Source organism: Pseudonocardia sp. ICBG1293, from assembly GCF_020131355.1.
Classification (GTDB): Bacteria; Actinomycetota; Actinomycetes; order Mycobacteriales; family Pseudonocardiaceae; genus Pseudonocardia.
The window spans coordinates 1-56777 of the sequence record NZ_JAHLEL010000020.1 but is presented as its reverse complement, the minus strand read 5'-3'; the positions used below and the strand labels follow the sequence as shown (position 1 = coordinate 56777).

Sequence of the window (56777 nt, the reverse complement as noted above, 5' to 3'; positions counted from 1 at the left end):
CCTGGCCGCGCTGGGCTGCGAGGTCGTCGAGCTGCCCTGCGGGCCCGCCACCCGGTTCCAGCCCACGGTGGAGATGCTCGAGGCCCTCGACGAGCCGGTGAAGGGCCTGATCGTGGCCAGCCCGGCGAATCCGACCGGCACCGTCCTCGACCCCGCCGAGCTGGCGGCGCTCGCCGCCCACTGCGAGGAGCGCGGGATCCAGCTCGTCAGCGACGAGATCTACCACGGCATCACGTTCCCGGGCAGCCCCGCGACCAGCAGCGCGTGGGAGACCTCCCGGGAGGCGGTGCTGGTCAACTCGTTCTCGAAGTACTTCTCGATGACCGGCTGGCGGCTCGGCTGGCTGGTCTGCCCGCCGCGGCTGCGCCGCACCGTCGAGGGTCTCGCCGGCAACTTCACCGTCTGCCCGCCCGCGCTGCCCCAGCACGCCGCGCTCGCCGCGTTCGACGAGGTGAGCTACGCCGAGGCCGACGCCCACGTCGTGCGCTACGGCCGCAACCGCGACCTGCTCCTGGCCGGGCTGCGCGAGCTCGGCATCACCCGGCTCGCGCCGGCCGACGGCGCGTTCTACGTCTACGCCGACATCCGGCACCTGTTGCGCGCCGGCGAGACCTCGATGGACCTGACCTACCGGCTGCTCGCCGAGACCGGTATCGCCGTCGCCCCGGGCCAGGACTTCGACCCGGTCGACGGCGGAGGCCACATCCGCTTCTCCTGCGCCGGGACCACCGAGGCGGTCACCGTTGCGCTGGAGCGGCTGCGGGCCTGGGTCTGACCCGGGTCAGAGCACGAGCTCGGGCTTCACCGCCGTCGCCGTCCACACCCGTCTGCGGTACGCCGCGAACGTCGCCAGTGCGAGCGCGCCGAGGAACCAGGCCAGCAGCACCGGCACCGCCGTGCCCACGACACCGGCGAGCTCACCGCCGTACATGAGGTGGCGCAGCGCGTCGACGGCGTAGCCCATCGGCATCACGTGGTGCACCGGGTACAGCGGCGCGGGGATGGTCTGCCACGGGAACGTGCCGCCCGCGGAGACGAGCTGCAGCACCATCAGGACCAGCCCGAGGAACTGCCCGACCGAGCCGAGCAGCGCGTTGAGGGCGTGCACGATCGCGGTGAACGTCATCGAGGTCAGCCACAGCAGCGCCAGCGTCGCGAACGGGTGCACGGGGACGATGCCGAGCAGCAGCGACACCACCGTGTACATGCCGGTGACCTGCAGGACCCCGAGCAGGCCCGCGGGGATCCAGCCGCCCAGCGCGATCCGCAGCGGGCTCTGCCCGGCCGCGATCGCGCGCCGGGACAGGGGCTGGACCAGCAGGAACAGCACGTAGCCGCCGATCCAGGTGGCCAGTGCCATGAAGAACGGGGCCAGCCCGGCGCCGTAGGTGTCGGCCTGGGAGTAGGCGACGTCCCGGGTCGCGACGGGGTCGCCGATCGTCTGCGCGGTGGCCTGCCGGACGCCGGGGGCGGGGTTCGGGATCTCGCCGAGGCCCGACGTCAGGCCGTCGCGCAGCTGCGTCGCCCCCGTCGCGAGCTCACCGGTCCCGGTGTCCAGCCGGCGTGCGCCGTCGGCGAGGCGGTCGGTGCCCTCGACGGCGGACCGCTCCCCGTCGACGAGCTGGTCCGCGCCGGTCCGCAGCGCGGTCGCACCGCCGGCCAGCTGCGTGGCGCCGTCGGAGAGCCGCCGGACACCGCCGGACAGCTCGGTCGCGCCGTCGCGCAGGGTCCCGGCACCGTCCGCGGCGCTCGCGATGCCCTGGCTGAGCTGCGGCGCCGACGCCGCCAGCTGCTCGGCGCCGTCGGCGACCTGCCCGGCGCCGGACCCGAGCCGGTCGAGCTGCCCGGACACCTGCTGGACCCGCGCGTTGCCGTCGACGAGCGGCTGCTTCGCCGTCGCCAGTGCGGCGAGGGCCTGCTGGACCTGCTCCTCGGTGAAGCCGCGCTCGCGCAGGGTGGCGGCGATGGGGCCGTCCGCGGCGTCGAGCTGGTCGGCGAGCCGGGCGCTCTCCTGCGCCACCCGGTCACCGGCCGCCGCGAGCCTGGCGTTGCCGTCGGCGACCTGACGGGCGCCGTCGGCGAGGCGCTGCGACTGCGCGGGCAGGTCGGCGGTGGCGGTGCGCAGGGTGTCCAGCCCGGTCGCGAGCTCACCGGCCCCCGACGACAGCCGGTCCGCTCCCGACGCCGCCGTGCCCGCCCCACCGGCGAGGGTCCCCGCGCCGGTCGCGAGCCGGTCGGCTCCGCCGGAGAGCTGCCGGGCCCCGTCGAGGAGCTTCCGCTGCCCGGTCGCGAGCTCGCCGGCCCCGGACGCCAGCCGGCCGGCGCCGTCGTGCGCGGTGCCCGCCCCGTCGGCGAGCCTCCCGGCGCCGTCGGCGGCTTCGGCGGTCTTCTCGTGCACCGTGGCGAACCCGGTCAGGAACCGGTCCGCGGCCTGCGTCCCGACCTGTGTGGCGACCGACTCGCGGACCCGGGTGGTGAGGGTGTCGGCGATCGTGCGGGCCAGGTAGTTGTTGGCGTCGTTCGTGGTGAGCACGAGCGTGCCCTGGCGCGGGGTGAACTCGCCGGAGGACTGCAGGGCGGCGGTGAAGTCGCGCGGGATCGTCAGGGCGAAGGTGTAGACGTTGTCGCGGACCCCGCGGTCGGCCTCCTCGGCGGTGACCCGGTGGAAGTCGAACGAGCCCGAGTCGAGGAGCTCCGTCGCGACGTCCTGTCCGACGTTGCGCGGCGTCCCGTCGGCGTCGGTGCCCCCCGCGTCCTCGACGACGAGCGCGGCGGGGACCTGGTCCAGGCGGGAGTACGGGTCGCCGTTGGCGTAGAGGTAGAAGCCCGCGTAGAGCATCGGGATCAGCAGCAGCGCGAGCACCGCGAGGACCGGCAGCCGACCGGCGGTGATCCGCCGCAGCTCGCTGATCGCCATCCGGATCGCGCTCATGAGGTCCGCTCCGTGCCGTCGGTCGTGCCGGTGCTGCCGGTGCTGTCGGGTGTGCTGGTGCTGTCGGTACCGCCGTCCGGCGGCTCGGGTTCCCCGCCGGGCAGGATCGCGGTGCCCGCGTCCTCCGGATCCGTGCCCGCCTGCTCCGTGTCCGTGTCCGTGTCCGTGTCCGTTGACGGGGACGGGGACGGGGACGGGGTCGGGGGCGGCTCGGGCCGGGGCTCGGCGGCCGGCGACGGGCGGCGGCGCAGCAGCCGTCGCGTCCAGCCCTCGGGCAGCTCGGGCGGACCCTGCGGTGCCACGACGGTCAGCGGCCCGGTCGGGTCGTCCGGCCGCGCGTGCCGCCCGGGCGGCTCGGTCACGGCGCCGGGGTCCCCACCGCCGAGCCGCACCGCGGGGACGCCCAGCAGCGCCGCCGACCCCTCGGTGCAGGTCACGACCACCGCGAACCCGGCGCGGGCGTGTTCGGACGCCACCTGCCACCACGTCACCGGGGTGCCGCCGTGCCGGTCCGGTGCGGTCAGGACGAGCACCCGGATCCCCGGCCGGGACGCGGCGAGCGCGGTCATCAGCCCGATCCGCACCGCGGCGGGCACGTCCTCGAACCGCGACCGCACCCAGGTCTGTGCGCCCCGGGCGCCCAGCCACTCGGCCACCGCCCGCGGCGTCGTGCCACGACCGGCCATCGCCAGCTCCTCGCCGACGACGGTCCGCAGCGGCAGCACCGGCTCCGGCTCGCTGACCCCGGGCGTGTCGACGACGGCCACGGCCCGGCGCAGGCGGCGGGGGTCGTCGTCGCCGTCGAGGGTGACGGTGCCGTGGTCGGGCCGCATCCGCCCGGCCAGCGCCAGTGCCAGTGCGGTGTGACCGGAGCCGGGACTGCCCGCGACCAGCAGCACCGAGCCCGGGACGGCCCGCAGCGACGTCGGCGCGAGCAGCACCCCGTGCGCGCCGTCGACGGCGACGCCCTCGGCGGTGAGCGCCGTGTCGGGAACGGGTACGGACGTGGGGGCGGAGCTGGTCATGACGGTCCTGCTGTCCTGGGCGCCCGGAGCGGCACGGGGCCCGGCGATCGCGGGTCCGCGCAGCTCACCGGCACCGGTCGTGGGTCGGAGCCACCGGCGCGGAACAGGTGCGTACGCACGGGCGCGACGGCGGCGGAAGCCTAGGCCGACGCCCGCTCCGGCGTCCGGCCCTCGGCCAGTGTGGACCCGATCGTGCGGGCCGACTTGACCTCGGGCGACAGTGAGTTGACCCGGCGCGACAGTGTGACGGCGGCGACGGGGACGGCCGCCGGGGTGCCGCGCGACCCGGCCGGAGCGGTGCCGGAGCGGTGCCGGGCCGCCCGGTCGAGCACGGTCGGGGAGACAGCCGGCGGGCTCAGCCGAGGGCGGTGCGCGGCAGCGGCGCGGGGCCGCCGGGGGAGCCGGTGCTGGCCGGTCCGACCTCGCCGATCCGGTCCAGCGCCGCCGTGACGTGCTTGTCGCCGACGTCGCGGTGGGTCATCAGCCGCAGCTTGCCGGCGATGGCACCGGCCCGGACCCCGGCCTCGGCGAACGCGGCGATCGTGCCGCGCACGTCGGCCACGTCCACCAGCACGATGTTGGTCTGCGGCTCGCGGACCCGCCAGCCGCGCTCCCGCAGCCCGGCCGCGAGCCTGGTCGCGAGGTCGTGGTCCTCGGCGAGCCGGTCGATCTCCTCCAGCGCGACGAGCCCGGCCGCGGCCAGCACCCCGCCCTGCCGGACGCCGCCGCCGAGCATCTTGCGCAGCCGGCGGGCGTGCTCGACGAACTCCGCCGACCCGGCGACGACCGACCCGACCGGTGCCCCGAGCCCCTTGGACAGGCACACCGCGACCGTGTCGGCGCCCACCGTCAGCGCGCCCGGCGGGACCCCGAGCGCGACCGCGGCGTTCCACAGCCGGGCGCCGTCGAGGTGCACCGACAGCCGGGCGGCCCGCGCCGCGGCGGCCACGGAGGCGTGCTCCTCCGGCGCCGTCACGGTGCCGCCCGCCGAGTTGTGGGTGTTCTCCAGGCACAGCAGCACCGGACGCAGGGAGGCGTAGGAGCCGTCGTCGGCGGCGGCCCGTCGCACCGCGGACGCGGTGACCTTGCCGGGGCCCGCGTCGTGCGGCAACGGTCGCGGCATCCCGCCGGCCAGCCAGGCGGCGGTGCCCAGCTCGAAGTCGAGCACGTGCGCGCCCTGCGGGGCGAGAAAGGAGTCGCCGCGACCGAGCCGGCTCATCAGCGCGATCAGGTTGGCCATCGACCCGGTGGGCGTCCACAACGCGTCGGCGGCGCCCAGCAGGCCCGCGACCCGTTCCTCCAGCTCGCGCATCGTGGGGTCGCCGTCGAGCACGTCGTCGCCGACCTCGGCCTCGGCCATCGCCCGGCGCATCGCCTCGGTCGGGAGCGTGACGGTGTCCGACCGCAGGTCGATGGGCTCGCCGGGGGCCGGGGCGGCCACTGCTCCACGCGCACCACTGCGCGGGGACCAGCGGCTTCTGGGTGACGGGCGCACCTCATCAGTGTGTTCCATCCGCGCGGCGGTGAGAACGGCAGGGTCACGAAACGGTCACGGTCACCCCGTCCGACCTGGGCGTGGAGTCCGGTATCTCACTCGTCCGGACGGGTCCGGTCTTGGCACTATGTGACGATGGCCGCCCCGAAACAGACCGAGAAGGGTGAGCGTCGCCGCGCCCTGCTCGTCGCGGCGGCCGCGGACCTGCTCGCCGAGAGCGGGTTCGACGCGATCCGGCACCGCGCCGTCGCGGAACGGGCCGGGGTGCCGCTGGCGGCCACGACGTACTACTTCTCCTCGTTGGAGGACCTGGTCTGCGCCGCGCTGGACCGGCTGGCGCACGCCGAGCTGGCCGACGCGCACGCCTGCCTGGCCCGCCGCGACGACCCGGCCGAGATCGTGCTCGACCTGCTGCTCGGCCCACGGTCGCGCACCGACGGCCTGGACGCGGTCCTGTGCCGGTTCGAGCGGTTGATCGGGTCCGGCCGCCGCCCGTTCCTGGGTGGGCTGTTGCGTGCCCAGCGCGTCGAGTTCGACGCCCTGCTCGACGAGGCACTGACCCGCGCGACCGGCCGCCGCCCGGGCCCGGGGGAGGTCCGCAGACTCACCGCGCTCGTCGACGGCGTCGTGCTCACCGCGCTGATCGAGGCCGACCCCGACCCGCGTGCGGTCGGCCGGGTCGCGCTGCACGACGCCCTGGACGCGCTGCCCCGGACGTGAGCCGTCGCGGGTGTGAGCCTGTGCTCCCACCCGTGGCGGGGCCGTGAACAGCCATTACCATCGCGCCACGTGATTCCCAACGTGCTGGCCGCGCGCTACGCGAGCCCCGAGCTGGTCCGCCTCTGGTCGCCGGAGTACAAGATCCAGCTGGAGCGACGGCTGTGGATCGCGGTCCTGCGTGCCCAGCGCGACCTGGGCATCGAGGTGCCGCCGTCGGTGATCGAGGACTACGAGGCCGTCGTCGAGCAGGTCGACCTCGGCTCGATCGCCGCCCGCGAGCGCGTCACCCGGCACGACGTGAAGGCCCGCATCGAGGAGTTCAACGCCCTCGCCGGCCACGAGCACGTGCACAAGGGCATGACCAGCCGCGACCTCACCGAGAACGTCGAGCAGCTGCAGATCCGGCTCTCGCTGGAGCTCGTCGCAGACCGGACCGTCGCGGTCCTGGCCCGGCTCGGGCGGCGTGCGGCGGAGTACGCCGAGCTGGTCATGGCCGGGCGCAGCCACAACGTGGCCGCGCAGACCACCACCCTGGGCAAGCGGTTCGCCTCCGCCGCCGACGAGCTGCTCGTCGCGCACGCCCGGCTCGACGACCTGCGCTCGCGCTATCCGCTGCGCGGCATCAAGGGCCCGATGGGCACCAGCCAGGACATGCTCGACCTGCTCGACGGCGACGCGGCCAAGCTCGACGAGCTCGAGCAGCGCGTCGCCACCCACCTCGGGTTCGCCGAGGCGTTCACCAGCGTCGGGCAGGTGTACCCGCGGTCGCTCGACCACGACGTCGTCTCCGCGCTGGTGCAGCTGGCCGCGGCGCCGTCGTCGCTGGCCACGACGATCCGGCTGATGGCCGGTGCCGAGCTCGCCACCGAGGGCTTCGCCCCGGGTCAGGTCGGGTCCAGCGCCATGCCGCACAAGATGAACGCCCGTTCCGCGGAACGCATCAACGGCCTCATGGTGATCCTGCGCGGCCTGTCGGTCATGACCGCCGACCTCGCCGGGGCCCAGTGGAACGAGGGCGACGTCTCCTGCTCGGTGGTGCGCCGCGTCGCGCTGCCGGACGCGTTCTTCGCCCTCGACGGCCTCTACGAGACCACGCTGACGGTGCTCGACGAGTTCGGCGCCTACCCGGCCGTGATCGCCCGCGAGCTCGACCGCTACCTGCCGTTCCTCACCACGACCGCGGTGCTGATGGCCGCCGTCCGTGCCGGGGTCGGCCGGGAGACCGCGCACGAGGTCATCAAGGAGCACGCGGTCGCCGTCGCACTGGCGATGCGCGAGCAGGGCCAGGCCGACAACGACCTGCTCCAGCGCCTCGCCGGCGACGACCGGCTCGGCCTGCCCGCCGGCACGCTGGACCGGCTGCTGGAGGACCCGCTGCGCTTCACCGGTGCCGCGTCCGCGCAGGTCACCACGGTGACGGAGAAGATCGCCGGGATCACCGCGAAGCACCCCGAGGTCGCCGCCTACACCCCCGGAGGGATCCTGTGAGGCTCGTCCACTCCGGCAAGGTCCGCGAGCTCTACCTCGACGAGTCCCGCGACCCGGCCCAGCTGCTGCTCGTGGCCTCGGACCGGCTGTCGATCTACGACGTCGTGCTCCCGACGCCCGTCCCGGACAAGGGCGCGATCCTCACCGCCCTGTCGCTGTACTGGTTCGAGCGCACCGGCGACCTCGTGCCCAACCACGTCGTCGGCACCGAGGACATCCCCGCCGAGTTCGCCGGGCGCGCCGTCCGTTGCCGCCCGCTGGAGATGCTGCCGGTCGAGTGCATCGCCCGCGGCTACCTCACCGGGCTCGGGCTGCAGGAGTACCGGCGCACCGGCGCCGTCTCCGGCGTCACCCTGCCCGAGGGGCTGGTCGAGGGCTCGCAGCTGCCCGAGCCGATCTTCACCCCGACCACCAAGGCGCCGGTCGGCGAGCACGACGAGTTCATGACCTTCGACGACGTCGTCGCGCTGCTCGGCGCCGACACCGCGGCCCGGCTGCGCGACCTGACGCTGGAGGTCTACCGCCGAGGCGCCGAGTCGGCGGCCCGGGGCGGGATCATCGTCGCCGACACCAAGCTGGAGTTCGGCCGGGACACCTCCGGCGAGATCGTCCTGGGTGACGAGGTGCTCACCCCGGACTCGTCGCGCTTCTGGCCCGCCGACTCCTACGAGCCCGGCCGGGTGCAGTTCTCCTTCGACAAGCAGTACGTGCGCGACTGGTCCGCGGGCCTGGACTGGGACCGCACCGCCCCCGGCCCCGAGGTCCCCGACGAGGTCGTGAAGGTCGTCCACGACCGCTACGCCGAGGTCTACCGCCGCATCACCGGCACCCCCTGGACCTCGCCCACCGCCTGACCCGCCGTGGACGTCGGGTGTGATCGGCCCGTCGGTGGGACCGGCCGTGCGGCAGGCACTTCCGGGCCGAACTCGCTTACCGGGTAAGCGAGTTCTCGGCCGACCACAGCGGACCGTGGGATGGCCGACCGGGGGCCGGTCCGACCCAGCGCCCGCCCCCAGGAATTTGCTCACCGGGTGAGCAGATCGACGGAAGGGCGGCAACTCGGTCCGACGGCGCCGCAGCGGGCGGCGGGTACGACGGACCAGGACCCCGCGGTCCGACGTCGTCGGTCGGTCAGACGGCGCCGAGGGCGTCGAGCAGGGCCTGGGCGGTCGGGGCGTCGGTGACCAGGCGGTTGAACAGGCCCGCCCGGGCGCCGCCGACGATGCTCGGCACCTTCTCCTCCCCGATGGCGACGGCGATCGTGCGGGGTACCCGGCGCAGTTGCTCCGGGGAGATCCGCACCATCCGGTCGCTGCCCGGGAACGCGATCGGGCGGCCGTCGGCGCGGTAGAAGTTCAGGCAGACGTCGCCGACCCCGTCCTGCAGGCCCTCGTCGTCGAGCGGGACCGAGGTCGAGATCGACGCGCGGCCCGCGGGCGGGGCGCCGACGCCGACCAGGGCGGCCTGGGCGCGCGTCCAGAACCCGGTGACCCGCCGGAACTCCGGGTCCTCGGCGAGCGTGCGGCTCATCGCCGGCGACGGCATGGCCTGGGTGAACAGGAAGTGCGGGCGCCCGTGTCCGCGTTCGGCGACCGACCGGACGATCTCGTTGGTCTGGTGCCACGCCTCGGGCTCGGCGACCCCGCCGACGGTCGGCACGATCTCGCAACCGGCCAGCGCGGGCAGCGCGGTGTGGCTGAGCTCCCACACGGTGCGCCCCGAGGAGACGAGCAGGACCTCGCCCGCGCGCAGTCCGGCCTCGCGCAGCGCGTCGCCGACCGGCTCGGCGAGCGACGCGCCGAGGTCGGTCGCGGTCCGCGGGGCCAGCCACACCCGGTCCAGCCCGAGCGCGGCGGCGAGCCGGGCCGCGTCGTCGCCGCCGGTCCGCAGCGTCTCCGGATCGTGCACGGTGATCTGCACGATCCCGACCCGGCGGGCCTCGGCGAGCAGCCGGGACACGGTCGGGCGCGACACCGTGAGCCGGTCGGCGATCGCGGCCTGGTTGAGCTCCTCGACGTAGTAGAGCCGTGCGGCCCGGTGCATCAGCCCCAGGTCGCGCCGGGAGAAGTCGTGCGGCGCCATCACCGTCCCTCTCCGTGGGTCGCTCCGATCGAACCCTACTGCACGTTTGTTCAAGTCGGAACCGATGTGTTGACGGATGTTCACGGGAGAACGCATGCTCACGGCCAGACGCATGCAGTAGCCCGCATGGCACCAACGGAGGTTTCGCCGTGGCAGAGAACATCCCCACCCGGATGCAGGCGGTCGTCGTGCACGGCCCCGAGGACTACCGCCTCGAGGAGGTGGACGTCCCGAAGCCCGGGGCCGGTGAGCTGCTCATGCAGGTCGAGGCCGTCGGCGTGTGCGCGAGCGACCTGAAGTGCTACCACGGCGCCGCGAAGTTCTGGGGCGACGAGAACCGCCCCGCCTGGGCCCAGACCGGCGTGACCCCGGGCCACGAGTTCGTCGGCCGGATCGTCGCCGGCGACGACGAGGGCCTCGCCCTGCACGGCGTGTCCGTCGGCGACCGCGTCGCCTGCGAGCAGATCGTCCCCTGCGAGCAGTGCCGCTACTGCCTGCGCGGCCAGTACTGGATGTGCGGCCCGCACGACATGTTCGGCTTCCGCAACTTCGACGGCGCCATGGCCCAGTACATGCTGGTCCCGACCCGCGCCAGGGTGCACCGGGTCTCGCCGGACCTGGAGCCCCAGCACGCCGCGTTCGCCGAGCCGCTGTCCTGCGCGCTGCACGCCGTCGAGCGCGCCACGATCTCCTTCGACGACGTGGTGGTCGTCGCCGGGTGCGGTCCGATCGGCCTCGGCCTGATCGCCGGCGCCCGCGCGAAGAACCCGCGCCTGCTGATCGCCCTCGACCTCGACGACGAGAAGCTGGAGCTCGGCCGCCGCACCGGTGCCGATCTCACGATCAACATCTCCCGCGAGGACGCGGTCGCCCGGGTCAAGGAGCTCACCGACGGCTACGGCGCCGACGTCTACCTGGAGGGCTCGGGCGCCGTCCCGGCCGTCGCGCAGGGGCTGAACCTGCTGCGCAAGCTCGGCACCTACGTCGAGTACTCGGTGTTCGGCTCCGAGGTCACCGTGGACTGGTCGATCATCTCCGACGACAAGGAGCTCGACGTCCGCGGCGCCCACCTCGGCCCGCACTGCTGGCCCGCCGCGATCAAGATGCTGGAGGACGGCAAGCTCCCGATCGCCGACATCTGCACCCACCAGGTGCCGCTCGCGGAGTTCCAGAAGGCCCTCGACCTGGTCGGCGACACCTCCGGTGCGTCGGTGAAGGTCTCGATCCTCCCGAACGCGTGAGGGCCGCCATGTCGACGACGACACCGCGCGAGACCTTCCTCGACCGCATCGGCATCCCGCACAGCCTGCGCTGGGGCTTCCTCGGCGTGCTGGTCTTCATGACCGGCAACGGGACCGAGTCCAACTTCATCTCCCCGCACATCGAGGCGGTGCTCGGCTCGCCCGAGGCCACCGTCGCGACGATCATCACCGGCTACAGCCTGGCCGTGCTCGTCGCCAGCTACCTCTCCGGAGCGCTCGCCGACCTGTGGGGGCCGCGCCGCGTCATGACCCTCGGTGTCGCCGTCTGGGTCGTGTTCGAGGTGCTGTTCCTGCTGAGCCTGCAGATCGGCAGCCTCCCGCTGGTCGCCGCCACCTACTTCCTGCGCGGCTTCGGCTACCCACTGTTCGCGTTCGCCTTCCTGGTGTGGATCAACGTCGTCACGCCCTACTCGCGCAACGGCGTCGCCGTCGGCTGGTTCTACGTCATGTTCACCGGCGGCCTGCCCACGCTGGGCTCGCTCTTCGCACTCGGCATGATCCCGGCCTTCGGCGGGAGCACCGGCGGCGAGACCGCCGCGATGGTCGGCTCGACCGCGCTCGTGGTCGCCGGGTACCTGATCGCCCGCTTCGGGGTGCACGAGCCGCACGCCACGCAGCGGCTGGCGCCGGCGGGGGAGACCACCGGCCAGGTGCTGACCGCCGGGCTGCGGCTGACCGCGGCCAACCCGAAGATCCTCATGGGTTTCCTGGTGCGGCTGATCAACACCGCGCCGCAGTACGGCATGTTCATCATCCTGCCGACGGTCATCGCGGTGGACCTCGGCTGGGGCCAGAGCCGCTGGCTGACCATGACCGTGTTCGTCTACGCGACGAACATCCTGGTCAACGCGGTGTTCGGGGCCGTCGGCGACCGGTGGGGCTGGCGTCGCACCGTGCAGTGGTTCGGCGTGTTCGGCTCCGCGGTCGGCCTGCTGCTCTGGTGGTACGTGCCGCAGCTGGTCCCGGCCGGATCGACCTGGGGATTCTGGGTCTCGGTCGCCGCGGGCTGCGTCTTCGGCTGCCTGCTCGCCGGGTTCGTCCCGATGGGCGCGATCATGCCCGCGCTCGCCCCCGACCACCAGGGCGCCGCGATGGCCATGTACACCACCGCCGCCGGTGGTGCGGCCTTCCTCGGTTCGGGTGTCGTCGCCCTGATGCTGGCGCTCGGCACCGGCAACGTCGGCGTCGTGTGGGCCTTCGTCGCCCTCTACGCCGCGGCCTTCGTGATGGTCTCGTTCCTGAACGTGCCGCAGGACGCACCCGAGCCGCGCGCCGCCGTCGCGACCCCCGTGAAGGAGACCTCGTGACCAGGATCCACGACGACCCCGCCACGTTCGCCGACGACCAGTTGGCCGGCTTCCTCGACCTCTACGCCGACCGTGTCCGAGGGGTGCACGGCGGTGTGGTCGCCCACCGTGGCGACGGCGGCCCGCAGGTCGCCGTCGTCATCGGGGGCGGCTCCGGCCACTACCCGGCGTTCTGCGGGACGGTCGGGCCGGGGATGGCACACGGCGCCGTCGTCGGCAACATCTTCACCTCGCCGTCGGCGGCCCAGGCCTACTCGGTCGCGAAGGCCGCCGACCAGGGCCGCGGCGTGGTCTTCAGCTTCGGCAACTACGCCGGTGACACGATCAACTTCGGGATCGCCGCCGACCGGCTGCGCGCCGAGGGGATCGACACCCGCGTCGTCGTGGTCACCGACGACGTCGCCTCCGCCGACGAACCGTCGCGCCGCCGCGGGATCGCGGGCGACTTCACCGTGTTCAAGGCGATGGGCGCGGCCGCCGCACGCGGTGCCGACCTCGACGAGGTCGAGCGCATCGGGAACCGGGCGAACGCCGCGACCCGCACGCTCGGCGTCGCGTTCTCGGGCTGCACGATGCCCGGCGAGGACGAGCCGCTGTTCACCGTCCCGGACGGTCACCTCGGTCTCGGCCTGGGCATCCACGGTGAGCCCGGCATCCGCGACGTCCCGATGCTGCCCGCCCGCGAGCTGGCGGAGCTGCTGGTCGACGACGTGCTGAAGCACGCGCCCGCGGGAGCGCCCGGCCGGGTCGGGGCGATCCTCAACGGGCTGGGCACCACCAAGTACGAGGAGCTGTTCCTGCTGTGGCGCCACGTCGCGCCGCGGCTGCGCGACGCCGGGTACGCGATCGTCGACCCGGAGGTCGGCGAACTCGTGACCAGCCTCGACATGGGCGGCTGCTCGCTCACCCTGATGTGGCTCGACGACGAGCTGGAGCCGCTCTGGCGGGCGGACGCCTACACCCCCGCCTACCGCAAGTCCGCGGCCCCGGTCGCGGCGCTGCGCGAGCCGACCGCCGACGAGCTCGCCGAGGCCGACGCCGTCGTCACCGCACCCGCCGCGAGCGGGGCGGCCCGCGGGCTCGCCGGCACCGTGCGCACCGCCCTGGCGGCGGTGGAGTCGACGATCCGCTCCCACGAGCACGAACTCGGCCGCATCGACGCCGTCGCGGGCGACGGTGATCACGGCCGCGGCATGCTCAAGGGCATCACCGCCGCCACCGCCCGGGTCGGCGAGCTCGGCGACGACGTCGGCGGCGGCTGGGCGCTGCAGCAGGCGGGACAGGCCTGGGCCGAGCGCGCCGGCGGCACCTCGGGGGTGTTGTGGGGTGCCGCGCTCGAGGCGTTCGGGCGGCACCTCGGCGACACCGCCGACGGCTACCCGGCCGCGACCGTCGTCGCCGGGACCCGGGAGTTCGCGACGACGATCCAGCAGCTGGGCGGGGCGCAGGCGGGGGACAAGACCCTGCTCGACGCGCTGCTGCCCTTCGTCGACGAGCTGGAGCGCCGGGTCGGTGCCGGCGAGGGCCTGGCCGGCGCGTGGACGGCTGCCGCCGCGACCGGCGCCGCCGCCGCGACCGCCGACCTGCGGCCACGGATCGGACGGGCTCGCCCGCTGGCCGAGAAGAGCGTGGGCACACCCGACGCCGGGGCGACCAGCCTCGGCCTGATCGTCACGGCCGTCGCCGACGTCCTGACGTCGCAGGAGGAGCAGACGTGAGCGAGAAGCTGCGCATCGTGGTGGGCGCCGACGACGCCGGCTACGACTACAAGGAGACCCTCAAGGCCGACCTGGAGGCCGACGACCGCGTCGCCGAGGTGATCGACGTCGGCGTCGCCGCGGACGGGCACACCGCCTACCCGCACATCGGCGTCGCCGCCGCCCGCACGGTCGCCGACGGCGGGGCCGACCGTGCCCTGCTGATCTGCGGCACCGGGCTCGGCGTGGCCATCTCGGCGAACAAGGTGCCCGGCATCCGCGCGGTCACCGCGCACGACCCGTTCTCCGTCGAGCGCTCGGTGAAGTCCAACAACGCGCAGGTGCTGTGCATGGGCCAGCGCGTGGTCGGGATCGAGCTGGCCCGCACGCTGGTCGCCGGCTGGCTGGACCACCGGTTCGACCCCGGCAGCGCGTCGGCGGAGAAGGTCGCCGCGCTCGACTCCTACGACCGGCGCGACGGCGAGCGCCTCGCCGAGGCGGAGACCGTCGGGACGGACTGCTGATGTTCGACCTCACCGGTTCGGTCGCCCTGGTCACCGGGGCCGCGTCCGGGATCGGCGCCGAGGTGGCCCGGGCACTCGCCGGGCAGGGCGCGGTGGTCGCGGCCGCGGACCTGCGCACCGCCGGCGTCCCGGAGGTCTGCGCGTCGGCGCACGTCGTCGACGTCGCGGACCCCGACGCCGCGGCGGCCTGTGTCGAGGAGGTCCTCGCCCGGCACGGCCGGGTCGACGTGCTGGTCAACTCGGCCGGGATCGCGCTGCTGGCCCCCGCCCTGGAGCTGTCGGTCGAGGACTGGCGCCGCACCCTGGACGTCAACCTCACCGGGTCCTGGCTGATGGCGCGGGCCGCGGGCCGGGTCATGGTGGAGCGCGGGTACGGGCGGATCGTCAACCTCGCCTCGCAGGCGGCGAGCAGCGGGCTGGAGCAGCACGCCGCCTACTGCGCGTCCAAGGCCGGGATCAACGGGCTCACCCGCACCCTGGCCGTCGAGTGGGGCCCGCACGGGGTGACGGTGAACGCGGTGTCGCCGACGGTGGTGCTCACCGACCTGGGCCGCGCGGCGTGGGACAACCCGGCCGGGGAGGCGCACCGCGCCGAGATCCCGGCGCGGCGGTTCGCCGAGCCGCCGGAGATCGCCGCGGCCGTGGTGTACCTGGCCTCGGCCGAGGCCGCGATGGTCAACGGCGCCGAGCTGCGGGTGGACGGCGGGTTCACCGCCCGCTGAGAACGCCCGGCGATCGTCGTCCGCGCGATCCGGCGACTCCACGCGGGGTTCACCTCGGTCGGGTCGGATGGCGGCATGAGCACGCTGCTGGTGTCGTTGTCCGGCCTGACCGACGCCGACGACGCCGACCGCGCCCGCGCCGCCGCGTTCGCCGCGGAGCTCGACCGGCGGGGCGTGCCGCTGACCCACCTGGTGCAGCCCAAGGGGCCCGACGGTCCGCTGCGCCGTGGCGACGACCTCGTCCGCTGGATCGCCGGCCGCGTGCGCGCCGGGGACGACCTGCTGCTGCACGGCTTCGACCACACCGGTGACCCGGTCGGGGCCTGGCAGAACGGCTCCGTGCCGCGGATCGGGCGCCGCACCGAGTTCGGTGCGCTGCCCCGGCACGAGGCCGGCCTGCGGCTGACCGGCGCCCGGCGGATCCTGCTCGCGACCGGGCTGTCGACCGGGGGGTTCGCCCCGCCCGGCTGGGTCGCCTCCGACGGCACCCGCGACGCGCTCGCCGACCTCGGGTTCGGCCTCTGCGCCGACGAGACGACCGTCCGCGCGACCGGTGGTCCGGTGCTGCGCTCGCGGGTCCTGACCTTCCGCGCGTCCGAGCCCTGGCGGGGGGAGCGGCGCGCGGGGGAGCGCCGGCGCGGGCGGGCACTGGAGCAGCAGGCCCTGCGGACCGCCGAGCGCGGTGGGCTCGTCCGGCTCGCACTGCGGGCCAAGGACCTGCGCCGCGAGCACCGGGTCGCGATCGCGCTGGACGCCGTCGACGCCGTGCGCGCGGCGGGCTCCGTCGGCGCCGTGCACCGCACGCTGTTCCCCGCCGCGGCCCCGGCCGCCTAGGAGCTCCCCGGCGACCGGCCCGGTTGTCCACAGTGTGTGTTCGCCTGTGGACAACCGGAGCCACCTGTGGACGGACGTCAGTGCCGCCGCTCGCCGAGCACGCAGAACTCGTTGCCCTCGGGGTCGGTGAGCACCGTCCAGGAGACCTCGTCGGCCGGTGCCCGGCGCTGGCCCACGTCCACCCGGGTGGCGCCCAGCATCAGCAGCCGGGCGACCTCGGAGTCACGCACCCCGTCGGGTCGCAGGTCGATGTGCAGACGGTTCTTGGTCCGCTTGCCCTCCGCGACCGGGACGAAGATCAGCCCGGGGGTGACGTCCTCGGCCGGCTGGATCTCGAACTCCGACGCCGAGGCGTTCACCACCGTCCAGTCCAGGGCCTCGGCCCACCAGCGGCCGAGCCGGACCGGGTCCCGGGCGTCGACGACGACCTGCTCCCACTGCAGCGCCATCAGACCTCGACCGCCGTCTCCCGGTCCGGGACCAGGAGGGTGGTGGCGTCGGGACCCAGGTTGTCGAAGAACCGGTAGTGCAGGGCCGGGTCGGCGAGGGTGCCCTCGTGGATCGGGACCACCGTCCGCGGGGCGACCGAGCGCAGGTAGTCCACGGCCTCGGAGACCTTCAGCCAGGGGGCGCCGGTGGGGAACAGCAGCGTCGCGAGCTCGGCGACCCCCGGGGGCACGTAGGCGTCGCCGGGGTGCAGCATCGCGCCGTCGACGAGGTAGCCGTTGTTCGCCACCAGCGGGACGTCCGGGTGGATCTGGGCATGGTCCCCGGAGCCGACGACGGTCACCTCGGCGCCACCGAGCGTCAGTACGTCGCCCGGGGCGGCGGTGCGGGCGTCGATGCCGTCGAGCTGATCGGCGGTCTGGCCGTCGGTGACCAGGGCGGCGTCGGGGTTGGCGCGCAGCAGCGTGCGCAGCGCGTCGGCGTCGACGTGGTCGAAGTGCTGATGGGTGACCAGGATCGCGTCCAGACCGTCCAGGGTCTCGAAGCCGGTCGAGAACGCGCCCGGGTCGAACAGGAGCCGGGCCGACCCGGTGTCGACCAGGACGCAGGCGTGGCCGTAGTGCGTCAGGTGCATGGGACCAGCATGCCCGGTCGGGGGGTGGCGGGCGTCCCGGCTCAGCCGAGCGCCCGCAGCACGGCCCGCTCCTCGGCGTCGGTGAGTCCGGCCCGGCGCTCCCGGCCGGCGCCGAGCCCGCGCTCCCACGCCAGCGCGGCGCGGGCGGTGTCGGCGAGCGGGCGGGTCGCCGGACCGGCGGCGGAGGTCGTGGTGACGTCCCGGTCGACCATGCCCCAGAGGGTCTCCGGCAGCCACAGCGGCAGTGACCGCGGACCGGCCCAGAACGCCACGTCCTGCTCGGCCAGCGTCCGTTCCGGGACCCGGACGAGCTCCAGGTCGTCGGCGCCCACGGCCTCGGCGGTCCCGGTGAGCACCCGGTCCAGGGTGGACCGCGGGCCCACGCCGTCGTGGGTGCCGGTGGTGCCGTCGGCGGCGCGGGCCACGATCCAGGCGGCGAGGTCGTCGACGTCGACGAGCTGCATCGGCTGGGCGGGCACGTCCGGGACGACCACCCGGCCGCCGCGGGCGAACCGGTCCGCCCAGTAGCCGTAGCGGTCGGACAGGTCGCCGTGCCCGCACATCAGCCCGCCGCGCACCACGTGCGCCCGGTCGCCCGCCTGCTCGCGCACCGCCTGCTCGCTCGCGACCTTCGCGCCGCCGTAGGCGTCCGGGTCCCGCTTCGCGAGGTCCTGGTCGGGCTGGTCGTGCCGCGGTGCCAGGGTCGGCTGCGTCACGGTCCCGCCGCGCAGCGACGGATCGGCGTAGGCGTTGATCGAGGAGACGAAGGTCCAGTGCCCGAACCGGCCGTGCAGCGCGTCGAGGGCGTCGCGGACCCACGGTGCCGACATCGTCGCGACGTCCACGACGGCGTCGGACGTGCGCCCGTGCAGCGCCGCGGCCAGTGCCCCGGGCCGGGACCGGTCCGCCGTGACCGCCTCCGCGCCGTCCGGCGGCGGGCCGGAGACACCACGGGACACGCAGGTCACCGAGTGACCCGCGGCGAGCGCGGCCGCGGCGACCGCGCGGGAGAGGAAGACCGTGCCACCCAGGACGAGGATCCGCATGGACCGATGGTGAGGGCACGCACGTCGAGCCGTCGCCCCTGTTCACCGTAGGCTGACCCCGTGGCCAGAGTGGTGGTGGACGTGATGCCCAAGCCCGAGATCCTCGACGTGCAGGGTCAGGCCGTGACCCGGGCGCTGGGCCGGATCGGTGTGTCCGGCGTGAGCGGGGTGCGGCAGGGCAAGCACTTCGAGCTCGAGGTCGAGGACGGCATCGACGACGAGACCCTGCACCGGCTCGCCGGCTCCCTGCTGGCGAACCCGGTGATCGAGGACTGGACGGTGACCCGGCTGTGAGCACCCGCGTCGGTGTGATCACCTTCCCGGGGACCCTGGACGACGTCGACGCCGCCCGCGCGGTGCGCCGCGCCGGTGCCGAGGCCGTCCCGCTGTGGCACGGCGACCACGACCTGCAGGGCGTGGACGCCGTCGTCGTGCCGGGCGGGTTCTCCTACGGCGACTACCTGCGCGCCGGCGCGATCGCGAGCCTGGCGCCGATCATGACCGAGGTCGTGCAGGGCGCCGGGCGCGGCCTGCCGGTGCTCGGCATCTGCAACGGCTTCCAGATCCTCTGCGAGGCGCACCTGCTCCCGGGCGCCCTGGTCGCGAACGCCGGGATGCACTTCCTGTGCCGTGACCTGGTGCTCACGGTGGAGAACGCCGGCACGGCCTGGACCCGTGACTACGCCGCGGGCGACGAGCTGCTGATCCCGCTCAAGTCGCAGGAGGGCCGCTACGTCGCCGACGCCGCGACCCTCGACGAGCTCGAGGGCGAGGGACGCGTGGTGTTCCGCTACCGCGACCCCGCCCCGAACGGCTCGACCCGCGGCATCGCCGGCGTCACCAACGCGGCCGGGAACGTCGTCGGTCTCATGCCGCACCCCGAGCACGCGACCAGTGCGCTGACCGGCCCGTCGGCCGACGGTCTCGGCCTGTTCACCTCGGTGCTCGCCCGGGTCACCGCCTGACCCGCGCACGACGCCCGGCCCGGCCGGCGGTCCCCGCGGACCGCCGGCCGGGCCGGGCGTCGTCCCCGGTCCGTGACCTGCTGTGGGGAACCCCGCCTGTGGGCCCCGGCACCGTGCGGGGACGCGGCCCGGGGCGGCCCGTCTACCCTGGCCCCGTGACGCAGTCCCAGGTGCCGGTCGATTCCGTCAAGCACGCCGAGGCCACTCCGGAGCAGCCGCAGCCCTTCCGGGAGCTGGGGCTCAAGGACGACGAGTACGCCCGCATCCGCGAGATCCTCGGCCGTCGGCCCACCGACGCCGAGCTCGCGATGTACTCGGTGATGTGGAGCGAGCACTGCTCCTACAAGTCCTCCAAGGTCCACCTGCGCTACTTCGGGGAGACCACCACCGAGCAGATGCGCTCGACGATGCTCGCCGGCATCGGCGAGAACGCGGGCGTCGTGTCCGTCGGCGACGGCTGGGCGGTCACCTTCAAGGTCGAGTCGCACAACCACCCGTCCTACGTGGAGCCCTACCAGGGCGCGGCGACCGGTGTCGGCGGCATCGTCCGCGACATCATGGCGATGGGTGCGCGTCCGATCGCCGTCGGCGACCCGCTGCGGTTCGGCCCGCTCGACGCCGACGACACCGGCCGGGTCCTGCCCGGCATCGTCGCCGGGGTCGGCGGCTACGGGAACTGTCTCGGGCTGCCGAACGTCGCGGGCGAGGTCGTCTTCGACCCGTCCTACGCCGGCAACCCGCTGGTCAACGCCCTGTGCGTGGGAGCGCTGAAGACCGAGGACCTGCACCTCGCGTTCGCCTCCGGCACCGGCAACAAGATCATCCTGTTCGGCGCGACGACCGGTCTCGACGGCATCGGCGGCGTGTCCGTGCTGGCGTCGGAGACCTTCGACTCCTCCAGCGGTGGCACCGGGCGCAAGAAGCTCCCGAGCGTCCAGGTCGGTGACCCGTTCACCGAGAAGGTCCTCATCGAGTGCTGCCTGGAGCTGTTCGCGGCCGGGCTGGTCGTCGGCATCCAGGACCTCGGCGGCGCCGGGCTGTCCTGCGCGACCTCCGAGCTCGCCTCCGCCGGTGACGGCGGCATGCACGTCGACCTCGACGCCGTCCCGCTGCGGGCCACCGGGATGACCGCCGCCGAGATCCTCTCCTCGGAGTCCCAGGAGCGGATGTGCGCGGTCGTGACCCCGGAGAACGTCGAGGCCTTCCTCGCCGTCTGCCGCAAGTGGGACACCATCGCCACCGTGATCGGCGAGGTCACCGACGGCGACCGTCTGGTGATCACCTCCCAGGGCGAGACCGTCGTCGACGTGCCGCCGCGCACCGTCGCCCACGAGGGCCCGGTCTACGAGCGGCCGGTCGCCCGCGACGCCGCGAAGCAGGACGCGCTGAACGCGGACTCGCCGGAGGCACTGCCCCGCCCGGAGACCCCGTCCGAGCTGCGTGCGGAGATCCTGCGGATGGCCGCCGCGCCGAACCTCGCGTCCCGCTCCTGGGTCACCGACCAGTACGACCGCTACGTCCGCGGCAACACCGTCGCCGCGCACGGCGCCGACTCCGGGGTCGTGCAGGTCGACGAGTCGACCGGTCGCGGGGTCGCCGTCGCCACCGACTGCAACGCCCGCTTCGTCGCGCTCGACCCGTACACCGGCGCGCAGCTGGCGCTGGCCGAGGCCTACCGCAACGTCGCGACCTCCGGTGCGGTCCCGCTCGCCGTCACCGACTGCCTGAACTTCGGCTCACCCGAGGACCCGCACGTCATGTGGCAGTTCGAGCAGGCCGTGCGGGGCCTGGCCGACGGCTGCGCGGTGCTGGGCACCCCGGTCACCGGCGGCAACGTCAGCTTCTACAACCAGACCGGGACGACGGCGATCCTGCCGACCCCGGTGGTCGGTGTGCTCGGGGTGATCGACGACGTCACCACCGCGGTCCGGTCCGGATTCGCCGGCGCTGACGGCGACGCGGTCGTCCTGCTCGGCAGCACCGCCGCCGAGTTCGGCGGGTCGGAGTGGGCACACGAGGTGCACGGCCACCTGGGCGGGCGGCCGCCCGCGGTGGACCTGGAGCACGAACGGCGGCTTGCGCAGCTGCTCGCCGCCGCGGCCGCCGACCGGGCGCTGACCGGCAGCCACGACCTGTCCGACGGCGGCCTGGCCCAGGGACTGGTCGAGGCGGCCCTCGCCGGGGGCCGGGGGGCTCGCGTCGACCTGGCCGGGGTGCACGAGGACTCCTTCGTCGCGCTGTTCGCCGAGTCCGCCGGGCGGGTGCTGGTCACCGTGCCCGCCGACGGTGTCGACGCCCTCCTGGCCCGTGCCGCCGAGGCCGGCGTGCCGGCGCTGCGGATCGGTGAGACCGGCGGCGACACGCTCGACCTGGGCGAGGCCGTCGGCGTGCTGGAGCTCGACGAGCTGCGGACCGCCTGGGAGGGCACGCTCCCGGCCCGGTTCGGCGCCGTCTCGGTCTGATGTCCGACGTCCTGCTGGCCTGGGTCGACGACGGCGTCGAGCCGGAGCGGGCGATCCGCAAGGATGCCGTGAAGGCCTCGCTGGAGGAGCTGGCACGGCGCGCGCCCGGGCGCAGCGTCGAGGTGCGGGTCCCGCCGTTCGGCGCGGTGCAGTGCGTCGAGGGCCCGCGGCACACCCGCGGCACCCCGCCGAACGTCGTCGAGGCCGACCCGCGGACCTGGATCGCGCTCGCCGTCGGCCGCCTGAGCTGGGACGACGCGCTCGCCGCCGGTCGGGTCTCGGCGTCCGGCTCGCGAGCGGGGGAGATCGCCGCGTTCCTCCCGCTGCGCACGCCGTGACCGGTCGGGCGCGGTGGGCGTCCCGACGTGACTCCCGTCCCCGTACCTGGGGATACGTGATCTCGGGGCGTACAGTCGTCCCCTGGTCCCGGTACGCCGCCAGCCGAGGAGCGCCGCGTTGAGTTCCGTCCGGAACGAGCACGTCAGCCCTGAACGAACCCTCTCCCTCACCCCCGTCGCCCCGCCCGCCCCCGAGCCCGACGAGTCCGGCCCCCGCGAGGAGTGCGGCGTGTTCGGCGTCTGGGCTCCCGGCGAGGACGTCGCGAAGATGACCTACTACGGCCTCTACGCGCTGCAGCACCGCGGCCAGGAGGCCGCCGGCATCGCCGTCTCCGACGGCCGCCGCACCGTGGTGTTCAAGGACCTGGGCCTGGTGAGCCAGGTGTTCGACGAGCAGACCCTGTCCTCGTTGCGCGGGCACCTCGCGGTCGGCCACTGCCGCTACTCGACGACCGGGGCGACGACCTGGGAGAACGCCCAGCCGACGTTCCGCACCACCGCCACCGGTTCCGGCCTGGCGCTGGGGCACAACGGCAACCTGGTGAACACCGCCCAGCTGCGCGAGGACGTCGCCCGGCTGGAGAACCGCCGGCGGTCCGGGCTGCGCGCCACCACCGACTCCGACCTGCTCACCGAGCTGCTCGCGGCCGGTGCCGCGGACCTCGGCGTCTACGAGGCCGCGATGCGGTTGCTGCCGCGGCTGCGCGGCGCGTTCTCGCTGACCTTCGCCGACGAGAACACCCTCTACGCCGCCCGTGACCCGCAGGGCGTCCGCCCGCTGGTGCTGGGCCGGCTGGAGCGGGGCTGGGTCGTCGCGTCGGAGACGGCGGCCCTGGACATCGTCGGCGCCTCGTTCGTCCGGGAGGTCGAGCCGGGCGAGCTCATCGCGATCGACGCCGACGGGATCCGGAGCCAGCGCTTCGCCGCCCCGGAGCCCAAGGGCTGCGTGTTCGAGTACGTCTACCTCGCGCGCCCGGACACCACCATCGCCGGCCGCTCGGTCTACGACACCCGCGTGGAGATCGGTCGCCGCCTCGCCGAGGAGCACCCGGTCGAGGCGGACCTGGTCATCCCGGTCCCGGAGTCCGGTACCCCGGCCGCGATCGGCTACGCCCAGGGCTCCGGCATCCCCTACGGCCAGGGACTGGTCAAGAACGCCTACGTCGGGCGCACCTTCATCCAGCCCAGCCAGACCATCCGCCAGCTCGGCATCCGGCTGAAGCTGAACCCGCTGCGCAACGTCATCCGCGGCAAGCGGCTCGTCGTCGTGGACGACTCGATCGTCCGCGGCAACACCCAGCGCGCGCTGGTGCGGATGCTGCGCGAGGCGGGCGCCCTCGAGGTGCACGTCCGGATCGCCTCGCCGCCGGTGCGCTGGCCCTGCTTCTACGGCATCGACTTCGCCAGCCGGGCCGAGCTGATCGCCAACGGCGCCGACACCGAGGGCGTCCGGCGCTCGATCGGCTCGGACAGCCTCGGCTACGTCTCGGTCGAGCAGATGGTCGCCGCCTCCGAGCAGCCGCGCTCGCGACTGTGCTGCGCCTGCTTCGACGGGGAGTACCCGATCCCGCTGCCGGAGGAGGCCCAGCTCGGCAAGCACCTGCTGGAGGACGTCCCGGAGCCGACGGCGTCCGGCGCGGCCTCTGGCGATCCCGGCCCGCTGTCCGTCGGATACGGTGCCGGAGAAGCGCTGACCCGCCCCTAGGGTCACCCCCACGACCCCGTCGCGACCTGGAGAGACCACGCATGCCCTCGACCGAGCCCGGCCCCGCCAGCTACGCCTCCGCGGGGGTGGACATCGACGCGGGGGAGCAGGCGGTCGAGCGTTTCCGTCCGTTCGCCGAGAAGGCGACCCGGCCCGAGGTGCGCGGCGGTATCGGTGGTTTCGCCGGGCTGTTCGCGGCGAAGTTCGGCAAGTACTCCGAGCCGGTCCTGGCCGCCTCCACCGACGGCGTCGGCACCAAGGTCGCGATCGCGCAGGCGATGGACAAGCACGACACGATCGGCCAGGACCTGGTCGCGATGGTCGTCGACGACCTCGTCGTCTGCGGGGCCGAGCCGCTGTTCCTGCAGGACTACATCGCCATCGGCAAGATCGTGCCCGACCAGGTCGCGACGATCGTCCGCGGCATCGCCGAGGGCTGCCGGACCGCGGGCTGCGCGCTGCTCGGCGGCGAGACCGCCGAGCACCCCGGGCTGATGGAGGAGGGCGCCTACGACCTCTCCGCCACCGGTGTGGGTGTGGTCGACGCCGAGAAGATGCTCCGGCCCGAGCGCGTCCGCCCCGGCGACGTGCTGGTCGCGCTCGGCTCGTCCGGGCTGCACTCCAACGGCTACTCCCTGGCCCGGCACGTGCTGCTGGACATCGCCCGGCTGCCGCTGGCCGGTGAGCTGGAGGAGTTCGACCACTCCCTGGGCGAGGAGCTGCTCGTCCCGACCCGGATCTACGCCAAGGACTGCCTGGCGATCACCGCCGAGACCGGGGTGCGGACCTTCTCCCACATCACCGGCGGCGGGCTGGCCCGCAACCTGGAGCGGGTACTGCCCGACGGGCTCGCCGCCACCGTGGAGCGCGGCTCCTGGACCCCGGCCCCGATCTTCAAGCTGATCCAGTCCCGCGGCCGGGTCGAGCGCGCGGAGATGGAGAAGACCTTCAACATGGGGGTCGGGATGGTCGCGGTGCTGCCGCCCGAGGACGTCGACCGCGCCCTCGCCGTCCTGACCGCCCGGCACGTCCCGGCCTGGATCCTGGGCGAGGTCGGCCGGATCGGCGAGGTCGAGGGCGCCGGCTCCGGCGAGCTCGGTGCCCGGGTGCAGCTGCGCGGGGAGCACCCCCGCTTCTGAGCCGGGCCGGTTCCGGCCCACGGCCGCCCGGCCCTCAGCCGGACGAGGGACCCGGCTCCGCCTCGTGCGGCACGGAGTTGCGGTTCGTGGCCCGGTGCGACTCGCGCAGCATCGGCGGGTGCAGCGCCGTCGCCGGGCCGCGGCGGAACAGCCGCGGCGGACGCCCGCGGCCACCGGTGACCAGTGTCGTCGTCGGCACGAGGAAGCCGTCGGTGGAGGTCACCTTGCGTTGGAAGTTGCGCGGGTCCAGTCTGGTCTCCCAGACGGCCTCGTAGACCCGGCGGAGATCGGTCACCGTGAACTCGTCCGGGCAGAACGAGGCGGCCAGCGTCGTGTACTCGAGCTTCGACTTCGCCCGCTCCACGCCGTCGGCGAGGATCTGCCGGTGGTCGAACGCCAGCGGGGGAACCTCGTCGACGGGCCGCCATGCCGACGCGACGGCTCCGCCACCCGGTGTCGGCTCCGGCATGTCGGGCAGCAGCGCGAGGTAGCCGACGGACAGGACACGGCCGCGGGGATCACGGTCGGGCGCGGCGTAGCTCGCGAGCTGCTCCAGGTGCCCGCACACGGCGCTGCCGGTGTCGGCCCCGGTCTCCTCGCCCAGCCGGCGGCCCGCGGTGTGGGCGAGGTCCTCCTCCGGGCGCACGAAGCCGCCCGGGAGTGCCCACTCCCCGAGGAAGGGCGCCTCACCCCGCTCGATCAGCAACACGTGCAGACGATCCGACCGCACGGTGAGCACGACGAGGTTCACGGCGACCGCGAACAGGTTGCCGCGCATCTGCTGAACACCTCGGACGGGACGGGATCGGTGGTCGAGCCTCGCACAGGAGGCTGTCATGATCTTGCCCTATCCGACCGGCCAGGGGAAACCGTCCGGTTCGACCGGTCCGGCGAGCGGGCTCACCGGGTCCGTACGTGCCACGGCGCCCGGGCCGTCGTGTCGCAACGGGGCCGGGCGCCGGAGTGGCCGTCAACGGCGAGGGTCGTCGTCCTCGTCGTTGTACTTGGCGGCGAGGTCGTCGTACTCGCCGTAGTCGTCCTCACGGCTGTCGGTAGTCACCGCCGTCCCGCTACCGATCTCCCGCTGCAAGGCGTCGAGATCCATAGAAGGGGAGCTGTACTTGAGCTCACGGGCCACCTTCGTCTGCTTGGCCTTGGCTCGTCCACGCCCCATGGCAGGTCCCCCTTACAACAGGGAAGGGGCGGCCGGTCATTGCGCACGACCCGGCGGCCCCTCTCGTCTCATCAATGTCGTGAGAGCAACCGTACCCTGCTCACCCCGGAACATGCGACGCGGCACCGCCGTCGTCACAGGCGGACCCGGACGCGACCGACGCGGGGGCACCGGGTGTCCGCCCGGTGGCCGCCCGCGCGAGGGCGCGACGGCCGGCGGTCACCCGCGGCGCGCGCCGCCCGTCCGTTCCCGGGCCGCGCGCCCCGGGGGCGGCGAGTCCGGGTCCGGCTCGTAGGAGTCCGGGTCGATCGTGGCCGGGGAGATCCGGTTCTCGACGCCCGCGGTCAGCTCGGCGTCCACCGGGACGGACCGTTTGACCAGCGCGAGCGCCACCGGACCCAGCTCGTGGTGCTGGACGACCGTCCCGACCCGGCCGACGGTGCGGCCCTCGCGCACCACCGGGTCGCCGGTGCGGGGCAGGTCCTCGTCGCCCGCGTCGAGCATCAGCAGCACCGTGCGACGCGGCGGCCGCCCCAGGTTCGCGACCCGGGCGACGGTCTCCTGGCCCCGGTAGCAGCCCTTGGTGAGGTGCACCGCGGAGCCGATACAGCCGACCTCGTGCGGGATGGTGCGGTCGTCGGTGTCGCGGTGCAGGCGCGGCGCACGGGACTCCACACGCAGCGCCTCGAACGCGATCGTCCCGGCGGCCCGGGCCCCGGCGGCGACGAGGTCGGCCCGGCGCGCGTCCTGCGTCCCGCGGGGGACGACGACGTCCGCGGCGTCGCGGCCCGGCCACGGCTTCCGCCGCACGAACCCGCCGTCCGGCAGCGCCGTGACGCCGTTCGGCGCATCGGGCACCGGCAGCCCCGCCGCGGCGAGCACGGCGGGCGTCTCGGGGCCGACCACCGACAGCACCGCCAGCTCGGCGGTGACGTCACGCGGCTCGACCTTCGACCAGAACACCATCCTGGCCAGGTAGTCGAGCAGCGCAGCGCCCTCGCCGGGCTCGGTGTCGAGCCAGACCGTGTCGCCCGCCGCCGCGACGACGACGTGGTGCAGCACCCGACCCTGCGCGTCGAGCACCAGGGCCTCGGTTCCGGTGTCGGGCGGCAGCTCGCTGATGTGCTGGGTGAGGAGCAGGTGCAGCCAGGACAGCCGCTCCTCCCCGGTCACCGCCAGCACCTCGCGGTGCCCCCGGTCGACGACGGCGGCCGAGCGCGCCATCGCCCGCTGTTCGGCGGGCGGGTCGCCGTGGTGGGCGGCGACGGCGTCGTCCGGGTCGGGCGTGCCGTCGTCGGTGGTGTCGGGGGTCTGCTCGGATCCGGGAACGGTCACCGGTCTCCCTCCGCGCCCGCCGGGGGCGCCGTGTCGTCGTGCTCGGGGGCCCCGTCGGCGGAGTCCTCGTCGTCGTCGTGCGCACAGTCGACGCACGTGCCGGACAGCGCCACGTGCGTCGCGTCCAGGTGGAAACCCAGGTCGGCGAGCGTGCGACTCGCCACATCGGAGAGCAGCTCGGTCGGCGCCTCGTCCACACGGCCGCAGTGGTGGCAGACGAGGTGCACGTGGCGGTGCTGGTGCTCGGAGTAGGTCGGTGCCCCGTGCCCGAGGTGGGCGTGCCGGACGACGCCGAGCTCCTCGAGCAGGTCCAGCGTCCGGTACACCGTCGTGATGTTCACCGCCGGCGCCGTCGCCTGGACCCGGCTGCACACCTGTTCGGGTGTCGCGTGCCCCAGCTCCCGGACCGCGTCCAGCACGAGCTGGCGTTGAGGGGTCATCCGGAGCCCGCGCCGGTGCAACGTGCCCTTCAGTGTGCTGTCCACACCGCCGATGGTATTCGGTACGGCCCGGTAGGCTCGGGCCCCGAGGACGGTGACCGCTCATCGTGTCACGGAATCGATCGTCGCGAGGCCCGCCACGCCGACGGACGACCGTTGCACGCTGCGTGGTTCGCCGCGACCCCGTCGGCGTGACTACCCTGACCGGCGAGGTCGGGTCGAACCATCGGTCCGCCGGCCTCGTACGTGCCCTCCGAGGGCACCCGAGTCGACGACCTGAGGAGAGGCGATGACGGCAGACGGGGCGGACCGCCCGGGCGGTTCCCCGCGGTTCGACGTCGTTCTCCGCGGCTACGACCGTCGGCAGGTGGACGAGCACATCGTCGGGATGCAGCGGCTGATGGGCCGGATGCGCGCGGACATCGACGCACTGCGCAGCCGGCCGATGCCGCCGCCCATGCCGGTGCCGCCGCCCGGCGGGTTCGCCGCCGGTCCGGCCGGTGCGCCGCACGGTGGTCCGCCGCGCCCGGGACCCCGTCCGGGACCGCGTCCCGGACCGGGGCCGTCGGACTCCGACCGGCACGGTGCCGTCGACAACTTCTCCGACCGCATGCAGGCGATCCTGCAGAAGGCCGAGGAGGAGGCGGAGGAGATCCGCAGCAAGGCCCGGGCCGACGCCGAGCGCGTCGTCACCGAGGCCCGCAAGCAGGCGGACCGCGCCCGTGCCGACGCCGACCGCGCCCGCGAGCAGGGCGACAAGCTCCGCACCGAGGTCGGTGAGCTGACCCGCCGCCGCGACGAGCTGCGCGCCGAGGTCGGGAAGGCCCCGGCCACCGGGGACAAGGCCCGCCACGAGATCCGGCCGGCATCGGGTCCGGGGCAGAAGCCGGGCGGTCCGTCCGGCGAGTCCACGTCGTCCGAGGACCGCTCCGCCCAGCCCGCCGCCGGCTCCCAGCCGGGCGCGGCCCAGGCCGGCACCGCCCAGCCGGGTGCCAGCCCGTCCGCCGGTCAGCCGGGCGCCGGGGTCGCGCCCGCCGCGCAGTCCGGCGCCGGCGCCCAGCCCGCCGGTGCCAAGCCCGCCGGCGCCCAGCCCGCCGCTGCCAAGCCCGCCGCTGCCCAGCCCGCCGGTGCCCAGCCCGCGGTCGCCGCCGGGACGGGTGCGGACGCCTCCGCACGCCCGGGTCAGGGAGACTCCCGGTCCGGGCGACCGGACCAGGGCCGTCCCGACCCGGGCCGCCCCGACCAGGGGCCGGTGCGCCCCGACTCCGCCGACCAGCGCTCCGCGCGACCCGGGCCACGCCCGGACGCGCCGCGCCCGGGTGCCGCGGACGCGCCACGCCCGGGGAGCCGGTCCGGGGCCGAGGAGCGTCCGGGTGCCGAGCAGCGTCCCGGCCGGAAGGACCCGGTCGCGGGCCGTCCGCAGGGCTCCCCGAACGGCCGTCCGCAGGCCCCGGGGGTCGGGGTGAACGGTGTCCGGCCGCCGGCCGCCCAGGCGTCGCCGTCGGGCGATGCGGCACCCGCTCCGCGGCCCGGTGCGCGCCCGCAGCCGGGTCCCGCCCCGGCGCGGCAGGACTCCGGTGCGAAGGCCCGGCCCGACTCCGGACCGGGCACCCCCGGATCCGGTGGGTCCGACCGTCCCGCCGGCGCACCCCAGCCCGCGCGGAAGGATCCCGCGGGCCCGCGTCCCGGCGGTGCCGACGGCGACAAGGCGGCAGGTCCCCGTCCGGGGCCGCGTCCCGCTCCGGGCCCGCGCCCGTCGCCGGCCCCGACCGGGCAGCAGGGTGGGGCCGAGCGGACCACCGCCGTGCGGCCCGGGGACGAGCCGGAGCCCGCCGAGCTGTTCCGGCCCGCGTCGGACTCCCGTCCGGTCGAGCCGGAGCCGAAGACGTCCGCGGTGCCGCGTCAGGACCGGCGTCCGTCGGCCGCCGGGGACGCCGAGCGCACGGTCGCGGTCGGCGCCGTCCGCCGTTCCGGTGACACCTCAACGGATGGTTCGCAGAAGCCGGCCGCCGGGGACACGGGGGCCGCGGCCGACAGCCCGAAGGCCGACGCCGATCCCCCGACGACCGCGAACCCGGCCGCCGGGCGCGAGTCCGCCCGTCCCGGTCCGGAGGGGCCCCGCAACGGCTCCGGCCAGGCCGGCCACGGTCAGAACGGTCGCAACGGTGCGTCGTCGACGCCCGACTCGTCGTCACAGGGCGGCGAGAAGGGCAACGGCGCGACCCGCAACGGTTCCGCGCCGGCCACCGGGGACAAGGGTCGTACCGGCGCAGCGCAGCCCTCGACGGGGACGCGCAGCAGCTGAGGTTCCCCGCGCGGGGCCCGGGACCCCAATAGGGTCCGGGCCCATGCAGCTCGGCTCGTTCACGGTCCCGCTCCTGCCCCTCGTGGCGGTGCTGGGCGCGGGCGTGCTCGTGGTCCTGGTCCTCTGGGGCGTGTGGCGCGTGCGCCGCACCCCCGCGCCCGTGCCGCTGCCGCTCGAGCCCCCGCGCACGTCCGCGGACCCGCAGCCGTCCTATGCCGACTGGACCGGTGAGGCGGCCGGTGGTCCGGCGGACCCGCCGCCCCCGGTCCGCGCACGGACCGTCGCCGACGTGGTCGCCGAGCGCGGCGCGGACACCGGCCCGCTGCCGCGCGTGCCCGCGTACGCCGGAGCGGCCGTCTCCTCCGGCGCGGGCCGGCACGCCGCCCCCGACGACGACGAGGGTTCGCTGGAGGCCCTGTTCGCCCCGGCCGACGAGCAGCCCGACGCGGCCACCCTCGCCCGCGGGCGCGACCCCGGGGCGACGGCCGCCGTCGCACTCACCGCGGCGCCCTCGTCGGGCGCGTCGTCGGAGACGCTGCCCCGGCCGCGGCCGACCCCGCGCCTGCGGTCGACCGGGCTGCGCAGGGCCCCGGCCGTGCACGCCGGGCGCACCACCACCGACGACGAGGCCGCGGAGACCGGGCGCCACGGCACCACCGGTGCCGCGGGGCCGGTCGGTGCCACCGCCCCGGCGGACACCGTCGACGCCCGTGAGGACGAGCCCGCTCCTACGGCTGCTGCGGGCGAGGCGGTTCCCGGGAGCACCACGGAGGACCGGAGCGGCGCGGCTGCCGGGAACGCCGCGGCCGCAGTGGGGGACACCACACCCTCCGGCGGCGCCGCACCCTCCGGCGGCGCCGCTGCTTCCGGTGGCACCGCTGCTTCCGGCGACACCGAACCCTCCGGCGACACCGCTGCCTCGGGCGGCGCTGCCGCGACGATCGGTGCCGCTGCCGCGACCGCCGCCGTGGCCGGTGCCGCCGCCGCGAGAGACGTCACGACCGGCGCCGCTGAGACGACCGGTGCCCCTGCCACGACCGATACCCCTGCCACGACCGATGCCTCGGCGGCGACCGATGCCGTCGCCGCGGCTGTTCCCGGCGACCCCTCCACGCCGCAGGCGCCGGAGTGGCCCGTCGCACGGCTGCGCATCGTCGACGACCCGGCCGACATCGCCGCGCAGCACCCGGACACCACCGGGCCCGCAACCGGGCCGGGCCCGACGCGCCAGGACGCCACGCCCGGTCCGCTGCCGCCCTGGTCGGCCGAGCGCGCCGAGCCGGCCGCCGAGGACCTGCCCGCGACCTCCGAGATCCCGACGACGCCCCCGCCCTCCGCACCGACCCCGCCCTCCCTGCCGACACCGCCCGCCGGCTCCGAGGTCGCACCCCGGACGGCCCCGGAGCCGGTCTCACGGGCCGTGCAGCAGGCTCTCGCCGCCCGCGCCGTGCAGCGGGCCCGGCTGCGCGGCACCGACGCCGTCGTCGAGCCGCAGTCCGACGCCGTCGACGACCTGCAGCAGGAGCTGCCGCTCGCCGTCGTCCCGTCCGTGGGTGCCCGCACGCCCACGGCAGGCGACGCCAAGGACCGGCTGCTCGGGGTGCTCCTCGCCGACCCGGCCCGCGCGGTCGACGCGACCGAGCGGCTGGACGACACCCGCGACCGGATCGCCGAGCTCGACGAGGTCCTGCGTCGCCGTCGTGACGACCTGGCCGGTGCCGTCCGGCACCTGCACGAGTGCGGGCTCGACGCGGCGCAGATCGGCAGGCTGTCCGGGCTCGCCGTCGACGACGTGCGGAGCATCCTCGACGGCGAGGACGCCGAGCGCTGAGCCTCAGCGCAGCATCGTGAACCGCACGCCCGTCCCCGGCGGGGCCTGGGCGAGCAGGGGCAGGTCGGCGGGCTCGACGGCGGCGAGCACCGGGTAGCCGCCGGTCGTCGGGTGGTCGGCGAGGAACACCACCGGCGGCCCGTCCGGTGGGACCTGCACCGACCCGGTCACCATCCCCTCGCTCGGCAGCTCCCGGTCGCGGAGCTCCAGGTGCCGCCGCGGGGGTGGCCCGTCGAGACGGACGCCGATCCGGTTGCCGTCGGCGGACACCGTCCACAGCGGATCGGAGAGGGCGCCGTGCGGGTCGGTGAACCAGTCGTCGCGCGGGCCGGGTCGCACCCGGAGCCGGACCACGGCACCGGGCAGCGACACCGGTACCGGACCGGCGACCGGGACGCGACCGGACCACGGACCGACCGGCAGCTCGTCGCCGTCGGCGACCGGGTCGGGGCCGAGTCCGGACAGCAGGTCGGTGCTGCGGCTGCCCAGCGCGACGGTGACGTCCAGCCCGCCCGCGACCGCGAGATAGCACCGCAGCCCGCCGAGCGGCGTCCCCACGGCCAGCTCGGCTCCGTCGGGCAGGTGGAGCGCCCGGTGCGATCCGGCCGGACGGCCGTCGAGGAGCACCGGTGCGGGCGCCCCGGTCACCGCGACGGTCCGGTCCCCGCGGGCGCGCACCCGTAGCCCGCCACCGAGCAGCTCCAGCCCGGCGGCGCCGTCGTCGTTGCCGACCAGGCGGTTCCCCAGCTCGTACGCCGGCCGGTCCAGCGCACCCGAGGGTGGTACCCCCAGGTGCGCGTGTCCCGGACGACCCCGGTCGGTCACCAGCGCCTGCGGACCGGCCCGCAGCACCAGCAGCGCGCTCATCGCGGCTCGAACCGGACGCGGTCGCCCGGGGTGAACAGCGCGGGCGGGTCGGCGGCCGGGTCGAACAGGACGGTGTCGGTGCGTCCGACCAGCCGCCAGCCGCCGGGGGAGCGGCGTGGGTAGACGCAGCTGTAGACGTCGGCGATCCCGACCGAACCGGCGGGCACCGCGGTCCGTGAGCTCTCCAGGCGTGGCTGTCGCAGCGGCTCGGGCAGCCCGGAGAGATACCCGAACCCGGGCGCGAAGCCGCAGAAGTCCACCCGGTACTCCGCGCCGCTGTGCAGCGCGACCACCTCGTCGACGGAGATCCCCGCGGTCTCGGCCACGAGGCCGAGGTCCGCGCCGTCGTAGGTCACACCCAGGGTGTGGACGGTGCCGGTGCCCGCCTCCCCGGCGGCCGTGTCGGCGGCCCGCGCGACCTGCACGATCCGCTCGGTCGCGGCCCCGGGCGCCACCTCGACGAGCACGGTCCGGGCGGCCGGGACCAGCTCCCGCACCTCGGGCAGCACGGCGTCCCGCACGGCGGCGACGACGGCCGCCACCCCGGCGGCGTCGTCGACCTCCAGCAGCACCGCGTGCCCGCCGCACGGGCGGACCCGGACTGCGACCACCTAGCCGACCACGCGGTGCAGGACGGCCGAGATGTGCGGCTGCATCGGCTGGCCGACCATCGCCCGCTCGTCCACGTAGGCGAGATCGCCCTGGTTGACCAGGCCGTAGAGCCGTTTCGCCGCGGTGACCTCCTTCGCGGAGGGCGTCCGGGCGACGGCGTCGGTCTCGATCTGCCAGGAGCGCATGTCGCCACGCGGCCCGTAGTAGACCTCGACGATGCCGGTGTGGTGGGCGATCAGGACCTCGATCGAGCCGTCGTCCTGCGGCCGCCAGAACCCGGTCTCGCGGGCGGCCTGGCGGATGATCCCGCCGTCGTCGTCGAGGAGCCAGGAGCGGGCCTCGTAGGACAGGAACGGACGCCCGTCGTGCGCCCAGGTGATCTGCTGGCCGAAGTGGAACGGGCCCTCGATCGTCGGGTAGACGACCTCGCCGGTGCCGCGCCAGGTGCCGACCAGCGGGAGCAGGCCCAGGCAGGCCTCGTGGAGGTCGGGGCCCTGACGCAGGTTGGCCGTGTCGTCGTCGACGGGCAGGTCGGGCCACTGCGGCCGGTTGCGCTGCGGGGAGTCCGGAGCCGCGTTCTCCGGACCGGTGATCGTGGTCTGCAGCTCCTCGTCGGGGGCTGCGGCGGGCTCGGGGTCGGTCACGGGATCTGCTCCTCGGTGTGGTGGTCGTCGGGGTCCCGTTCGGGATCGGGACCCGGCCCGGACGCGGCGACGGGCTCGACGACGAACAGGCGACGGAGCAACCAGCCGGCCCAGGCGGCGGTTCCCGCGGACAGGGCGATCAGCAGCCCGGTGGAGAACCAGTGCACGACCGGCGACTCTACCGCCGCCCCCGGGGCGTGCACCGGGTGCCGCGCCCACCCGTCCCCGTGCACGAACGGGCCCCTCGTACGAAAGGTTCGTACGAGGGGCCCGTTCGTGAGCACGTGCGGTGGTCCGGGGAGAGCCCCGGGGGCCGGTCAGGCGACGGCGATCTCCGCCTGGTGCAGGCCCGGCCCGTCGGCGACGAGCTCGGACTGCCCGTTGCCCGAGCGCGAGAGCGCCCGGACGGTCCAGGTGCCCGGTGCGGCGAAGAACCGGAAGTCCCCGGAGGCCGAGGACACGACCTCCGCGGTGAACTCCCCGGTGCCGTCGAGCAGCCGGACGAAGGCCCCGGCCACCGGGTCACCACCGGCGACGACGCGTCCGGCGAGCACGGTCTCCTTGGACAGGTCGGTGCTCGCGGGCAGGGTCAGGTTCTGGTCGGGTGCGGCACACATGTCACTTCGCTCCCAGTTCGATCGGCACGCCGATCAGCGAGCCGTACTCGGTCCAGCTGCCGTCGTAGTTCTTGACATCGGAGTGGCCCAGCAGCTCGTGCAGCACGACCCAGGTGTGGCTGGAGCGCTCGCCGATGCGGCAGTAGGCGATGGTCGCCCGGCCCTCGTCGTAGCCGGCCTCCTTGTAGAGCGAGGCGAGCTCCTCGTTCGACTTGAAGGTGCCGTCCTCGTTTGCCGCCTTCGACCACGGGATGTTGATCGCGCTCGGCACGTGGCCCGGGCGCTGGCTCTGCTCCTGGGGGAGGTGGGCCGGGGCCAGGATCTTGCCGGAGAACTCGTCGGGCGACCGGACGTCGACCAGGTTCTTGGTGTCGATCGCGTCGACGACCTCGTCGCGGAACGCGCGGATCGAGGTGTCGGCCTCCTTGGCGGTGTAGGAGGTCGCCGGGCGGTCCTTGACGTCGGTGGTCAGGGTCCGGCCGTCGAGCTCCCACTTCTTGCGGCCACCGTCGAGCAGCACCACGTTGTCGTGGCCGTAGAGCTTGAACTCCCAGTAGGCGTAGGCGGCGAACCAGTTGTTGTTGCCGCCGTACAGCACGACCTTGTCGTCGTTCGAGACGCCCTTGGCCGAGAGCAGCTGCTCGAACTGCTCCTTGGTGGGGATGTCGCGGCGGACCACGTCCTGCAGCTCGTCGGTCCAGTTGACCTTGACCGCACCGGGGATGTGGCCCCCGTCGTAGGCGGTGGTGTCCTCGTCGACCTCCAGGAACACCACCCCGTCGGTCTCCAGGTTCTCTTCCGCCCAGTCGGCGGTGACGAGGACGTCCTCGCGGCTCATGTTCGTATCTCTCCCGAGTCGTGTGGAGGGTGGGTCAGGAACGCGCGGTGGCGGCGCCACCGCGCAGGCGGGCGAGGAGCCCGTACATCTCGCAGCCCAGGCAGAAGCCGAAGGCCGCGTTGAGGAAGGCCGCCACGAGCGCCGCCGCCGTGGCGACGACGCCCAGCACGGTCAGTCCGGACAGGTAGCCGACCGCCGCCACGACGGTGAACACCAGCCCGACGGTCTGCGAGAAGCGGACCGGGGCGGCGTCCTCGCGCTCGGCGGGCGGACCCAGCCGGGGCGCTACGACGTGCCGGTAGACCACGCCGTACGGCGCGAACCGCATCCCGGCGAACGCGGCGACGGCGAAGACGACGGCCTGCGCGGTGACGAGCAGGCCGCTGCCGGACAGCAGCACCAGCGCCAGGACGACCGTGGTGATCGCGGCGGAGAAACGGACCCCGCGCGGGTCGAGCCGGGGCTCGGCGCGCGCGGATCCGAGGTCCGGGACGGACATGGGACTCCAGGGACCGGGGCGGGACCGGGCGCCCGCACGGGCGCCGCGGTTCAGGACACGCGGGTCAGGAGTCCAGACACAGGCAGCCGGCGAGGCGGCACAGGTCAACCGTGCGGCGTCGGGTCAGCGGCCAGTTCACGGGTCCGAGCGTAGCCGACGATCCGTCCCGAGCCCAGCGGCCGGCGCCGACCGGACGTCGATATCACCGACACGTTCTCACCTGGTGGGAAGGGCGGCGACGAGCTCGTCGCCGCGCGGGACCCCGGACACCCGCAGGATCTCGGCGCCGCGGGCGTCGAAGACGACCGTGGTCGGTGTGCGGAGGACTCCCAGCGCCCGGGCCACGTCGACGCGATCGGCCACGTCGACCTCCACGTGGGCCAGCCCCGGGTCGGCCGTGACCAGGTCACCCAGGACGCGCGCGGTCTGCCGGCACGGCGCGCAGACCGGCGAGGACAGCTGCAGCAGCAGCGCCCGCCGTCCGCCCGGCTCGGTCCCCGCGAGCTCCCAGCCCGGCCCGGCCGTCGCGGACCGGTCGGTGCCGCGGGCGGCCCGGAGCCGACCGGAGCGGGCACGCAGGACCAGCCCGACCAGCGTCGCCACCAGGAGGGCAACCACCAGCACCACCGCACCCGTGAGGTCCATCGCCGGTCCCCTCTCAGCCCGCGGAACGGGACGTGTCCGGTCCCCCGCCCACACTCAGGTCGCGTACGGCGCCCTCGACCTGCAGCACGTTGTACTCCGGGACACCCGCCGACGTCGCGGTGACGCCCAGCGGGAGCGGCCCCGGGTCGATGTCGACGGCGAGCGCACGCAGCATCGACGTGCGCACCGCGTCCGGCACCGGCTCGTCGCTGTCGACGATCCGGACGTCGCGCGGGACGACCCGCATGGTGCCGTCGTCCACCACGAGCGAGGTCAGCACGCCCACCCGCGCGTCGGCGCCGTCCACCGGCATCTCCGCGACGAACCGCGCGGCGTTGCGCGGGTCGAGCCCGCGCAACGTCGGGTCGCCGCCGGCCCGGACCACCGTGTCGATCGCGTTCGCGTCGACGGCCTCGACGGACAGCCGGGTCACCCCGGCGGCGGGCCCGCCCGCGGCGACGACCATCCGGCGGATGTCGTTCGGGCTGACCTGCACGATCCCCTCGGCGGCCGCGGCGCGGAACCGGGCGGGCCCGGGACCCGCCAGGTCGGACAGGTCCCCGCGCACCCCGTACATCTGCACCTGGAGCTCGGGGGTGCGCAGCGGACCGACCGGGACCCGCTGCAGCGTCATCTCGACGTGGTCGTAGCGGCCGGTCGCGGCCTGGGCGAGGACCGAGAAGCCGTGCACCTGCACGCGTGGGTCCTCGGGGAGGTCGAGCTCGTCGCGCAGCGCGCGGGAGATGCCCGACTCGACGGCCGCGCCGGTGGAGAGATCGCCCACGACGAGCACGGCGGCCACCGCCAGTACGGCGAGGAACACGCGACGGACGGGGCGTCCCACGACCGGGCCTCCACAGGTTCGGGATAGGTCCTGACCAGGGTAGAGAGCCCCGGCGCCGGCCCGGCGGGCGGCCCCGGCGCCCCGCACGTGTCCCGCTCCCTGGACGAAACGATCCAGATCGTCGCGTGAAACCCGTCGCTCTCCGGCTGACCGTGGGGTGACGTCCCGGTATCGTCGACGTATCGCGAGAAGGGGGAGTCCATGGAACTGCTCCTGCTGACCACGGCTCCGGATGCGGCCGCCGTGCTGCCCGCCCTGTCGCTGCTGCCGCACAACGTGCGGACCGCGGCGCCCGAGGTGGCGGCACTGCTCGACGCCGGTCCGCACGACGCCGTCCTGGTGGACGCCCGGTCCGACCTGGTCGCCGCGCGCAGCCTGTGCCGGCTGCTGGGCAGCGCCGGGACCGACGCGCCGGTGATCGCCGTACTGAACGAGGGCGGCCTGGTCGCGGTGTCCGGCGAGTGGGTGGTCGACGAGATCCTGCTGCCCGACACCGGCCCGGCCGAGGTGGACGCGCGACTGCGGCTGCTGCGGTCGCGCCCGGGGGCCGAGTCGGCCTCCGGGGGTGGCGCGCTCGTGCTCGGTGAGCTCGTCATCGACGAGGCGACGTACTCGGCGCGGCTCAAGGGCCGGCTGCTGGAGCTCACCTACAAGGAGTTCGAGCTGCTCAAGTACCTCGCGCAGCACGCGGGACGGGTGTTCACCCGGGCCCAGCTGCTGCAGGAGGTCTGGGGGTACGACTTCTTCGGTGGCACCCGCACCGTCGACGTCCACGTCCGGCGACTGCGCGCCAAGCTGGGTGGCGAGCACGAGCAGATGATCGGCACCGTGCGCAACGTCGGCTACAAGTTCGTCCGGCCGTCGCGGGGCGGGCTGTCCGCGCCGCCCGACCAGGACGACGCGGACCCCGAGCCCGTCGGGGACCGTCGCCTGCCGGGTGCCCGGCCCGCGACCGGCCCGGGACGTGGAGCGTGGTCACCGCGGTGACCTAGGGTCGCGCTCGTGGACCCGCAGGAGCACACCCGTCTCGACGCCGCCACCGTCTCCGCGGTGCAGGAACTGCTGGGAGCGGCGACCGCCGCCGACGGCGCGGAACCGCTCTCCGAGCAGTTCCTGATGCACCTGCGTCCGGACGCCCCGGCCGACGGCGTGACGCACCTCGTCGTCGAGGACGGGGGCGATACCGTGGCCGGCTACGCCCAGGTCGACGGCACCTACGCCGAGCTGGCGGTCCGCCCCGACGCCCGCCGCCGGGGGATCGGTGCCGCCCTCGTCACCGCGATCGAGAAGGTCACCGCCGACCCGCACGTGTGGGCACACGGCGACCTCGACGCCGCGAAGCAGCTCGCCGCGGGCCGCGGCTACCGCCGGGACCGCGTGCTGTGGCAGGTGCGTCGCACCGCCGCGGCCGGGGCGCTCCCGGCGCTGACCGTCCCCGACGGCGTCACGATCCGCGCCTTCGAGCCCGGCCGCGACGACGAGGCGTTCCTGCGCGTCAACAACGCGGCCTTCGACTGGCACCCCGAACAGGGCGGCTGGACCGGTGCCGAGCTCGCCGCCCGGGAGGCGGAGACCTGGTTCGACCCGTCCGGGTTCCTGCTCGCCGTCGACGGCGGCGGCACCCTGCTCGGCTACCACTGGACCAAGGTCCACCCGGCGGAGGGGGACGAGGGGGCCATGGGCGAGGTCTACGTCCTCGGCGTCGACCCGGCCTCGCACGGACGCGGGCTCGGGAAGGTCCTGACCCTGGCCGGCCTGCACCATCTGCACGAGCGCGGGCTGGAGACGGTGCTGCTCTACGTCGAGGCCGACAACGCCCCGGCCGTGGCCGTCTACGAGCGACTGGGGTTCACCGTCCACGCCGCAGACGTCAACTACGCGCGGTGAGACCCGGTCGCCGATCGACGACCCGTGACCGGGCTCGTTCGATCGTGTGACGCAGGTCCACCCGGTCGCCGACCTGTTCATTCCACGTTCATCTTCCGTGGGGGTGGCGTCCAACGGCGGCTCCTAGCGTCTGCGCCCGGGTGGTCACCCCGGACCGCCTTCCCGCAACCGGCTCTCGCCGACTCGGAGGAAACTGCAGTGAAGACCAAGCGGCGCGCGCCCCGTGCGCGCCTGGCTGCCGTCGGTATCGCCACGTCGTGTGCGCTGTTCGTCGCCGGCTGCAGCGGGGCGAACGAGTCCGGTGGCGACGCCGCTGCGGGCGCGGGCGTCACCGGCACCATCAGCGGTGCCGGCGCGAGCTCCCAGCAGGCGGCCATGCAGGCCTGGAACGCCGGGTTCGCCGAGGCCAACCCGGGCGCGACCGTGAACTACCAGCCGGTGGGTTCCGGCGGCGGGCGCACCCAGTTCGTCCAGGGTGCCGTGCAGTTCGCCGGCTCGGACGCCTACCTCGAGGACGAGCAGCTGAACCAGGCCCGCCAGCGTTGCGGCGGCTCGGTCGTCGAGGTCCCGGCGTACGTGTCCCCGATCGCGATCGTCTACAAGCTCGACGGCGTGTCGGACCTGACCCTGTCCCCGGACACGGTCGCGGGCATCTTCAAGGGCGAGATCACCACCTGGAACGACCCGAAGATCGCCGCGGACAACCCGGGCGCCACGCTGCCGGCCACCGCGATCACCGCGGTGCACCGCTCCGACGAGTCCGGCACCACCGAGAACTTCACCGACTTCCTGAACAAGGCCGCGCCGCAGGTGTGGACCGACGAGGCCGACGGCGAGTGGAAGGTCCCGGGTGGCGAGGCCGCCCAGGGCACCTCCGGTGTCGTCGGTGCGGTCGGGGCCGGCAACGGCACCATCGGCTACGCCGACGCCTCGCAGGCCGGTGAGCTGGGCAAGGCCAAGTTGAAGCTGGGTGACCAGGCCGTCGAGCCGACCGCCGACGCCGCCGCGAGGATCCTCGAGGAGTCGACGCGGGTCGAGGGCCAGGGCGACACCTCGTTCGCCTACGAGCTCAACCGGACCGCGACCGGCGGCGCCTACCCGGTCGTGCTGGTCTCGTACCTGATCGCCTGCCCGCAGTACCCGGACGCCGCCCAGGCCGACACGGTCAAGGCGTTCCTGAACTACGTGGTCAGCGAGCAGGGACAGCAGACCGCGGCCCAGAACGCGGGCTCCGCGCCGCTGTCGGCGACCCTGCGCGACCAGATCACCCCGGTCATCGACCAGATCAAGGCCGCGGGCTGATCCCCGCACCTGAGTCGGATGTCATCTAGCCAGAGGTCCCGGTCGGTGCTCATCATGGTCACCGACCGGGATCTCCGGCGTCCTCCCCTGCCCAGCGCCCGTCCGCACCCTCAGGGATCACTGTGACCACCACGGAACCGAAGCCCGGGAACCGGGCGCCCCAACCCGTCAGCCAGCTCGGCGACCGCATCTTCGCGGGCTCGGCGAAGGGGGCCGGGATCCTGATCCTGGTGATCCTCGCCGGGGTCGCCGCCTTCCTGCTCATCGAGGCGTTCCCCGCGCTGACCGCGTCGGAACAGGAGCTCCCGAACGGTCTGCTCGCCTACGTGGCACCGCTGGCCTTCGGTACCTTCCTCGGCGCCGTCATCGCCCTGGTGGTCGCGACGCCGCTCGCGGTCGCGGTGGCCCTGTTCATCAGCCACTACGCGCCCCGGCGCCTCGCACAGGGTCTGAGCTACATCGTCGACCTGCTGGCCGCGGTGCCCTCGATCGTCTTCGGCCTGTGGGGCTTCTACACCCTGGCGCCGCTGTCGGTCGGGCTCTCGACCTGGCTGAACACCTACCTGGGCTGGATCCCGCTGTTCGCCGGCCCGGTGTCGACCACCGGCCGCACGATGCTGGTCGTGGGTCTGGTGCTGGCGGTGATGATCCTGCCGATCATCACCGCGGTCGCCCGTGAGGTCTTCCTGCAGGCGCCGAAGCTGCACGAGGAGGCCGCGCTCGCGCTGGGCGCGCCCCGGTGGGAGATGATCCGGCTCGCGGTCCTGCCGTTCGGCCGGTCGGGCGTCGTCTCGGGTGCCATGCTCGGCCTGGGCCGCGCGCTCGGCGAGACCATGGCGGTCGCCATCATCCTGTCGGCCAGCGGTGCGGTCACCGTCAACCTGATCAGCAACCAGAACCCGTCGACCATCGCGGCGAACATCGCCCTGCAGTTCCCCGAGGCCACCGGCATCGGTGTCAGCGTCCTGATCGCCTCCGGTCTGGTGCTGTTCGTCATGACGCTGCTGGTCAACATGCTCGCCCGCTACATCGTCGAGCGCCGTCGCGACTTCTCCGGAGCGAACTGAGATGTCCACCGGAACCGAACGCAACCGAGCGGACGTCGAGGCCCCGTGACCGGAACCGGGCTCGAGGCCCCCGCTGCCACCCCGACCGTCCTGCGCACCCGCGGCTCGCTGCCGCCCTGGGCGCCGTGGGGCATCCTCCTCGCCGCCGTCGCGGTGGCCGCCGGGATCACCGCGCTGGCCGGCGGCTTCAACGTCGGGCTGTGGGTGTTCCTGTCGGTCGTGATCTTCGCCGGCGCGACCTACACGGTGTCCCGGGTCGTCGAGGGCGCCCGCCGGGCCGCCGACCGGCTGGTGACCGTGGTGGTCACCAGTGCCTTCCTGATCGCGATGCTCCCGCTGGTCTCGGTGCTCTACACCGTGGTCTCGCAGGGCTGGGCGCGGCTCGACGCCACCTTCTTCACGAACTCGATGCGCGGCATCGTCGGCGTCGGCGGCGGTGCGCTGCACGCCATCCAGGGCACGCTGATCATCACCGCGCTGGCCGCGGCGATGTCGATCCCGATCGGCCTGCTCACCGCGATCTACCTCGTCGAGTACGCGAACAACTCCCGGCTGGCCCGGGCCATCACGTTCTTCGTCGACGTCATGACGGGCATCCCCTCGATCGTCGCCGGTCTGTTCGCCTACGCGTTGTTCGCGCTGGTCCTGGGCCCGGGCGTCCGCCTCGGCTTCGTCGGCGCGGTCGCCCTGACCGTGCTGATGGTGCCGATCGTGGTGCGCTCCACCGAGGAGATGCTCAAGATCGTCCCCAATGAGCTGCGCGAGGCGTCCTACGCCCTCGGCGTCGCCAAGTGGCGGACGATCGTCAAGATCGTCATCCCGACGACGGCCGGTGGTATCGCCACCGGCATCACGCTGGCCGTGGCCCGCGTCATCGGCGAGACGGCCCCGCTGCTCATCACGACCGGCTACGCGTTGGGGGTCAACCTCAACCCGTTCTCCGGTCCGATGACCACGCTGCCGGTGTTCTCGTACTACTCCTACGCCGTGCCGGGCATCCCCCGCGAGGCGTTCCTGGACCGCGCGTGGACCGCGGCGCTGATCCTCATGGCGATCGTGATGGTGCTGAACATCGTGGCCCGCGTCATCTCCCGCCTTTTCGCCCCGAAGACCCGATAAGGAACCGCGACATGGGCAAGAGCGTCGAAGCCAAGGACCTGAACATCTACTACGGGTCGTTCCTCGCCGTCGAGGGCGTCAACATGACGATCAAGCCGAAGACGGTGACGGCCCTGATCGGCCCGTCGGGCTGCGGCAAGTCCACCTTCCTGCGCTCGATCAACCGGATGCACGAGAACATCCCCGGCGCCCGCGTCGAGGGCAGGCTCGAGCTCGACGGCCAGGACCTCTACGGCGCGAACGTCGACCCGGTCGGCGTCCGCCGCCAGATCGGGATGGTCTTCCAGCGGCCCAACCCGTTCCCGACGATGTCGATCTACGACAACGTCATCGCGGGGATGAAGCTGAACAACAAGCGGGCCTCCAAGGCCGAGTTCGACGACACCGTCGAGCGGTCGCTGCGCGGGGCGAACCTCTGGAACGAGGTGAAGGACCGGCTCGACAAGCCCGGCTCGGGCCTGTCCGGCGGTCAGCAGCAGCGGCTCTGCATCGCCCGCGCGATCGCGGTGCGCCCGGACGTCCTGCTGATGGACGAGCCCTGCTCGGCGCTGGACCCGATCTCCACGCTGGCGATCGAGGACCTGATCAACGAGCTGAAGAACGACTACACGATCGTCATCGTGACCCACAACATGCAGCAGGCGGCGCGGGTCAGCGACTTCACCGGCTTCTTCAACATCGAGGGCACCGGCAAGCCCGGCAAGCTGGTCGAGCTCGACGAGACCAAGACGATCTTCTCCCAGCCGAGGCAGAAGGCGACCGAGGACTACGTGTCCGGTCGCTTCGGCTGAGTCCCCCGCTGCGGTACGACGGCCCCGGCCCCGGTTCCGACCGGGGGCCGGGGCCGTCGTCGTGGAGCAGGCTCAGAGCACCGGCAGCTCGTCCACGGTGCCGCCGGTGACGGCGTAGACGACGTGGTCGGCCAGGTGCACGCAGTGGTCGGCGTAGCGCTCGTGGAAACGGGCCAGCAGGGCGGCGTCGACGGCGGCCGGCACGCCCGCGTCCCAGCCCGGCCCGAACATCAGCTCGAAGACCTGGCGGTGCAGGGCGTCGACGACGTCGTCGTCGACGGGCAGCTCGGCGGCGAGCACGACGTTGTGGGTGCGCAGCACCTCGACGGCCTTGTCGCCCATGGCGGCGACCCGGGCGCCGTATTCGGCGAACAGCGGGCGGGCCTGCTCGGCGAGCACCGGGCGGCCCCCGTTCCGGACGACCGTGGCGGCGACGTGGCGGGCGAGGTCGCCCATCCGCTCCAGCTGCTGGGCACACCGCAGTGCGGTGATCACCGAGCGGAGCGGCGCGACCACCGGCTGGTGGATGTTCATGGTCTCGACGGCGAGCAGCTCGATCGCGTCGCGGTGGGCGTCGATGACGGGGTCACGGGACACGACCTGCTCGGCCAGCCGGACACGGTGGTGCAACAGCGCCTCGGACGCGTCGCGGAACGCGGAGGCCACGAGCGGACCGGTCTCGTCGAGCATCGACCGGAGCTGCGCGAGGTTGTCGTCGAGCGTCTCCCTGCGCATGGGGACGACCTTAGAGGTCGCGCGGATTGGTTGGTGATCATGGACGTCGTGCAGGTCGGGCGTTCCAGCGGTGTGTGGTCCAGGCCTGCCGAATCAAGCTACGGAGTGTGACGATCGTGTCGGCGAGGTCGAAGAACGCGTCGACGACGATTTCTCGTCGTTCGTAGCAGCGCTGCAGCCGGTTGAAGCTGTTGTGCCAAGCGTTGGTCCGCTCGACGTGCCAGCGGCGGGTGGCCTGGATCGGCGCTTTCTCACCCTTGTGCGCGATCTCGCCGTGCAGGCCTCGTTCGGCCAGCGTGTCGCGGGTCTTGCCGGAGTCATAGCCGGCGTCGAGGTGCACGGTGATGTCGTCGGGCAGCGGGCCGAGAGCATCGAGGCGGTCGAGGGTGGGGCCCAGTAGCGGGGAGTCGTGCCGGTTGGCTCCGGCCAGGACTCGGCCCAGCGGGATGCCGTATCCCTCGACGAGCACCGAACGTTTCATACCCTGTTTGCGCCGGTCCACCGGCGACGGACCGGCGACCTCGCCGCCGCCGGGGGCCTTGGTGATGGCGCCATCGACGGCGATGTCGTGCAGCAGCAGACCGACGATGCGGTCGTAGGCGTCCAGGACGATCCGACGCAGCTGGGCGAAGACCCCGAGCCTGATCCACTCGTCACGACGATCGCGGATGGTGGTCGCCGAGCAGGTGCTGTCAGCGATGCCCTCATACGAGCAGCCGAACCGCAGTACCTGCAGGAGCTTGTCGAACACGATCCGATCCGCGATCCGGCGGCGATGGCAGCCCAGCGGATGGGTGGGATCGAACTCGTCTCGATGAGGCAGCAGCGCGGTGAACTGGTCCCACAACGGCTCGGTCAGCCATGATGGCAGGGTGGGCACGCGGCCTCCAGACGATCACGAAGCGTAGATAACTTCATGATCGGCAGGCCCGTACCCGCCCTCGCCCCCAGACACTCGACCGCGGCCAAGCTGTGACCAATCCGCGCGACCTCTTAGACGTCGTTTCAGAAGTGGTGGGCCCGGTTCTGCCGGTGACGGCGGGGCTGGCAGCATCGGCTGATGGTCGCGCCTCGTGTGTCTGAGAAGACGAAGATTTTCGAGTTGGAGATCGTCCTGACCGAGGTGGTGCCGGCGGTCCGGCGTCGGGTGCAGGTGCCGGGCGAGGTCGACTTGGCGGTGTTGCACGAGGTGGTGCAGTCAGTGATGGGCTGGACGAACTCTCATCTGCACGAGTTCGAGATCGTCGGGCGCCGCTACGGGATCCCAGACCCGGACTGGCCCGGACAGGATGTCGCCGACGAGACGAAAGAGAAGCTGTTTCGGCTGGTCAAGGCTGGTGACCGGTTCGGTTACGTCTACGACTTCGGTGACAACTGGGCCCACGAGATCACCGTCGAGGCGGTCGCGGCCGTCGAGCCGGGAGTGTGCTATCCGCGATGCGTCGCCGGGCAGGGGGCGTGCCCGCCCGAGGACGTCGGCGGGATCGGGGGTATGAGGACTTCCAGGCCGTGCTCGCCGACCCTGACCATCCCGACCGCGCCGAGCGCCTGGAGTGGGCGGGCGGGCCGTTCGACCCGCACCGCTTCGACCCTGACGAGGCCGACCGGGCCTTGGAGTGGCTGGCCTGGCGGCCGCTGGCCCCGACCTCGTAGGCGAGTGCCTCAGCGAGGGCTGGGTCGACCATCACTTCGGCTTCGGCTTGGTGAGGCGGCGGTGGCAGATCAGGGCGCAGGCCAGCGATAACAGCGCGGTGATCGTGGATTCGGCGCGGTCGTAGCGCAGCGCGAGGCGGCGGAAGTCCAGCAGCCAGGACATGGTGCGCTCGACGACCCAGCGGACCCGCCCGAGCCGGGTGGAGTCCTCGATCCCGCGCCGGGCGATCCGCACCCCGATCCCACGCCCACTCAGGTAGCGGCGGCAGCGGGGATAGTCGTAGCCCTTGTCGGCGTGCACCTTGTCCGGCCGACGTCGCGGACGCCCCGGCTGTCCCGCCCGTTCGCGGACGCCGGGGTTGGTGTCCAGCAGCGGGGCGAGCATCCGACTGTCGTGGGTGTTCGCCCCGGTGACCAGCGCATGCAGCGGGAGCCCGCCTCGGTCGCAGAGCACGTGGTACTTGCTGCCCGCCTTCCCGCGATCGGTCGGCGAGGGCCCGGTGGCCTCGCCGCGGCGCTTGGCCCGCACGCTCACGCTGTCCACCGCCGCCCGCGACCAGTCCAGCAGGCCCTGCTGGGCGAGGCGGTCGAGCATCACCCGGTGCAGCTGGGCCCAGACCCCGGCCTGCTGCCACTGCCGTAGCCGCCGCCAGCAGGTCACTCCGGACCCACAGCCGAGCTCGGCGGGCAGCGCGTTCCAGCTGATCCCGGTCTTGAGCACGAACACGATCCCGGCCAGAGCGGCCCGATCCGGCACCCGCGGACGGCCTGTCCGTCCCCGCTTGTGCTTGCGCGGCTTGGGCAGCAGCGGCTCCACCAGCGCCCACAGCTCGTCGCTCACCAATCGCTCGACACAAGATCGCCGCGCCACGACCGGACATGATCAGCTACCAGCGCCGATCCACACAGGACCGACACGCCGACTTCTGAAACGACCTCTTATTAGAGCGTCCGGCAGTAGAGGTGGCCGTGTGTCGGTGTTGGTAGAGACACGGACCTGCAAGTGATCATGGGATTGCTGATGTCCTGATGGTCGCCTGGAGGGTCCGTGCCTCTATTGCCAGAATCGCTGATCGACCCCCTCTGGGTCGAGTTCGCTGCCCTGATCGAGGCAGAGCGGCGCCCGGAGTTCGACCCGGCCCATCCGTGGGGATGTCACCGCCGCCGTATCCCCGACCGCCTGGTGTTCGAGCACGTGCTCGCGGCGTTGGTGCACGGCAGCGGCTACGAACGCATTGCCACCCCCGGCTGCTCGGACCGCACGATCCGCCGCCGTCTCGCCCAGTGGGCCGCCGCTGGCGTCGGGGAGCAGGTCCTTCGGGCCGCGCTGGCCGGCTATGACTAGATGATCGGTCTCGACCTCGACGATCTGTCTGCCGACGGAGCGATCACCAAGGCTCCCTGCGGTGGCGAGGTCGCCGGCTGTAACCCGGTCGACCGGGGCAAACAGGGCACCAAACGCTCCGTGGTCTGCGACGGTGCGGGGATCCCGCTGCACCTGATCAGCGCCCGCGCCAATGACCACGACTCGCCGTTGTCAACGGATCCTGAAGATTGACCCCCCTGGGGATCGGCAAGTTTGACCCCTCGGTTGGTCTGTCAGTCCCGGTCGGCGCGGTTCTGTTTGGCCAGCAGCTCGCGGCGCTGGCGGGTCCGGTAGGAGTCTCCGGTCAAGGTCAGAACCTCGGCGTGGTGAACCAGACGGTCGATCATGGCTGCGGCGACGACATCGTCGGAGAAGGTCTCGCCCCAGCGTCCGAAGGGCAGGTTCGAGGTGACCATCACAGAGCCCTGCTCGTAGCGGGAGGCAATGAGCTGGAAGAACAGGTTCGCCGCGTCCTGGTCGAAGGGGATGTAGCCGACCTCGTCGATGATGATCAGCTTGTAGCGGCGGATCTTCTTCAGCTCGGCCTCCAGCCGTCCGGCCTGGTGGGCGTCGGTGAGGCGGGTGATCCAGTTGTTCGCGGTGTCGAAGAGCACCGAGTAGCCGGCGTGGGCGGCTTTGACCCCGAGCCCGATCGCGAGATGGGTCTTCCCGAGCCCGGGTGGGCCGAGCAGGATCACGTTCTCAGCCTTGGCCACGAACGTCCCGGTCGCCAAGTGCGCCAGCACATCTCGACGCAGCGAGGGCAGGTGGTCGAGGTTGAAATCCTCGAGAGTCTTCACGGCTGGGAAATGCGCGGTCCGGATCCGCATCGTGGTGCCGGCGGACTCGCGTTCGGCGACCTGGCGTTGCAGGACCGCAGCCAGATACTCCTCGTGCGACCAGGTCTCGTCGCGGGCCTGCTCAGCGAGCTCAGCCCAGCAGCGCCCGATCGTCGGGGTCTTCAGCACCCGGGTCAGGTAGGCCAGCATCGAGGGCAACCCCTCGCTCGGCGCAGTCCCGGTCGTGGTGGCGGTCATGGGTTGCTCGCTTCCGCTGCGGGCGCGGCCGTGGGGTCGGCCGGGCTGGTGGGGGTGAAGTCGACGCCGAACAGGGCGTCGTAGTCGGGCAGGGCCCGGATCGCGACGGCGTGGCCATCGTTGTGGCGGCGCGTCCCGGACTGCTGGGACCGCTGCTGGGCGCGGCGTTGTTCAGCCAGTGCGTGGCGCATGTCGGCGGCGGTGGCGACGTGGGCCGGGTCGGTGATCACCAGGTGGCGGCCCCAGCTGCGGTCGTGGCTGGCGACTCGCTCGTTGCCGCAGAACACCTCGACCGCAGTGGGTGATGCGGCGACCTCGACGAAGCGGCCGATCATCCGCGGATCGACGGAGTAGTCGTTGGCGTCGACGCGCACGTAGTAGTCACGGGCCAGCCGGATCCGGTGGGTCAGACCGACCTGTGGAGCCACCGGCGGCAGGACGATCATCGCCTGGCGGTCGACCTCGAGCAGGTCCACCGGCCGGCCATGGATGGCGCGGACGGTGCGCGTGTTCGCCCTGGTCACCAGCCACTCGGCGAGCTGGTCGTTGAAGTCGGCTGGGGAGGCGAACTCGCGTCCGGGCAGGAACGAGGTCTCGAAGAACCCGTTGTTGCGCTCCACCATGCCCTTGAACTCGGGGTCCTTCGGCGGAGCCAACCGGATCCTCGTGGCCAGAGTTCCGGCGAACCCGGCGGCCGGGGCCGAGACCTTCCCGGTGCCGCCGATCGCCGATTCCCGGTCCCAGACCAGCGTCTTCGGGACACGGCCCAGGGCAGCGATCAGCTGCCACATCCCGGACAGGATGTCACCGCCCTGGCGCGACGGGATCATCGTCGCCGACAGAAACCGGGAGAACGCCAAGGTCAGCACCAGCACCGGCAGGATCCGCGCCTGCCTTGCCGCGACCGGGATCAGGGTCTCGGGGAACCACAGGTCGCACTGGGCGATCTCGCCCGGCTCGTAGACGGTCCGGTCCGACGGATCGATCCCGACGTACTCGGGCCGGATCCGGGCCAACAGCTTCTTCAGCGGCCCCTCGGAGTAAGAGGTCGCGCGGATTGGTTGGTGATCATGGACGTCGTGCAGGTCGGGCGTTCCAGCGGTGTGTGGTCCAGGCCTGCCGAATCAAGCTACGGAGTGTGACGATCGTGTCGGCGAGGTCGAAGAACGCGTCGACGACGATTTCTCGTCGTTCGTAGCAGCGCTGCAGCCGGTTGAAGCTGTTGTGCCAAGCGTTGGTCCGCTCGACGTGCCAGCGGCGGGTGGCCTGGATCGGCGCTTTCTCACCCTTGTGCGCGATCTCGCCGTGCAGGCCTCGTTCGGCCAGCGTGTCGCGGGTCTTGCCGGAGTCATAGCCGGCGTCGAGGTGCACGGTGATGTCGTCGGGCAGCGGGCCGAGAGCATCGAGGCGGTCGAGGGTGGGGCCCAGTAGCGGGGAGTCGTGCCGGTTGGCTCCGGCCAGGACTCGGCCCAGCGGGATGCCGTATCCCTCGACGAGCACCGAACGTTTCATACCCTGTTTGCGCCGGTCCACCGGCGACGGACCGGCGACCTCGCCGCCGCCGGGGGCCTTGGTGATGGCGCCATCGACGGCGATGTCGTGCAGCAGCAGACCGACGATGCGGTCGTAGGCGTCCAGGACGATCCGACGCAGCTGGGCGAAGACCCCGAGCCTGATCCACTCGTCACGACGATCGCGGATGGTGGTCGCCGAGCAGGTGCTGTCAGCGATGCCCTCATACGAGCAGCCGAACCGCAGTACCTGCAGGAGCTTGTCGAACACGATCCGATCCGCGATCCGGCGGCGATGGCAGCCCAGCGGATGGGTGGGATCGAACTCGTCTCGATGAGGCAGCAGCGCGGTGAACTGGTCCCACAACGGCTCGGTCAGCCATGATGGCAGGGTGGGCACGCGGCCTCCAGACGATCACGAAGCGTAGATAACTTCATGATCGGCAGGCCCGTACCCGCCCTCGCCCCCAGACACTCGACCGCGGCCAAGCTGTGACCAATCCGCGCGACCTCTTAGAGGTCATTTCAGAACGAGGTCGACGTGTCTGTTGTAGACGACAAGCGGCTATCTGACCTGCCGTTTGATCTGTCGTCGAGGGGTCAATGGAAACTCGACAAGTCGTTCTGAAACGACCTCTTAGAGCGTCCGGCAGTAGAGGTGGCCGTGTGTCGGTGTTGGTAGAGACACGGACCTGCAAGTGATCATGGGATTGCTGATGTCCTGATGGTCGCCTGGAGGGTCCGTGCCTCTATTGCCAGAATCGCTGATCGACCCCCTCTGGGTCGAGTTCGCTGCCCTGATCGAGGCAGAGCGGCGCCCGGAGTTCGACCCGGCCCATCCGTGGGGATGTCACCGCCGCCGTATCCCCGACCGCCTGGTGTTCGAGCACGTGCTCGCGGCGTTGGTGCACGGCAGCGGCTACGAACGCATTGCCACCCCCGGCTGCTCGGACCGCACGATCCGCCGCCGTCTCGCCCAGTGGGCCGCCGCTGGCGTCGGGGAGCAGGTCCTTCGGGCCGCGCTGGCCGGCTATGACTAGATGATCGGTCTCGACCTCGACGATCTGTCTGCCGACGGAGCGATCACCAAGGCTCCCTGCGGTGGCGAGGTCGCCGGCTGTAACCCGGTCGACCGGGGCAAACAGGGCACCAAACGCTCCGTGGTCTGCGACGGTGCGGGGATCCCGCTGCACCTGATCAGCGCCCGCGCCAATGACCACGACTCGCCGTTGCTGAAACCGACCCTGATCGGGATCTACGACATGATCGGGCCGCTGCCCGAGCGACCGTGCCTGCACCTGGACCGGGGCTATGACTCAGGCAAGACCCGCGATCTGCTCGAACGACTCGGGTTCGACGCACAGATCGCCACCAAGGGCCGGCCCGCCCCGATCCAGGTCGGTATGCGGTGGCCGGTCGAGCGCACCCATTCCTGGATGAACGGCTACGGCAAGCTGCGCCGGTTCACCGATCGCCGGAAGATCATCGTCGAGTTCTACCTCGACCTCGCCGCCGCGCTCACCGTGATCCGCCGGCTGATCAACCGTGCCCGCAGCCGCTACCGCTGGACAACCCGACCCACGACCCGTCGACTCCGATAACCATCAATCGCCGGACGCTCTAAGAGGTCATTTCAGAACGAGGTCGACGTGTCTGTTGTAGACGACAAGCGGCTATCTGACCTGCCGTTTGATCTGTCGTCGAGGGGTCAATGGAAACTCGACAAGTCGTTCTGAAACGACCTCTTAGATCGGGGTGCGTGCCGGCTTCGGCCGGGGACCGGTGAACGCTCGGTGAACGCCGGGGTCAGGCGGCGCGGGCACGCAGGCCCACGCGCAGGCCGACCCGGAAGCGCTCGGTGGAGCCGAGGACGGTCGACCGGACCCCGGTCACCTCGAACCACTCGAGGGCGTGCCCGGCGCGACCCATGCCGTCCAGGATCGCCGCCTCGACGCTCTCGTCGGAGGTCCCGACGACCTCGGTGACGACGCAGTCCGCGTGTTCCATGACGCAGACGTGCCCCTGGCGTCTCACCGTCAAACTCGATCGGTCGACCGTTCGCCGAGCGGGGGGTACGGACTACGTCGAACGGGGCAACGACGCACTCAGACGGCGAGCGGGCCGGGCATCTGTCCGGTGACCACGTACACGATCCGGCGGGCGACGGCCACGGCGTGGTCGGCGTAGCGCTCGTAGAACCGCGCGAGCAGGGCGACGTCGACCGCGGCGGACACCCCGTGGGTCCAGTTGCGGTCCATCAGCACGGTGAACATGTGCTCGTGGATGTCGTCGACGGCGTCGTCGTCGGCCTCGAGCTCGGTGGCCGCGTCCAGGTCGCGGGTACGGATGACCCGGCCGGCCTTCTCCGCGAGCTCCACGCCGACCCGGCCCATCTCGGCGAAGTACGACTTGACCTCGTCGGGCAGCACGGACTGCGGGTGCCTGCGCCGCGCGGCCTGGGCGACGTGCAGTGCGAGGTCACCCATGCGCTCGATGTCACCGGCGCCGTGGATCGCGGCGACGACGACCCGCAGGTCGGTCGCGACCGGCGCCTGCAGGGCGAGCAGACCGAAGGCCCGGTGCTCCGCGGCGGCGCGGACGTCATCGATCTTGATGTCCTCGGAGATGACCTGCTCGGCGAGCTGCAGGTCGGCCTCGAGCAGCGCGGTCGTGGCGCGCGCCATGGCGCGTGCGACGTCGTCGCACATGTCCGCCAGGCCGGAGGCCAGCTCGTCCAGCTGCTCCTGATAGGTGTCGCGCATGCCACGAGCCTAGGCCCCCGGACGTGATGGTTCAGCCGCAGCGGGTGAACCCACCGTGAACGCTGGGCGACGTACCCGGTCGGGGGACCGGGGGCGTTCAGTCGCAGTCGACGTCGTCGGAGGGCACGGCCTGCACCGGGGCCGCGTCACCCGCGCCGACGACGAGCTCCAGGACCCGGCTCCCGGTCGGGTCCGGCAGCGGGCGGGCGCCGGGCAGCGCGTCCACCAGGGTGCCCGCGGCGTCGGTGTTGTCGGGGGAGTAGCGGACCTGCGCACCGGGTGCGGCCGGGCCGATGGTGACGGCGCCGATCTCGTAGCCGCGCTCGCGCAGGTCCGCGGCGACCCGGTCGGCCGCGCCGGGACGCCCGGTCGCGTCGACGAGGGTCACGACGGTGCCCGCCGCCGGCGCGGCCGCGGAGCGCGAGGCCGGAGCGGTCGCGCTCTCGGGCAGCGGCTCGTGCTCGCGCAGCGCGGAGAACAGGGCGCGGGCCTCCGGGCGGCGCAGCTCCAGCTGGCCACGGGTGTTCGGAGCGTCGGAGACCGGGACGGACAGGAAGGCAGGGGTGTCGTCGTCGGCGGCGGCACCCGACCGGGCGAGCCCGCGGGCCAGGGTGAGGATCTCCCGGGCGTCGACGCCGTCGGCCGCCAGCGCCGAGGACACTCCGGCGGCGGACCGTCCCGGCGCCCCCGGGGTCAGCAGCGAGGTGGTCGACAGCGCGTCGCCGAGGGCCGCGGCGACCACGCGCTGCTGGCGGCGGACCCGGTTGGCCGGGGAGCTGTCGGCGGTGCCCGCGGCGGAGGCGAACCGGACAGCGGTGGCCCCGTCGAGCTCCACGGTGCCCGAGCCCTCCACGACCGGGCCGAGCACCGGGTCCACGACCGGGCGCTCGGTGCAGACCGCGATCCCGCCGACGGCGTCGACCAGCTCCGGGGCGCCGGCCAGGTCGAGCGCGACGAAGCCGCTCATCGGCATGCTGGTCAGCTGCTGGACGACACCGACGCTGCAGGCCGGGCCGCCGACGTCGTAGGCGGTGGCGAAGGCGGTGCGCGACTCGGCGGGGACGGTGTCGCCGTAGCCACCGGTCGCGGGGTCGAAGCGCCGGCACGGCGGCCGGGAGACCTCCAGCGTCGCCGGGATCGACAGGGTGACCGCGGGGCCGCCGCCCGCGGGTCGGTGGACCAGGACCGCGGTGTCGGTCCGCGCGGACTCCGCGGTGCCCGCGCGGTCGGCCTGCAGGCCCAGGACCAGGACGTTCCGGTCGCCGGACTGGGCCTCGGCGTCGAGGATCGCGTCGGTGTCCGGGGCGAGCGCGGCGACGGTGCGGACACCGTCGTGCACCTCGCTGCGCCCGGCGAAGCCGAACGCGGTCGTGACGAGGACGAGGGCGGCGGCCACCGCCGCACCGATCCGCCACGCACGGGGGGCGGCCCGGCCCGGGGGCGGGGTGTCTGCCGGCTCCGGCTCCGTGGTCACCGGCGGTGCTTCCTCCGGTGCGGCCCGCTCCGCCTGCTCCGCCACCACGCCGGCGTCGTCGGCGGGCGGGTCGTCCCGGTAGCGGCGACGACGACGGCGCGGCCCCAGCGCGTCGAAGACCTCGGTGACGCGGGAGTCCGCGGCTCCCCGGCGGTCGGTTCCGGTCGGTCCGGCGGGCTGCGGGCCTTCGTCGGGGGTGCCCGGGTGGGCACCGGCCGGTGCGGGGCCCGGTCGGGATCCCCGTGCGGTGGCGTCCGCCCGGGCGTCGGGTGGGAGCGTGCCGGGGCCCGGCCGGGGAGTCCCGGTGCCCGGGGCCTGCGTCGGGACGGCGGTGCTCCCGGTCCCCGGCCCCGGCCCCGGGGCAGGGGTGGGCCGGTCGACGGGCGGGGCCGGCCGGGTGGGACGACCGCTCGCCGGGGGCACCGGGGTGGCCCGCGACGGTCCGCCGTCCCGCGGGTGCGGGCCGCGCCGGGCCGGCTGCTCACCGGGGCGGCGGGGGACGGGCCCGCCGCGCACGCGTCGCACGCCGCTCGGGGGGACCGGCGGCGGCGGGGTGTCGGCGGTCCGCGGCTGCGGCCCGGACGGGTGGGTGCCGGGCTCGGGCCGCGGCCCGGACGGGTGTGCTCCGGGGCGCCGCTGGGGCCCGGACGGATGCGTCGCGGGGGTCGGGGGCTGCGCGTCCGGAGAGCCCTGCGGAGCGGGCGGAGCGGCGTCGTCCGGGCGCCGGCGGGTACGCCGGGTCCGGCGCACCTCGTCGTCGCCGTCCTGCACCGGGCCTCCTCGTCGCGACCGCCGGAGCGGAAGCACGTGACGGGCGCGCTGTCGGGTGGTGCGCCCCTCGGGGGATCGTGCGGCCGCGGGACCGCACGCCGATCTTAGAGCGTCCGGCGATTGATGGTTATTGGAGTCGACGGGTCGTGGGTCGGGTTGTCCAGCGGTAGCGGCTGCGGGCACGGTTGATCAGCCGGCGGATCACGGTGAGCGCGGCGGCGAGGTTGAGGTAGAACTCGACGATGATCTTCCGGCGATCGGTGAACCGGCGCAGCTTGCCGTAGCCGTTCATCCAGGAGTGCGTGCGCTCGATGGGCCACCGTCGTCCTGCCTGGATCGGAGCTGGGACCCCCGTGGTCGCGATCTCGCCGGTGAAGCCCAGGGTGTGCAGCAGAGTACGGGTCTTGCCGGAGTCATAGCCGCGGTCCAGGTGCACGGTCGGGAACAGATCACCACCGTGGGCGTCGCGGTGGCGGGGCAGCGGGCCGATCATCGTCACGATGCCGGTCAAGGTCGGTTCCAGCAGGGGCGAGTCATGGTCGTTGGCTCGCGCCGCGACCAGGTGCAGCGGGATGCCCTGGTCATCGCAGGCCACGGACCGTTTCGTGCCCTGCTTGCCGCGGTCGACAGGGCTGCGGCCGGCCACCTCGCCTCCGCCTGGTGCCTTGGTGATCGATCCGTCGACCGCCAGATCGTCAAGATCCAGGCCGAGTATCTGGTCGTAACTGAGCTTGGCCCCGTAGTCCGGACACCGACGGTGTGGGGTCAGTGGGTGTGGTTGGGCGGGGTGTGGGCTGCTTCGAGGTCGTTCGGGGAGAGCATCCCAATACTGGAATGGCGCCGTAACGGATTGTACCAGCATTCTATCCATTCGAAGATGGCGGTGGCAAGCTCTGCGCGGGTTTTCCAGGTTCTGGAATCGAGCAGTTCGAGTTGCATGGTACCCCAGAATGATTCGACCAGAGAGTTATCGTAGCAATCTCCGATCGAGCCCATCGATGGGACGATTCCAGCGGCGACCAGACGTCGACCGAATGCCCATGATGTGAATTGGGTGCCGTGGTTGGAATGTAGGATCGTGGCGTGGTATTGCGGGCGTCGGCGGAGTATGGCCATGCCGAGGGCGTCGATGACGAGTTCGGTGCGCATGTTGTCGGCGATGGACCATCCGACTGCTTTCCGGGAGAATACATCGATGACTGCCGCGCAGTAGACTTTCCCTTCTCGGGTGGGGTGTTCGGTGATGTCGGTGCACCAGATCTCATCCGGTCCGTCGACGGTGAAGTCGCGGTCGACCAGGTCGGTGTAGGGGTCGGCGTGCTGGTCCCGGACGGTGCAGCCGTGGTTGCGTCGCCGGTAGAGGCCCTGGATCCCGGCCTGGCGCATCAGCCGAGCGACGCGTTTGTGGTTCACCGTGATACCGAGTCCGAGGGTGAGCTCGGCGTGCACACGTGGCCATCCGTAGGTGCCCCGGGACTCTGCGTGGATTTTCTCGATGTGTTTGAGGAGCAGTTCGTTCTCCTGCGTCCGTAGCGATGTCGCCCGGAGTGCCATTCGTAGTAGCCCTGGCGGCGGACGCCAAGGACCCGGCAGGTCACCGCGACGTCGAATCCATCGTCGGCGAGTTCACGGACCAGCGGGAAAACTACTTTGGGAGGATGTTCTCCCGGGCGAAGTACGCGGCAGCACGCTTGAGGATCTCGTTCTCGATCTCGATCCGGCGGGCCTTCTTTCGGAGTTCGACGATCTCACTTTTCTCCGCGCTCGACAGACGTGTGGAGCGCGGGTCACCGTCGTCTGCGTCGGCCTGGGAGACCCAGTTCCGCA

Annotated in this window: 56 protein-coding genes and 5 pseudogenes (1 of these 61 running past the window's edge); 27 read left to right on the top strand and 34 right to left on the bottom strand. The window is 73.3% G+C overall.

The genetic code is table 11. The features are described 5' to 3' along the window. A protein-coding gene (locus tag KPF47_RS11165) for a pyridoxal phosphate-dependent aminotransferase (RefSeq protein WP_224388870.1) crosses the window boundary here: on the top strand, positions 1–775 show its 3' portion. 344 nt of this gene lie to the left of the window's left edge; the window shows 775 of its 1119 coding nt (coding positions 345–1119); its start codon lies off the left edge, out of view; the stop codon is at positions 773–775. Positions 776–781: 6 nt separating this feature from the next. Here the strand turns inward: KPF47_RS11165 and KPF47_RS11160 are convergent, their stop codons facing one another. The 4 genes from KPF47_RS11160 to KPF47_RS11145 all read right to left on the bottom strand — a co-directional run bounded on the left by KPF47_RS11160 (position 782) and on the right by KPF47_RS11145 (position 5398). Further along, entirely contained in the window at positions 782–2932 is a 2151-nt protein-coding gene (locus KPF47_RS11160; protein ID WP_224388714.1) for a YhgE/Pip domain-containing protein, read from the bottom strand. Further along, positions 2929–3957, bottom strand: coding sequence for an ATP-binding cassette domain-containing protein (locus KPF47_RS11155; protein WP_224388712.1), 1029 nt, complete (start codon positions 3955–3957; stop codon positions 2929–2931). Before KPF47_RS11155 ends, KPF47_RS11160 begins: the two co-directional genes overlap by 4 nt. Before the next feature lie 140 nt (positions 3958–4097). Continuing rightward, positions 4098–4289 carry a hypothetical protein gene (locus KPF47_RS11150; RefSeq protein ID WP_224388710.1) on the bottom strand — a complete coding sequence of 64 codons (192 nt, stop codon included), beginning with the start codon at positions 4287–4289 and terminating at the stop codon, positions 4098–4100. 23 nt (positions 4290–4312) lie between these two features. Beyond that, positions 4313–5398: a low specificity L-threonine aldolase gene (locus tag KPF47_RS11145; RefSeq protein WP_224388708.1), complete on the bottom strand. Its 1086-nt coding sequence runs from the start codon at positions 5396–5398 to the stop codon at positions 4313–4315. Between the two features lie 189 nt (positions 5399–5587). Between KPF47_RS11145 and KPF47_RS11140 the strand changes: the two genes are divergently transcribed. The 3 genes from KPF47_RS11140 to KPF47_RS11130 all read left to right on the top strand — a co-directional run bounded on the left by KPF47_RS11140 (position 5588) and on the right by KPF47_RS11130 (position 8514). Then, positions 5588–6172, top strand: a complete 585-nt coding sequence (locus tag KPF47_RS11140) for a TetR/AcrR family transcriptional regulator (protein WP_224388706.1) — start codon at positions 5588–5590, stop codon at positions 6170–6172. A gap of 69 nt (positions 6173–6241) precedes the next feature. Continuing rightward, a complete protein-coding gene (purB, locus tag KPF47_RS11135; protein WP_224388704.1) occupies positions 6242–7660 on the top strand; it encodes an adenylosuccinate lyase in 1419 nt (472 codons plus the stop codon). Beyond that, positions 7657–8514 carry a phosphoribosylaminoimidazolesuccinocarboxamide synthase gene (locus KPF47_RS11130; RefSeq protein ID WP_224388702.1) on the top strand — a complete coding sequence of 286 codons (858 nt, stop codon included), beginning with the start codon at positions 7657–7659 and terminating at the stop codon, positions 8512–8514. Before purB ends, KPF47_RS11130 begins: the two co-directional genes overlap by 4 nt. A 277-nt stretch (positions 8515–8791) precedes the next feature. Here KPF47_RS11130 and KPF47_RS11125 read toward each other — a convergent pair whose 3' ends face one another. Next, complete coding sequence (locus tag KPF47_RS11125; protein ID WP_224388700.1) at positions 8792–9742, bottom strand: sugar-binding transcriptional regulator; 951 nt, start codon at positions 9740–9742, stop codon at positions 8792–8794. A gap of 149 nt (positions 9743–9891) precedes the next feature. On the opposite strand from KPF47_RS11125, the gene KPF47_RS11120 reads away from it, so the two are divergent. The 6 genes from KPF47_RS11120 to KPF47_RS11095 all read left to right on the top strand — a co-directional run bounded on the left by KPF47_RS11120 (position 9892) and on the right by KPF47_RS11095 (position 16088). After that, positions 9892–10983, top strand: a complete 1092-nt coding sequence (locus KPF47_RS11120) for an alcohol dehydrogenase catalytic domain-containing protein (RefSeq protein ID WP_075332873.1) — start codon at positions 9892–9894, stop codon at positions 10981–10983. A gap of 8 nt (positions 10984–10991) precedes the next feature. Next, the gene (locus KPF47_RS11115) at positions 10992–12311 is read left to right on the top strand and encodes an RbtT/DalT/CsbX family MFS transporter (protein ID WP_224388698.1); all 1320 of its coding nucleotides are present in this window, start codon (positions 10992–10994) and stop codon (positions 12309–12311) included. Next, complete coding sequence (locus KPF47_RS11110; protein ID WP_224388696.1) at positions 12308–14029, top strand: dihydroxyacetone kinase family protein; 1722 nt, start codon at positions 12308–12310, stop codon at positions 14027–14029. The genes KPF47_RS11115 and KPF47_RS11110 overlap by 4 nt, the downstream gene beginning before the upstream one ends. Further along, on the top strand, positions 14026–14532 hold the full coding sequence (locus KPF47_RS11105) for a ribose-5-phosphate isomerase (RefSeq protein WP_224388694.1): 507 nt from the start codon (positions 14026–14028) through the stop codon (positions 14530–14532). Before KPF47_RS11110 ends, KPF47_RS11105 begins: the two co-directional genes overlap by 4 nt. After that, positions 14532–15254 (top strand): GolD/DthD family dehydrogenase, encoded by a 723-nt coding sequence (locus KPF47_RS11100; RefSeq protein WP_224388692.1) that lies wholly within the window; start codon positions 14532–14534, stop codon positions 15252–15254. The genes KPF47_RS11105 and KPF47_RS11100 overlap by 1 nt, the downstream gene beginning before the upstream one ends. A 75-nt stretch (positions 15255–15329) precedes the next feature. After that, a complete protein-coding gene (locus KPF47_RS11095) occupies positions 15330–16088 on the top strand; it encodes a DUF2334 domain-containing protein (protein ID WP_224388690.1) in 759 nt (252 codons plus the stop codon). A gap of 77 nt (positions 16089–16165) precedes the next feature. On the opposite strand, the gene KPF47_RS11090 is transcribed toward KPF47_RS11095, so the two are convergent. Genes KPF47_RS11090 through KPF47_RS11080 form a run of 3 tightly spaced genes read right to left on the bottom strand, consistent with a single transcriptional unit; the run spans position 16166 to position 18215 of the window. Beyond that, entirely contained in the window at positions 16166–16537 is a 372-nt protein-coding gene (locus KPF47_RS11090; RefSeq protein ID WP_224388688.1) for a VOC family protein, read from the bottom strand. Continuing rightward, positions 16537–17169: an MBL fold metallo-hydrolase gene (locus KPF47_RS11085; RefSeq protein WP_224388686.1), complete on the bottom strand. Its 633-nt coding sequence runs from the start codon at positions 17167–17169 to the stop codon at positions 16537–16539. Before KPF47_RS11085 ends, KPF47_RS11090 begins: the two co-directional genes overlap by 1 nt. A 41-nt stretch (positions 17170–17210) precedes the next feature. Next, positions 17211–18215 (bottom strand): NAD-dependent epimerase/dehydratase family protein, encoded by a 1005-nt coding sequence (locus tag KPF47_RS11080; RefSeq protein ID WP_224388684.1) that lies wholly within the window; start codon positions 18213–18215, stop codon positions 17211–17213. 60 nt (positions 18216–18275) lie between these two features. On the opposite strand from KPF47_RS11080, the gene purS reads away from it, so the two are divergent. The 6 genes from purS to purM all read left to right on the top strand — a co-directional run bounded on the left by purS (position 18276) and on the right by purM (position 24824). Beyond that, positions 18276–18509, top strand: coding sequence for a phosphoribosylformylglycinamidine synthase subunit PurS (gene purS, locus KPF47_RS11075; RefSeq protein ID WP_224388682.1), 234 nt, complete (start codon positions 18276–18278; stop codon positions 18507–18509). Continuing rightward, positions 18506–19180: a phosphoribosylformylglycinamidine synthase subunit PurQ gene (gene purQ / locus KPF47_RS11070; RefSeq protein ID WP_224388680.1), complete on the top strand. Its 675-nt coding sequence runs from the start codon at positions 18506–18508 to the stop codon at positions 19178–19180. Before purS ends, purQ begins: the two co-directional genes overlap by 4 nt. 155 nt (positions 19181–19335) lie before the next feature. Further along, positions 19336–21642, top strand: a complete 2307-nt coding sequence (gene purL / locus KPF47_RS11065) for a phosphoribosylformylglycinamidine synthase subunit PurL (RefSeq protein WP_224388678.1) — start codon at positions 19336–19338, stop codon at positions 21640–21642. After that, positions 21642–21980 carry a sterol carrier family protein gene (locus tag KPF47_RS11060; protein ID WP_224388676.1) on the top strand — a complete coding sequence of 113 codons (339 nt, stop codon included), beginning with the start codon at positions 21642–21644 and terminating at the stop codon, positions 21978–21980. Before purL ends, KPF47_RS11060 begins: the two co-directional genes overlap by 1 nt. Positions 21981–22098: 118 nt before the next feature. Continuing rightward, the gene (gene purF / locus KPF47_RS11055; protein WP_255659497.1) at positions 22099–23685 is read left to right on the top strand and encodes an amidophosphoribosyltransferase; all 1587 of its coding nucleotides are present in this window, start codon (positions 22099–22101) and stop codon (positions 23683–23685) included. Between the two features lie 41 nt (positions 23686–23726). Beyond that, complete coding sequence (gene purM, locus KPF47_RS11050) at positions 23727–24824, top strand: phosphoribosylformylglycinamidine cyclo-ligase (RefSeq protein WP_224388674.1); 1098 nt, start codon at positions 23727–23729, stop codon at positions 24822–24824. Between the two features lie 34 nt (positions 24825–24858). On the opposite strand, the gene KPF47_RS11045 is transcribed toward purM, so the two are convergent. The 4 genes from KPF47_RS11045 to KPF47_RS11030 form a co-directional block, all read right to left on the bottom strand. Beyond that, positions 24859–25602 carry an NUDIX domain-containing protein gene (locus tag KPF47_RS11045; protein ID WP_224388672.1) on the bottom strand — a complete coding sequence of 248 codons (744 nt, stop codon included), beginning with the start codon at positions 25600–25602 and terminating at the stop codon, positions 24859–24861. A 192-nt stretch (positions 25603–25794) separates the two neighbouring features. Beyond that, positions 25795–25998, bottom strand: coding sequence for a DUF3073 domain-containing protein (locus KPF47_RS11040; RefSeq protein ID WP_224388670.1), 204 nt, complete (start codon positions 25996–25998; stop codon positions 25795–25797). A gap of 219 nt (positions 25999–26217) precedes the next feature. Beyond that, the gene (locus KPF47_RS11035; RefSeq protein WP_224388668.1) at positions 26218–27333 is read right to left on the bottom strand and encodes a folate-binding protein YgfZ; all 1116 of its coding nucleotides are present in this window, start codon (positions 27331–27333) and stop codon (positions 26218–26220) included. Further along, positions 27330–27818 (bottom strand): Fur family transcriptional regulator, encoded by a 489-nt coding sequence (locus KPF47_RS11030; protein WP_374108828.1) that lies wholly within the window; start codon positions 27816–27818, stop codon positions 27330–27332. The genes KPF47_RS11035 and KPF47_RS11030 overlap by 4 nt, the downstream gene beginning before the upstream one ends. A gap of 244 nt (positions 27819–28062) precedes the next feature. On the opposite strand from KPF47_RS11030, the gene KPF47_RS11025 reads away from it, so the two are divergent. Together KPF47_RS11025 and KPF47_RS11020 are read left to right on the top strand one after the other, a co-directional pair. Beyond that, positions 28063–30078 carry a V-type ATP synthase subunit E gene (locus KPF47_RS11025; RefSeq protein ID WP_224388666.1) on the top strand — a complete coding sequence of 672 codons (2016 nt, stop codon included), beginning with the start codon at positions 28063–28065 and terminating at the stop codon, positions 30076–30078. 43 nt (positions 30079–30121) lie between these two features. Continuing rightward, positions 30122–31909, top strand: a complete 1788-nt coding sequence (locus KPF47_RS11020; RefSeq protein WP_224388664.1) for a hypothetical protein — start codon at positions 30122–30124, stop codon at positions 31907–31909. Between the two features lie 3 nt (positions 31910–31912). On the opposite strand, the gene KPF47_RS11015 is transcribed toward KPF47_RS11020, so the two are convergent. From KPF47_RS11015 to KPF47_RS10975, 10 genes are all read right to left on the bottom strand, one after another. Beyond that, on the bottom strand, positions 31913–32776 hold the full coding sequence (locus tag KPF47_RS11015; protein WP_224388662.1) for a biotin-dependent carboxyltransferase family protein: 864 nt from the start codon (positions 32774–32776) through the stop codon (positions 31913–31915). After that, the gene (locus KPF47_RS11010; protein WP_224388660.1) at positions 32773–33387 is read right to left on the bottom strand and encodes an allophanate hydrolase subunit 1; all 615 of its coding nucleotides are present in this window, start codon (positions 33385–33387) and stop codon (positions 32773–32775) included. Before KPF47_RS11010 ends, KPF47_RS11015 begins: the two co-directional genes overlap by 4 nt. Beyond that, on the bottom strand, positions 33388–33981 hold the full coding sequence (locus KPF47_RS11005) for an FABP family protein (protein ID WP_224388864.1): 594 nt from the start codon (positions 33979–33981) through the stop codon (positions 33388–33390). Between the two features lie 47 nt (positions 33982–34028). Beyond that, positions 34029–34265, bottom strand: coding sequence for a hypothetical protein (locus KPF47_RS11000; protein WP_224388658.1), 237 nt, complete (start codon positions 34263–34265; stop codon positions 34029–34031). A gap of 84 nt (positions 34266–34349) precedes the next feature. Next, positions 34350–34649 (bottom strand): DUF1416 domain-containing protein, encoded by a 300-nt coding sequence (locus KPF47_RS10995; protein ID WP_224388656.1) that lies wholly within the window; start codon positions 34647–34649, stop codon positions 34350–34352. Between the two features lies 1 nt (position 34650). Continuing rightward, entirely contained in the window at positions 34651–35487 is an 837-nt protein-coding gene (locus KPF47_RS10990) for a sulfurtransferase (protein ID WP_224388654.1), read from the bottom strand. A 34-nt stretch (positions 35488–35521) separates the two neighbouring features. Beyond that, complete coding sequence (locus KPF47_RS10985; protein WP_224388653.1) at positions 35522–35986, bottom strand: DUF4395 domain-containing protein; 465 nt, start codon at positions 35984–35986, stop codon at positions 35522–35524. Positions 35987–36050: 64 nt separating this feature from the next. Beyond that, complete coding sequence (locus tag KPF47_RS40815; RefSeq protein WP_350662235.1) at positions 36051–36125, bottom strand: putative leader peptide; 75 nt, start codon at positions 36123–36125, stop codon at positions 36051–36053. Positions 36126–36202: 77 nt separating this feature from the next. Further along, positions 36203–36631 (bottom strand): thioredoxin family protein, encoded by a 429-nt coding sequence (locus KPF47_RS10980; protein ID WP_224388651.1) that lies wholly within the window; start codon positions 36629–36631, stop codon positions 36203–36205. A 13-nt stretch (positions 36632–36644) separates the two neighbouring features. Continuing rightward, positions 36645–37475: a DUF2993 domain-containing protein gene (locus tag KPF47_RS10975; RefSeq protein WP_224388649.1), complete on the bottom strand. Its 831-nt coding sequence runs from the start codon at positions 37473–37475 to the stop codon at positions 36645–36647. 201 nt (positions 37476–37676) lie between these two features. On the opposite strand from KPF47_RS10975, the gene KPF47_RS10970 reads away from it, so the two are divergent. From KPF47_RS10970 to pstB, 6 genes are all read left to right on the top strand, one after another. After that, positions 37677–38462 carry a response regulator transcription factor gene (locus KPF47_RS10970; protein WP_224388647.1) on the top strand — a complete coding sequence of 262 codons (786 nt, stop codon included), beginning with the start codon at positions 37677–37679 and terminating at the stop codon, positions 38460–38462. Positions 38463–38477: 15 nt separating this feature from the next. Further along, entirely contained in the window at positions 38478–39362 is an 885-nt protein-coding gene (gene mshD, locus KPF47_RS10965; protein WP_224388645.1) for a mycothiol synthase, read from the top strand. Positions 39363–39560: 198 nt separating this feature from the next. Continuing rightward, a complete protein-coding gene (pstS, locus tag KPF47_RS10960) occupies positions 39561–40664 on the top strand; it encodes a phosphate ABC transporter substrate-binding protein PstS (protein ID WP_224388643.1) in 1104 nt (367 codons plus the stop codon). A 122-nt stretch (positions 40665–40786) separates the two neighbouring features. Beyond that, positions 40787–41731 (top strand): phosphate ABC transporter permease subunit PstC, encoded by a 945-nt coding sequence (pstC, locus tag KPF47_RS10955; protein ID WP_224388641.1) that lies wholly within the window; start codon positions 40787–40789, stop codon positions 41729–41731. A gap of 45 nt (positions 41732–41776) precedes the next feature. Then, positions 41777–42850: a phosphate ABC transporter permease PstA gene (gene pstA, locus KPF47_RS10950; protein ID WP_224388639.1), complete on the top strand. Its 1074-nt coding sequence runs from the start codon at positions 41777–41779 to the stop codon at positions 42848–42850. Between the two features lie 11 nt (positions 42851–42861). Next, positions 42862–43641, top strand: coding sequence for a phosphate ABC transporter ATP-binding protein PstB (gene pstB / locus KPF47_RS10945; protein ID WP_224388637.1), 780 nt, complete (start codon positions 42862–42864; stop codon positions 43639–43641). A 72-nt stretch (positions 43642–43713) separates the two neighbouring features. Here pstB and KPF47_RS10940 read toward each other — a convergent pair whose 3' ends face one another. Together KPF47_RS10940 and KPF47_RS10935 are read right to left on the bottom strand one after the other, a co-directional pair. After that, the gene (locus KPF47_RS10940) at positions 43714–44376 is read right to left on the bottom strand and encodes a PhoU domain-containing protein (RefSeq protein ID WP_224388635.1); all 663 of its coding nucleotides are present in this window, start codon (positions 44374–44376) and stop codon (positions 43714–43716) included. 37 nt (positions 44377–44413) lie between these two features. Beyond that, positions 44414–45256 carry an IS5 family transposase gene (locus tag KPF47_RS10935; RefSeq protein ID WP_224386276.1) on the bottom strand — a complete coding sequence of 281 codons (843 nt, stop codon included), beginning with the start codon at positions 45254–45256 and terminating at the stop codon, positions 44414–44416. A 180-nt stretch (positions 45257–45436) separates the two neighbouring features. Between KPF47_RS10935 and KPF47_RS40810 the strand changes: the two are divergent. Then, positions 45437–46029 (top strand): annotated as a pseudogene (locus tag KPF47_RS40810) (plasmid pRiA4b ORF-3 family protein). Between the two features lie 31 nt (positions 46030–46060). Here KPF47_RS40810 and KPF47_RS10925 read toward each other — a convergent pair. Beyond that, a complete protein-coding gene (locus tag KPF47_RS10925) occupies positions 46061–46900 on the bottom strand; it encodes an IS5 family transposase (protein WP_224386569.1) in 840 nt (279 codons plus the stop codon). Positions 46901–47077: 177 nt separating this feature from the next. Here KPF47_RS10925 and KPF47_RS10920 point away from each other — a divergent pair. Beyond that, positions 47078–47566: pseudogene (locus KPF47_RS10920) on the top strand (IS5/IS1182 family transposase); the annotation flags it as partial. A 62-nt stretch (positions 47567–47628) separates the two neighbouring features. Here the strand turns inward: KPF47_RS10920 and istB are convergent. From istB to KPF47_RS10905, 3 genes and pseudogenes are all read right to left on the bottom strand, one after another. Then, complete coding sequence (gene istB / locus KPF47_RS10915; protein ID WP_224388405.1) at positions 47629–48432, bottom strand: IS21-like element helper ATPase IstB; 804 nt, start codon at positions 48430–48432, stop codon at positions 47629–47631. Further along, positions 48429–49475 (bottom strand): annotated as a pseudogene (locus KPF47_RS10910) (IS21 family transposase); the annotation flags it as partial. The gene istB and the pseudogene KPF47_RS10910, both read right to left, overlap by 4 nt. Positions 49476–49500: 25 nt before the next feature. After that, positions 49501–50343, bottom strand: coding sequence for an IS5 family transposase (locus KPF47_RS10905; RefSeq protein WP_224386276.1), 843 nt, complete (start codon positions 50341–50343; stop codon positions 49501–49503). 343 nt (positions 50344–50686) lie between these two features. On the opposite strand from KPF47_RS10905, the pseudogene KPF47_RS10900 reads away from it, so the two are divergent. Further along, positions 50687–51544 (top strand): annotated as a pseudogene (locus KPF47_RS10900) (IS5 family transposase). A 205-nt stretch (positions 51545–51749) separates the two neighbouring features. Here the strand turns inward: KPF47_RS10900 and KPF47_RS10895 are convergent. The 6 genes and pseudogenes from KPF47_RS10895 to KPF47_RS10870 form a co-directional block, all read right to left on the bottom strand. Continuing rightward, a complete protein-coding gene (locus tag KPF47_RS10895) occupies positions 51750–51950 on the bottom strand; it encodes a dodecin domain-containing protein (RefSeq protein ID WP_224388633.1) in 201 nt (66 codons plus the stop codon). Between the two features lie 98 nt (positions 51951–52048). Further along, positions 52049–52705: a phosphate signaling complex protein PhoU gene (gene phoU, locus KPF47_RS10890; RefSeq protein ID WP_224388631.1), complete on the bottom strand. Its 657-nt coding sequence runs from the start codon at positions 52703–52705 to the stop codon at positions 52049–52051. 97 nt (positions 52706–52802) lie between these two features. Then, a complete protein-coding gene (locus KPF47_RS40065; protein ID WP_224388629.1) occupies positions 52803–54950 on the bottom strand; it encodes an LCP family protein in 2148 nt (715 codons plus the stop codon). A 127-nt stretch (positions 54951–55077) separates the two neighbouring features. Next, positions 55078–55686, bottom strand: a pseudogene (locus KPF47_RS10880) (transposase); the annotation flags it as partial. 29 nt (positions 55687–55715) lie between these two features. Next, positions 55716–56504, bottom strand: coding sequence for an IS3 family transposase (locus KPF47_RS10875; protein ID WP_224388627.1), 789 nt, complete (start codon positions 56502–56504; stop codon positions 55716–55718). A gap of 91 nt (positions 56505–56595) precedes the next feature. Continuing rightward, a partial coding sequence (locus tag KPF47_RS10870; RefSeq protein ID WP_374108827.1) for a transposase occupies positions 56596–56777 on the bottom strand: 182 nt, incomplete at its 5' end.

Coding starts and splice junctions, on each gene's coding strand:
- KPF47_RS11025 (WP_224388666.1), top strand. CDS start 28,063: ATGACGGCAGACGGGGCGGACCGCCCGGGCGGTTCCCCGCGGTTCGAC.
- istB (WP_224388405.1), bottom strand. CDS start 48,432: ATGACCGCCACCACGACCGGGACTGCGCCGAGCGAGGGGTTGCCCTCG.
- KPF47_RS11095 (WP_224388690.1), top strand. CDS start 15,330: ATGAGCACGCTGCTGGTGTCGTTGTCCGGCCTGACCGACGCCGACGAC.
- KPF47_RS11085 (WP_224388686.1), bottom strand. CDS start 17,169: ATGCACCTGACGCACTACGGCCACGCCTGCGTCCTGGTCGACACCGGG.
- KPF47_RS11140 (WP_224388706.1), top strand. CDS start 5,588: ATGGCCGCCCCGAAACAGACCGAGAAGGGTGAGCGTCGCCGCGCCCTG.
- KPF47_RS11040 (WP_224388670.1), bottom strand. CDS start 25,998: ATGGGGCGTGGACGAGCCAAGGCCAAGCAGACGAAGGTGGCCCGTGAG.
- KPF47_RS11020 (WP_224388664.1), top strand. CDS start 30,122: ATGCAGCTCGGCTCGTTCACGGTCCCGCTCCTGCCCCTCGTGGCGGTG.
- KPF47_RS10895 (WP_224388633.1), bottom strand. CDS start 51,950: ATGGAACACGCGGACTGCGTCGTCACCGAGGTCGTCGGGACCTCCGAC.
- KPF47_RS11155 (WP_224388712.1), bottom strand. CDS start 3,957: ATGACCAGCTCCGCCCCCACGTCCGTACCCGTTCCCGACACGGCGCTC.
- pstB (WP_224388637.1), top strand. CDS start 42,862: ATGGGCAAGAGCGTCGAAGCCAAGGACCTGAACATCTACTACGGGTCG.
- KPF47_RS10995 (WP_224388656.1), bottom strand. CDS start 34,649: ATGTGTGCCGCACCCGACCAGAACCTGACCCTGCCCGCGAGCACCGAC.
- KPF47_RS10990 (WP_224388654.1), bottom strand. CDS start 35,487: ATGAGCCGCGAGGACGTCCTCGTCACCGCCGACTGGGCGGAAGAGAAC.
- KPF47_RS10980 (WP_224388651.1), bottom strand. CDS start 36,631: ATGGACCTCACGGGTGCGGTGGTGCTGGTGGTTGCCCTCCTGGTGGCG.
- KPF47_RS10985 (WP_224388653.1), bottom strand. CDS start 35,986: ATGTCCGTCCCGGACCTCGGATCCGCGCGCGCCGAGCCCCGGCTCGAC.
- KPF47_RS11115 (WP_224388698.1), top strand. CDS start 10,992: ATGTCGACGACGACACCGCGCGAGACCTTCCTCGACCGCATCGGCATC.
- KPF47_RS11045 (WP_224388672.1), bottom strand. CDS start 25,602: ATGCGCGGCAACCTGTTCGCGGTCGCCGTGAACCTCGTCGTGCTCACC.
- KPF47_RS11160 (WP_224388714.1), bottom strand. CDS start 2,932: ATGAGCGCGATCCGGATGGCGATCAGCGAGCTGCGGCGGATCACCGCC.
- KPF47_RS11080 (WP_224388684.1), bottom strand. CDS start 18,215: ATGCGGATCCTCGTCCTGGGTGGCACGGTCTTCCTCTCCCGCGCGGTC.
- KPF47_RS11090 (WP_224388688.1), bottom strand. CDS start 16,537: ATGGCGCTGCAGTGGGAGCAGGTCGTCGTCGACGCCCGGGACCCGGTC.
- KPF47_RS10875 (WP_224388627.1), bottom strand. CDS start 56,504: ATGGCACTCCGGGCGACATCGCTACGGACGCAGGAGAACGAACTGCTC.
- KPF47_RS10970 (WP_224388647.1), top strand. CDS start 37,677: ATGGAACTGCTCCTGCTGACCACGGCTCCGGATGCGGCCGCCGTGCTG.
- phoU (WP_224388631.1), bottom strand. CDS start 52,705: ATGCGCGACACCTATCAGGAGCAGCTGGACGAGCTGGCCTCCGGCCTG.
- KPF47_RS11100 (WP_224388692.1), top strand. CDS start 14,532: ATGTTCGACCTCACCGGTTCGGTCGCCCTGGTCACCGGGGCCGCGTCC.
- KPF47_RS11125 (WP_224388700.1), bottom strand. CDS start 9,742: ATGGCGCCGCACGACTTCTCCCGGCGCGACCTGGGGCTGATGCACCGG.
- KPF47_RS11060 (WP_224388676.1), top strand. CDS start 21,642: ATGTCCGACGTCCTGCTGGCCTGGGTCGACGACGGCGTCGAGCCGGAG.
- KPF47_RS10940 (WP_224388635.1), bottom strand. CDS start 44,376: ATGCGCAGGGAGACGCTCGACGACAACCTCGCGCAGCTCCGGTCGATG.
- purM (WP_224388674.1), top strand. CDS start 23,727: ATGCCCTCGACCGAGCCCGGCCCCGCCAGCTACGCCTCCGCGGGGGTG.
- KPF47_RS11015 (WP_224388662.1), bottom strand. CDS start 32,776: ATGAGCGCGCTGCTGGTGCTGCGGGCCGGTCCGCAGGCGCTGGTGACC.